Annotated in this window: 38 protein-coding genes and 2 pseudogenes; 21 read left to right on the forward strand and 19 right to left on the reverse strand. The window is 72.1% G+C overall.

Annotation, left to right across the window (positions count from 1 at the left end; genetic code table 11):
- Nucleotides 1-80: 80 nt before the first annotated feature.
- From QMZ92_RS25770 to QMZ92_RS25780, 3 genes and pseudogenes are all read left to right on the forward strand, one after another.
- Nucleotides 81-425, forward strand: a pseudogene (locus QMZ92_RS25770) (cation:proton antiporter regulatory subunit); the annotation flags it as partial.
- Between the two features lie 239 nt (nucleotides 426-664).
- Complete coding sequence (locus QMZ92_RS25775; protein WP_283299911.1) at nucleotides 665-1,024, forward strand: RDD family protein; 360 nt, start codon at nucleotides 665-667, stop codon at nucleotides 1,022-1,024.
- 128 nt (nucleotides 1,025-1,152) lie between these two features.
- Nucleotides 1,153-2,886, forward strand: coding sequence for a thiamine pyrophosphate-dependent enzyme (locus QMZ92_RS25780; RefSeq protein ID WP_283299871.1), 1,734 nt, complete (start codon nucleotides 1,153-1,155; stop codon nucleotides 2,884-2,886).
- Between the two features lie 40 nt (nucleotides 2,887-2,926).
- Here QMZ92_RS25780 and QMZ92_RS25785 read toward each other — a convergent pair whose 3' ends face one another.
- A complete protein-coding gene (locus QMZ92_RS25785; protein WP_283299872.1) occupies nucleotides 2,927-3,562 on the reverse strand; it encodes an AraC family transcriptional regulator in 636 nt (211 codons plus the stop codon).
- A 119-nt stretch (nucleotides 3,563-3,681) separates the two neighbouring features.
- Between QMZ92_RS25785 and QMZ92_RS25790 the strand changes: the two genes are divergently transcribed.
- On the forward strand, nucleotides 3,682-4,809 hold the full coding sequence (locus tag QMZ92_RS25790; RefSeq protein ID WP_283299873.1) for an LLM class flavin-dependent oxidoreductase: 1,128 nt from the start codon (nucleotides 3,682-3,684) through the stop codon (nucleotides 4,807-4,809).
- A 2-nt stretch (nucleotides 4,810-4,811) separates the two neighbouring features.
- Nucleotides 4,812-5,435, forward strand: a complete 624-nt coding sequence (locus QMZ92_RS25795) for an FMN reductase (RefSeq protein ID WP_283299874.1) — start codon at nucleotides 4,812-4,814, stop codon at nucleotides 5,433-5,435.
- Nucleotides 5,436-5,813: 378 nt separating this feature from the next.
- Here the strand turns inward: QMZ92_RS25795 and QMZ92_RS25800 are convergent, their stop codons facing one another.
- Both QMZ92_RS25800 and QMZ92_RS25805 read right to left on the reverse strand, forming a co-directional pair.
- Entirely contained in the window at nucleotides 5,814-6,890 is a 1,077-nt protein-coding gene (locus QMZ92_RS25800) for a MerR family transcriptional regulator (RefSeq protein WP_283299876.1), read from the reverse strand.
- Nucleotides 6,891-7,410: 520 nt separating this feature from the next.
- Nucleotides 7,411-7,788, reverse strand: coding sequence for a hypothetical protein (locus QMZ92_RS25805; protein WP_283299878.1), 378 nt, complete (start codon nucleotides 7,786-7,788; stop codon nucleotides 7,411-7,413).
- Nucleotides 7,789-8,149: 361 nt separating this feature from the next.
- Between QMZ92_RS25805 and QMZ92_RS25810 the strand changes: the two genes are divergently transcribed.
- A complete protein-coding gene (locus tag QMZ92_RS25810) occupies nucleotides 8,150-8,572 on the forward strand; it encodes a DUF7144 family membrane protein (RefSeq protein WP_283299879.1) in 423 nt (140 codons plus the stop codon).
- A gap of 356 nt (nucleotides 8,573-8,928) precedes the next feature.
- Here QMZ92_RS25810 and QMZ92_RS25815 read toward each other — a convergent pair whose 3' ends face one another.
- Nucleotides 8,929-9,756 (reverse strand): MBL fold metallo-hydrolase, encoded by an 828-nt coding sequence (locus tag QMZ92_RS25815; protein ID WP_283299880.1) that lies wholly within the window; start codon nucleotides 9,754-9,756, stop codon nucleotides 8,929-8,931.
- Between the two features lie 284 nt (nucleotides 9,757-10,040).
- Here QMZ92_RS25815 and QMZ92_RS25820 point away from each other — a divergent pair, with 284 nt between their 5' ends.
- From QMZ92_RS25820 to QMZ92_RS25835, 3 genes are all read left to right on the forward strand, one after another.
- Nucleotides 10,041-10,727 carry a TetR/AcrR family transcriptional regulator C-terminal domain-containing protein gene (locus QMZ92_RS25820; protein WP_283299882.1) on the forward strand — a complete coding sequence of 229 codons (687 nt, stop codon included), beginning with the start codon at nucleotides 10,041-10,043 and terminating at the stop codon, nucleotides 10,725-10,727.
- Between the two features lie 145 nt (nucleotides 10,728-10,872).
- The gene (locus QMZ92_RS25825; protein ID WP_283299883.1) at nucleotides 10,873-11,331 is read left to right on the forward strand and encodes a hypothetical protein; all 459 of its coding nucleotides are present in this window, start codon (nucleotides 10,873-10,875) and stop codon (nucleotides 11,329-11,331) included.
- Nucleotides 11,332-11,749: 418 nt separating this feature from the next.
- Nucleotides 11,750-13,654, forward strand: a complete 1,905-nt coding sequence (locus QMZ92_RS25835) for an FUSC family protein (RefSeq protein ID WP_502962138.1) — start codon at nucleotides 11,750-11,752, stop codon at nucleotides 13,652-13,654.
- Between the two features lie 178 nt (nucleotides 13,655-13,832).
- Here QMZ92_RS25835 and QMZ92_RS25840 read toward each other — a convergent pair whose 3' ends face one another.
- The gene (locus QMZ92_RS25840) at nucleotides 13,833-14,243 is read right to left on the reverse strand and encodes an RNA-binding S4 domain-containing protein (RefSeq protein ID WP_283299885.1); all 411 of its coding nucleotides are present in this window, start codon (nucleotides 14,241-14,243) and stop codon (nucleotides 13,833-13,835) included.
- A gap of 119 nt (nucleotides 14,244-14,362) precedes the next feature.
- Here QMZ92_RS25840 and QMZ92_RS25845 point away from each other — a divergent pair, with 119 nt between their 5' ends.
- Both QMZ92_RS25845 and QMZ92_RS25850 read left to right on the forward strand, forming a co-directional pair.
- On the forward strand, nucleotides 14,363-15,838 hold the full coding sequence (locus QMZ92_RS25845; RefSeq protein ID WP_283299886.1) for an APC family permease: 1,476 nt from the start codon (nucleotides 14,363-14,365) through the stop codon (nucleotides 15,836-15,838).
- A gap of 21 nt (nucleotides 15,839-15,859) precedes the next feature.
- Nucleotides 15,860-16,822, forward strand: a complete 963-nt coding sequence (locus QMZ92_RS25850) for a hypothetical protein (protein ID WP_283299887.1) — start codon at nucleotides 15,860-15,862, stop codon at nucleotides 16,820-16,822.
- 108 nt (nucleotides 16,823-16,930) lie between these two features.
- Here the strand turns inward: QMZ92_RS25850 and QMZ92_RS25855 are convergent, their stop codons facing one another.
- Complete coding sequence (locus QMZ92_RS25855) at nucleotides 16,931-18,997, reverse strand: PhoX family protein (protein ID WP_283299888.1); 2,067 nt, start codon at nucleotides 18,995-18,997, stop codon at nucleotides 16,931-16,933.
- A gap of 316 nt (nucleotides 18,998-19,313) precedes the next feature.
- Between QMZ92_RS25855 and QMZ92_RS25860 the strand changes: the two genes are divergently transcribed.
- Nucleotides 19,314-21,233 carry a VWA domain-containing protein gene (locus tag QMZ92_RS25860; protein WP_349307765.1) on the forward strand — a complete coding sequence of 640 codons (1,920 nt, stop codon included), beginning with the start codon at nucleotides 19,314-19,316 and terminating at the stop codon, nucleotides 21,231-21,233.
- Nucleotides 21,234-21,523: 290 nt separating this feature from the next.
- On the opposite strand, the pseudogene QMZ92_RS25865 reads toward QMZ92_RS25860, so the two are convergent.
- Nucleotides 21,524-21,682, reverse strand: a pseudogene (locus QMZ92_RS25865) (response regulator transcription factor); the annotation flags it as partial.
- A 90-nt stretch (nucleotides 21,683-21,772) separates the two neighbouring features.
- Between QMZ92_RS25865 and metG the strand changes: the two are divergent.
- Nucleotides 21,773-23,401 (forward strand): methionine--tRNA ligase, encoded by a 1,629-nt coding sequence (metG, locus tag QMZ92_RS25870; RefSeq protein ID WP_283299890.1) that lies wholly within the window; start codon nucleotides 21,773-21,775, stop codon nucleotides 23,399-23,401.
- A gap of 239 nt (nucleotides 23,402-23,640) precedes the next feature.
- Here metG and QMZ92_RS25875 read toward each other — a convergent pair whose 3' ends face one another.
- Together QMZ92_RS25875 and aspS are read right to left on the reverse strand one after the other, a co-directional pair.
- Nucleotides 23,641-24,438: a hypothetical protein gene (locus QMZ92_RS25875; protein ID WP_283299891.1), complete on the reverse strand. Its 798-nt coding sequence runs from the start codon at nucleotides 24,436-24,438 to the stop codon at nucleotides 23,641-23,643.
- Between the two features lie 370 nt (nucleotides 24,439-24,808).
- Nucleotides 24,809-26,596, reverse strand: coding sequence for an aspartate--tRNA ligase (gene aspS, locus QMZ92_RS25880; protein WP_283299892.1), 1,788 nt, complete (start codon nucleotides 26,594-26,596; stop codon nucleotides 24,809-24,811).
- 188 nt (nucleotides 26,597-26,784) lie between these two features.
- Here aspS and QMZ92_RS25885 point away from each other — a divergent pair, with 188 nt between their 5' ends.
- Nucleotides 26,785-28,974 (forward strand): ATP-binding SpoIIE family protein phosphatase, encoded by a 2,190-nt coding sequence (locus QMZ92_RS25885; protein WP_283299893.1) that lies wholly within the window; start codon nucleotides 26,785-26,787, stop codon nucleotides 28,972-28,974.
- On the opposite strand, the gene QMZ92_RS25890 is transcribed toward QMZ92_RS25885, so the two are convergent.
- The 3 genes from QMZ92_RS25890 to QMZ92_RS25900 all read right to left on the reverse strand — a co-directional run bounded on the left by QMZ92_RS25890 (nucleotide 28,896) and on the right by QMZ92_RS25900 (nucleotide 31,876).
- A complete protein-coding gene (locus QMZ92_RS25890) occupies nucleotides 28,896-30,002 on the reverse strand; it encodes an AI-2E family transporter (RefSeq protein WP_283299894.1) in 1,107 nt (368 codons plus the stop codon). The genes QMZ92_RS25885 and QMZ92_RS25890 overlap by 79 nt on opposite strands.
- Nucleotides 30,003-30,219: 217 nt before the next feature.
- Nucleotides 30,220-31,176 (reverse strand): pirin family protein, encoded by a 957-nt coding sequence (locus QMZ92_RS25895; protein WP_283299895.1) that lies wholly within the window; start codon nucleotides 31,174-31,176, stop codon nucleotides 30,220-30,222.
- Nucleotides 31,177-31,378: 202 nt separating this feature from the next.
- Entirely contained in the window at nucleotides 31,379-31,876 is a 498-nt protein-coding gene (locus tag QMZ92_RS25900; RefSeq protein WP_093653707.1) for an SseB family protein, read from the reverse strand.
- Between the two features lie 393 nt (nucleotides 31,877-32,269).
- Between QMZ92_RS25900 and QMZ92_RS25905 the strand changes: the two genes are divergently transcribed.
- The 4 genes from QMZ92_RS25905 (at nucleotide 32,270) to QMZ92_RS25920 (ending at nucleotide 36,421) form a co-directional block, all read left to right on the forward strand.
- Nucleotides 32,270-34,096 (forward strand): acyl-CoA dehydrogenase, encoded by a 1,827-nt coding sequence (locus QMZ92_RS25905; protein WP_283299896.1) that lies wholly within the window; start codon nucleotides 32,270-32,272, stop codon nucleotides 34,094-34,096.
- Nucleotides 34,097-34,247: 151 nt separating this feature from the next.
- The gene (locus tag QMZ92_RS25910; RefSeq protein ID WP_283299898.1) at nucleotides 34,248-35,561 is read left to right on the forward strand and encodes a M18 family aminopeptidase; all 1,314 of its coding nucleotides are present in this window, start codon (nucleotides 34,248-34,250) and stop codon (nucleotides 35,559-35,561) included.
- 110 nt (nucleotides 35,562-35,671) lie between these two features.
- The gene (locus tag QMZ92_RS25915) at nucleotides 35,672-35,902 is read left to right on the forward strand and encodes a DUF6458 family protein (RefSeq protein WP_138054122.1); all 231 of its coding nucleotides are present in this window, start codon (nucleotides 35,672-35,674) and stop codon (nucleotides 35,900-35,902) included.
- A 57-nt stretch (nucleotides 35,903-35,959) separates the two neighbouring features.
- Nucleotides 35,960-36,421, forward strand: a complete 462-nt coding sequence (locus tag QMZ92_RS25920; RefSeq protein WP_283299899.1) for a hypothetical protein — start codon at nucleotides 35,960-35,962, stop codon at nucleotides 36,419-36,421.
- Between the two features lie 46 nt (nucleotides 36,422-36,467).
- On the opposite strand, the gene QMZ92_RS25925 is transcribed toward QMZ92_RS25920, so the two are convergent.
- Both QMZ92_RS25925 and QMZ92_RS25930 read right to left on the reverse strand, forming a co-directional pair.
- The gene (locus QMZ92_RS25925) at nucleotides 36,468-38,261 is read right to left on the reverse strand and encodes an NHL domain-containing thioredoxin family protein (protein WP_283299900.1); all 1,794 of its coding nucleotides are present in this window, start codon (nucleotides 38,259-38,261) and stop codon (nucleotides 36,468-36,470) included.
- Between the two features lie 122 nt (nucleotides 38,262-38,383).
- Nucleotides 38,384-39,187 carry a carbon-nitrogen family hydrolase gene (locus QMZ92_RS25930; protein WP_283299901.1) on the reverse strand — a complete coding sequence of 268 codons (804 nt, stop codon included), beginning with the start codon at nucleotides 39,185-39,187 and terminating at the stop codon, nucleotides 38,384-38,386.
- 165 nt (nucleotides 39,188-39,352) lie between these two features.
- Here QMZ92_RS25930 and QMZ92_RS25935 point away from each other — a divergent pair, with 165 nt between their 5' ends.
- Nucleotides 39,353-40,177, forward strand: coding sequence for a maleylpyruvate isomerase family mycothiol-dependent enzyme (locus QMZ92_RS25935; protein ID WP_283299903.1), 825 nt, complete (start codon nucleotides 39,353-39,355; stop codon nucleotides 40,175-40,177).
- 135 nt (nucleotides 40,178-40,312) lie between these two features.
- On the opposite strand, the gene QMZ92_RS25940 is transcribed toward QMZ92_RS25935, so the two are convergent.
- Nucleotides 40,313-41,611: an MFS transporter gene (locus tag QMZ92_RS25940; RefSeq protein ID WP_283299904.1), complete on the reverse strand. Its 1,299-nt coding sequence runs from the start codon at nucleotides 41,609-41,611 to the stop codon at nucleotides 40,313-40,315.
- Nucleotides 41,608-42,261, reverse strand: a complete 654-nt coding sequence (locus QMZ92_RS25945) for a GntR family transcriptional regulator (protein WP_283299905.1) — start codon at nucleotides 42,259-42,261, stop codon at nucleotides 41,608-41,610. Before QMZ92_RS25945 ends, QMZ92_RS25940 begins: the two co-directional genes overlap by 4 nt.
- Before the next feature lie 289 nt (nucleotides 42,262-42,550).
- Here QMZ92_RS25945 and QMZ92_RS25950 point away from each other — a divergent pair, with 289 nt between their 5' ends.
- Nucleotides 42,551-43,474 carry a D-alanyl-D-alanine carboxypeptidase family protein gene (locus tag QMZ92_RS25950; RefSeq protein WP_283299912.1) on the forward strand — a complete coding sequence of 308 codons (924 nt, stop codon included), beginning with the start codon at nucleotides 42,551-42,553 and terminating at the stop codon, nucleotides 43,472-43,474.
- A 90-nt stretch (nucleotides 43,475-43,564) separates the two neighbouring features.
- Here QMZ92_RS25950 and QMZ92_RS25955 read toward each other — a convergent pair whose 3' ends face one another.
- The 3 genes from QMZ92_RS25955 to pdhA are packed head-to-tail and all read right to left on the reverse strand — an operon-like array spanning nucleotide 43,565 to nucleotide 47,158.
- A complete protein-coding gene (locus tag QMZ92_RS25955) occupies nucleotides 43,565-44,998 on the reverse strand; it encodes a dihydrolipoamide acetyltransferase family protein (protein ID WP_283299906.1) in 1,434 nt (477 codons plus the stop codon).
- Nucleotides 44,999-45,008: 10 nt separating this feature from the next.
- On the reverse strand, nucleotides 45,009-45,989 hold the full coding sequence (locus QMZ92_RS25960) for an alpha-ketoacid dehydrogenase subunit beta (RefSeq protein ID WP_269729378.1): 981 nt from the start codon (nucleotides 45,987-45,989) through the stop codon (nucleotides 45,009-45,011).
- 2 nt (nucleotides 45,990-45,991) lie between these two features.
- Complete coding sequence (gene pdhA, locus QMZ92_RS25965) at nucleotides 45,992-47,158, reverse strand: pyruvate dehydrogenase (acetyl-transferring) E1 component subunit alpha (RefSeq protein WP_283299907.1); 1,167 nt, start codon at nucleotides 47,156-47,158, stop codon at nucleotides 45,992-45,994.
- Nucleotides 47,159-47,480: 322 nt separating this feature from the next.
- Here pdhA and QMZ92_RS25970 point away from each other — a divergent pair, with 322 nt between their 5' ends.
- Complete coding sequence (locus QMZ92_RS25970; RefSeq protein ID WP_283299908.1) at nucleotides 47,481-48,140, forward strand: response regulator; 660 nt, start codon at nucleotides 47,481-47,483, stop codon at nucleotides 48,138-48,140.
- The last annotated feature ends 224 nt before the right edge of the window (nucleotides 48,141-48,364 follow it).

Consider the following 48,364-nt stretch of genomic DNA (forward strand, 5'->3'; position numbering starts at 1 on the left):
TCCTGGTCCCGGCCCCGCCACGCGTGCCTCATCGTCCGACTCGGCTCCGGGAGGCAGCCATGGCCACTTGACGCACTCCCCTGCCGGGCGTCGGTACGCAGTACGACATCACCTCGGAGAGCGGCCACCAGCTCTCGCGGGTCGTCCACCAGGACGACCGGCGGTTCCTCGGCTTCTACTCCGCGGACGATCCCGACGAGTCGGCGGCATCCGTGTCGCTCACGCCCGAGGAGGCCGGCGGGCTCGCCCGCCTGCTGGGCCCGACCTCCGTCGAGGGCGTGCGCACCGACGGACTCGACCTGGTGACCGAGCACATCCCGGTCCCGGCCCGTTCCCCGTACTCCGGACGACCGCTCGGTGACACCCGGGCCCGTACCCGCACGGGCGCCTCGATCGTCGCCGTCCGGGAGAGCATGAGCACCAACGACCCGTCGGGGTACGGCACTCCGGCCGACGGCCGCAACCTTCATGAGCAGCAGGAACCGTACGGCCGGGCACGGCAGCCCGGCTTCGGGCCCCCACCTACGGGCCTCCCCCGGCGTACGGGCAGCAGCCCCCGCAGCCGGGGCCGCCCCACTGGCTCATACAGCCTGCGCAACCCCCCGGCGCCGGGCCACGCTCGCTGGCTCCCGCCGGCGACCGCCTGCTGGCCCGGTTGATCGACGTGGCCGTGCTGATCGTGCCCGGTGTGCTGTGCTACGCGCTCTTCGGGGCCACGGTGCTGTACTACGTCGCGGCCGCGGCCGCGGCGTTCGGCTACGAGGCCGCCATGCTGCTGACCAAGGACGGCCAGACGCTCGGCAAGAAGGTCATGAACCTGCGCGTGGTCGACGCCGCGCTCGGCAACCGTCCGGCCGACAACGCCTACTGGATCCGGGCCGCGATCTTCACGCTTCCCGGCGCCGCGTACCTGATCGGCGGGCTCTTCTCCCTCCTCAACGTGCTGTGGCTGCTGTGGGACAAGCCGCTGCAGCAGTGTCTGCACGACAAGGCCGCCAAGACCGTGGTGGTCAAGGAGGCCTGACGGGAGCACCCCCTCGTCCAGGCCCCTCGTTACCGTCCGGCCTAACCGTGGCGTGGGACCCCGTCTGTTCCCGGTGGGCGTCGGATGCTGGGCACACGGCCACCGGGCGACGAGACAGGGGAATGGCGATGGCGAAGACTGTGGCTGACGGCATCTGGGAGATGCTCGCCTCGGCCGGTGTGCGGCGCTGCTATGGGATCGTCGGAGACGCGCTCAACCCGGTCGTCGACGCACTGCGGCGCAACGGGACCATCGAGTTCGTCCATGTGCGCCATGAGGAGTTCGGGGCCTTCGCCGCGGTGGCGGAGGCCTGCCTGACCGGACAGCCGGTGGCCGTGTGCGGCACGGCGGGGCCGGGCACCACCCACCTGATCAACGGCCTGCTGGACGCCCGCAAGGAACGCGCCCCCGTCATCGCCATCGCGGGAGATGTCGAGAACGCGCTCATGGACACGGCCGCCCACGAGGAGCTCAACCCCTACACCTTCTTCGCCCCCGCCTCGCTGTACACCGCCCGTCTGGTCGACCCCGGACAGATGCGCGCGGTGGTGAGCACTGCGATCACCACGGCCGTGGCCGAACGGGGACCGACCGTGCTCGCGGTGCCCGGCTCCGTCGCGGCGGCCTCCGCACCCGCCGTGGAACTGGACGTGGCCCTGCCGGTCACCGTCCCCGGACCGGCGTCGGAGACCGACCTTGCAGCCATGGCCGAGCTGATCGACGGAGCGGACTCCGTCGCGATCTTCGGTGGGGACGGGTGTGCGCTCGCCCACGCGGAGACGCGGGCGCTCGCGGAGCGGCTGAAGGCACCGGTCGGCTACTCGCTCAAGGGCAAGCAATGGCTGGAGCACGACAATCCCCACGCCGTCGGAATGACCGGCCTCCTCGGCTACGGCGGCTGCTACGACGCGATCCACCGGGCCGACGTCCTGCTCATGCTCGGCACGGACTTCCCCTACGGCAACTTCCTCCCGCAGCACGGCGTGAAGGTGGTCCAGGTGGACCGCAACCCCCATGTGCTGGGCCGACGGGTGCCGTTGGCCCTCGGCGTCGTCGGAGACGTCAGGAGTACCCTCCAGTCCCTCCTGCCCATGGTGCAGCCCAAGACGGAGGACACCCTGCTGCGCCACTGCCTCCGCACGACGGAGCACTTCCGGTCCAGGATGCGGCACTACGTCACGAAGGGGCCGGGCATCAAGCCCATCCGTCCGGAGTACGTGGCGGCCACCCTGGACGAACTCGCCGCCGACGACGCCCTGTTCTTCGCCGACACCGGTACGCCCGTCATCTGGGCCGCCCGGCACATCCGCTACGGGCGTGACCGCAGGCTCTTCGGTTCCTTCGCGTGGGGTTCGATGGCCAACGCGTCGCCCAACGCCTTCGGCGCCCAGCTGGCCTTTCCGGGGCGCCAGACGATCGCCCTGTGCGGCGACGGCGGATTCACCATGCTCGCCCTGGGCGACCTCCTGACCGAGGTCCGCCACCAGGCGGAGGTCGTGCACGTGATCTTCAACAACGGCATGCTGGACTTCGTCAACATCGAGCAGCAGGAAGCCGGCCTGCTGCCGTTCGGAACCGATTTCCCCACGCCCGACTTCCGCCGCTTCGCGGAGGCGTTCGGCGCTCGGGGGATCCGCATCGAGGAACCGGGGGACGTTGCGGCGGGGCTGCGCGAGGCGTTGGCGCACCGGGGTGGACCGGTCGTCGTCGACGTCGTGGTCGACCCCCACGCCCTGTCCCTGCCGGCACACGTCCCCCCGGCCGTCGTCGAGGGGTTCACCCTGAGCGCCGCCAAGCAGGTGTTCGAGGGCAGGCTGGACGACATCATCGAAACGGCCGAACGCAACGTGCGCCTCCTCTGAGACCCCCGCCGGCGCCGGGTGCGGCCCGCTCCGGGCGCCTTCAGGCCCCCGGGGAGGAGGACGACGCGGCCTCCCGGGCCCGGAGGGTGCGCCACTCGCGTGGTGTGACGCCGTAGGCCGCCCGGAACCGGCGGGCGAAGTGGCTGGGGCTGGCGAATCCGCAGCGGGCCGCCACGCCGACACGGGCAGCCCGGCACGGCGGGGGGAGGCCAGCTGGCCGCGGGCCGTCTCCAGCCGCTCGGTGATGACGAACTGCTCCAGGCTGATGCCGGCGCGTCCGAGGGCCGCGTACAGCTGCCTGCGGGACACGGCGTGCTCCCGGGCTATGCGGTCCGGTGTCAGTTCCGCATCGGTGAGGTGGCGGCGGACGTAGGCCATCACGCGCGCGGCCAGTGACCCGTCCATGACCGAACGGACCCGCGGGTCGTCCTCGCGGTGCGCCGCCGAGGTCAGCAGGGCCCGGACCAGCTCGGTCGTGGCGTTGGCCAGGGCGGCGGCGCCCGGATCGGCCTCCAGACGGGCGACGTCCTTCCACAGCGCGCGCAGGTGGGCCGGCACCAGGTCGTGCAGGGGGCTGGCGTGCAGCCGTACGGAGGCCCGTACGACCGCGTCCACCGGGAGCCCGAGGTACTCCATGTCGATGGTGACGGCCCGGGAGGCGCCCTCGCCGGACCATCCGTTGCGGCGGGGCGCGAGCTCGTGGACTCCAGCGTACGGGCGGAATAGTTCCGGGGTGGCATCCGTTCCGGATTTCAGTTTAACTTTCAACCAATTGACTTCTGGAGGCGAACCTCGATGCAGTTCGGAATCTTCACCGTCGGTGACGTGACCACCGATCCGACCGACGGTCGCACCCCGACCGAGCACGAGCGGATCAAGGCGATGGTCGCCATCGCGCTGAAGGCCGAAGAGGTCGGCCTCGACGTCTTCGCGACGGGCGAGCACCACAACCCGCCGTTCGTGCCGTCGTCCCCGACCACGATGCTGGGGCACATCGCGGCGCGCACCGAGAACCTGATCCTGTCCACCTCGACGACGCTGATCACCACCAACGACCCGGTGAAGATCGCCGAGGACTACGCGATGCTCCAGCACCTGGCGGACGGGCGCGTCGACCTGATGACGGGCCGCGGCAACACCGGACCGGTCTATCCCTGGTTCGGGCAGGACATCCGCCAGGGCATACCGCTCGCCATCGAGAACTACGCCCTCCTCCACAGGCTGTGGAGGGAGGACGTCGTCGACTGGGAGGGCAAGTTCCGTACGCCGCTGCAGGGCTTCACGTCCACGCCGCGGCCGCTGGACGGTGTCCCGCCGTTCGTGTGGCACGGCTCGATCCGGTCGCCGGAGATCGCCGAGCAGGCCGCGTTCTACGGCGACGGCTTCTTCCACAACAACATCTTCTGGCCGGCGGAGCACACCAGGCGGATGGTCGCGCTCTACCGGAAGCGGTACGCGCACTACGGACACGGCACCCCGGAGCAGGCCGTCGTGGGACTCGGCGGACAGGTGTTCATGCGCAGGAACTCCCAGGACGCGGTCAGGGAGTTCCGCCCGTACTTCGACAACGCGCCCGTCTACGGGCACGGCCCGTCGCTGGAGGACTTCACCGAGCAGACGCCGCTGACCGTCGGCTCCCCGCAGCAGGTCATCGAGCGGACCCTCGGCTTCCGTGAGGTCGTCGGCGACTACCAGCGCCAGCTGTTCCTGATGGACCACGCGGGACTTCCGCTGAAGACCGTCCTGGAGCAGCTCGACATCCTCGGCGAGGAGGTCGTTCCGGTGCTGCGCAAGGAGTTCGCCAACCTGCGGCCCGCCGGGGTGCCGGACGCCCCGGTCCACCCGGCCGTGGCCGCCGCCCGCGTCACCGGCGGCGACAGCGCCGGCACCGCCGACGGCACCGGCACCCGTGAGGAGGACTGACCATGGCGCAACTGAAGCTCGTCGCCGTGTCGGCGGGGCTGAGCAGTCCCTCGTCCACCCGGCTGCTGGCCGACCGGCTGGCCGAGGCGGCCCGGCAGCGTCTGGCGGAGCAGGACCGGAAGGTGGAGGTCGAGGTCGTCGAGCTGCGCGATCTGGCCACCGCCATAGCCAACAACCTGGTGACCGGCTTCCCCTCGCCCACGCTGGGCGCGGCCGTCGACGCGGTGACGGAGGCGGACGGCGTGATCGCCGTGTCACCGGTCTTCACGGCTTCGTACAGCGGGCTGTTCAAGTCGTTCTTCGACCTGGTGGACCCGCGGGCGCTGACCGGCAAGCCCGTCCTCGTCGCGGCGACCGGTGGCACCGCGCGGCACTCCCTCGTCCTCGACCACGCCATGAGGCCGCTCTTCGCCTATCTGCGGGCGCTGGTCGTGCCGACCGCCGTGTACGCGGCGTCGGAGGACTGGGGCTCCAGCGGCGACGAGTACACCGAGGGGCTGCCCACCCGGATCCGCAGGGCCGGCCGTGAGCTGGCCGAGCTGATGGCGAGCCGGCCCGCCCGCGAGCAGGGGTCGGACGAGCTGACGGAGTTCGAGCAGCAGCTCGCGGACCTCCGCTTCGACTGACGGGAGCGGTCCGTGCTCGGCGGCTCCGGCGCGGGGCGTCGGGCGGCGGGCGCATGCCTCCGAAGCCAAGTGTCAGCGCCGCCTCCCATCGTCTCCGCCATGAGTCCCGCACTCATCGGGCGCGAGCGCCCCGTGGGCATCCTCCGGGCCGAGATCGGCCGGGCGCGTGCGCGTACCGGCCGGGGCAGCAGGTCCGATGGCGGCTCTGAGCCGCGCCTCCCCGGCAGACCTCCCCCGGCCGCGCCCGCACGCCCGGACGGAGTTCGTGTGTTACCGGCTGGAAGCGCTGGGACCCCGAGCCGGGGGCCTGCCGGGCCGGGGAGCACGGGCCCGGCCCCGTGCGCACGGAGCCGGGCCCGTCCTGCGCGTGGCGTCAGCTCACAGCTCCACCACGTCGCCCACCACGCAGCCCACGTTGTCCGGGCCGCCCGCCTCGTTGGCGAGGACGATCAGTTCCCGTACCGCCTGCTCCGGATCGGCGACACCGGCCGCCACGCGACGCAGCTCCGTCTCCGGGACCACCGTGAACAGTCCGTCGGAGCACAGCAGATAGCGGTCCCCGGCCTCCGCGTCATGGAGGCGCAGATCGGGTTCGGCAGGCGTGTCCGCTCCGTCGAGTGCCTTGAGCAGCATGGCCCGCTGGGGGTGGCAGCCGGCCTCGTCCTCGGTGAGGCTGCCGTCGTCGATCATCGCCTGGACGACCGTGTGGTCATGGGTGATGCGGAAGATCCGCCCACCGCGCATCAGATAGGCGCGGCTGTCGCCGATGTGGACGAGACCGAGCCGGGAGCCGGTCCACAGAAGTGCCGTGAGGGTGGTGCCGGAGTCCGGGAGCTCACGGACGGCACGGTGGGCGAGCTGTACCGCGTCGGCAAGCATGTTGAGCAGTTCACCGGATTCGGCGGACACGCTCTCCAGCGGGCGCAGGGCGTCGATCGCCGCACCGCCCGCCCGCGCGCCCCCGCCGCCGTAACCGTCGGCGACGGCGAGCAGTCGCGGGCCCGCGTACACGGAGTCCTGGTTGGCGTCTCGCACGAGGCCGCGGTCGGAGAGAGCGGCGTAACGAAGCCCCAGAGGTGCGCCGAGTCGTTGCATCGGACGATCCTTTCTCGCTGCCGCGTGGGACAGCCGGTCGACGAGGAAGTCCGCGAGGTCGCGCCGTGCCGCCGTCTCGGCCTCCGCCCGCGCCCAGTAGGCACGGATGTCCCGGGCCGCCGCGTCCGGGTCCGTCGCGTAGAGCGCGCACACGGAGCGGATACGGGCGAGCGGCATGCCGATGCGCCGCAACCAGGCGACCAGCCGGGCGTGCTCCAGCTGCCCCGGGTCGTAGTAGCGGTAGCCGGTGAACGGGTCGACGCGGACCGGGCGCAGCAGATCCTGCTCGTCGTAGCGGCGCAGTGTCTTCGCCGAGAGCCGCGCGGCCCTGGCGAACGCCCCTATGGTCAGCAGTCCCATTCCGGCTTCCCCCCGCTTCCTCCTCGTACCGGGCGCCGCGCCCGGTACGGCCGATGCTGGGGTTTCCCCCGCCGGGAAGGTCAACAGGCGACCGTCACCGGAGCGGGAAGGACGACGGGATGCCGGCCGGTGGTTCCGCCCCGTTGGAGCCACCGGCCGCGCACCGCCACGCGCCTCGTACGGGTCATCCGGCGGGTGCCGCCCCCGGACCCGCGGCTCGAAGGTCCCGGGGACCGACCGGCTCAGCGGACCCGGGACCGACCGGCGGTCCCGCCGGCACCGGCCGGGCTCCGTTCAGCGGCCACCGGCGCCGGCGGGCTCCGGGCTCAGCGGCGGTTGCCTGGCTCCGGACCCGGTCCTGGTGTGCCGGTCCTGGTCGTGCACGAGGCGCCTCCCGCCGCCGTCCCCCGGGACCCGGCCGTCCTCCCGGTCCCACCCCGTAGGCGCGAGATCGCGAGGCGCGGCCGCCGGATCCGATCTGGCGGCTGCGCCCCGCGAGGTGCCCCAGGGCGAGGGACGATCAGTCCTCGTGCACGTAGAAGGTGTAGAACATCACGCAGAACGTGGCCGCCGCGATGATCACGGACAGGACCACCGACGTGAGGATGCTGTCGCCGGACAGGCTGTTGAGGTAGCCGACCGAGCAGCCGACGAGCGCCGCGTACGCCACCGCGCGCAGCTCCCGCGGGAGGCTGTGCTGGTAGCGGCCCAGTGCGTAGCAGAGCCCGGCGATCACCAGGCAGGAGATGAGCCCGATCGCGAACTGCGCGCCCGCGGACTCTCCGGACATGCGGGCGATGAAGGACGTGTAGAGGCCGTAGATCACGCCGATCACGGCCGGCAACGCGATGCCGAGGGTGGTGCCGTGGTGCCGCTCGGGCACCGCCGCGTGGGCCATGGCAGAGCTCCTTCCGCTGCCCCCGATACCCCCCTCCCACCAGCGCACACCCGGGCGGCGGGTGCGGCAAGTGGATCAGGCGGGGGCGCTCGGCGGACCGTGACGCGGGACATGGCGGCACCCGCGCCGCCCTGCGACGGCCCCGCCGCGGACGGGACCGGGCGGGGGGCGCCCGCGCGTCCGTCCCCGGACCGGCGTCCCGGCCCCCGCGATGTGCGCCGACCGAGCCGCGCACCTCCGGCGCGCCGGGGGTCTCCGGTGGCGCGGGGCGTCCCGCCAGGGTTCCACCGCCGGAAGCGTGCGTACCACGAACGGCTCAACAGAAATGTCCGCGATCGACCGTCCGGCTCATGCTGACGCCATGAGCCAACACACTGCACGGAGCACGCCCGGAGCGGGGCCGGACGCCGGCTGGGCGGCGGGGGGCACGCTCTTCGCCGGCGTCCTGATGACGGTCACGGGTGTCATCAGCATCTTCGAGGGGATCGCCGGGATCGTCGAGGACGAGGTCTACGCCCGGGTCGGCAGCTACGTCTTCTCGTGGGACCTCACCGCCTGGGGCTGGGTCCATCTCGTCCTCGGGATCCTGGTGGCGATCACCGGCTGGGGGATCCTCAAGAACCTGGACTGGGCGCGCTATCTGGGCGTCGCACTGGCTTCGCTCAACATCATCGTCCAGTTCCTGTTCCTGCCCTACCAGCCGGTGTGGGCGATCTTCTCGATGGCCATCTCGGTGTTCATCATCTGGGCGCTGGTGACCACGGAGTCGCGCACCGCGGTCTGACCGGGCGATCCGTCCGTGGGCAGCCACCCACGTGCCCCGGAAGGACCTCGCCGATCGGCTTCCCCACGTCCCGCACCGGGGCCCGTCGTGCCGCCGTTGGCACTCGCCGGCCCCTCCCGGGCATGGAACGGGCACGAGGCGAACACGCCGAGGGGGCGCTCGGATCGCCGAGCGCCCCCTCGGCGTCCCCTGCGGGTCCGCGCCGTGGGCACGGGCGCCTCAGCGGGCCGGCGGGCGGTCAGGAGCCGGTGCGCGACGGCGACTCGGGGCGTGGTGGCCCGCCGGTGCGGTGCTCCACCCGGTGGTGGGCCAGTCCACTGCCCGGGACCCCGCTGCCCGCGGTCCCGCCCGGCTCCTCAGCCGCCGTTCGCCATCAGCTCGAACTCGAACGGGTCGTGCGACGAGAAGATCCGCACGCGACGTGGATGGGACCGGCGCAGTCGGGTCAGCCGCTCCAGCTGGCCCAGGCGCATCTCGTGGTCGTCGGCGACGAGCCGCTGGTGCAGCGCGAGCGGCCGGGGGCAGCGCGGGCGGCGCAGGTCGATCTCGCCGTGGAAGAAGTAGGCATCGCCCGCGTGCAGCAGCCAGCGGTCCGGCTCCTGGACCGCTACCGCGCTGTGGCCGCGGGTGTGGCCGGGCAGCGGCACCAGCAGGATGTCGGGGGACCGCAGCACCCGGGAGGCCGGGAAGCCCATCCAGTCCGAGTCGGCGTGGTCGTGGACGACCCAGTCGACGCCGTGCGCCCACTGGGCGGGCAGGTAGCGGTTCGCCTCGAGGCGGGTGTCGCGCCGCATGGCCGCGCGGTACTCGTCCGCCATCACGTGGACCCGGGCTTGCGGGAAGTCCGCGAGGCCGCCGGCGTGGTCCAGGTCGAGATGGGTGATAACGATGTCCTGGACGTCGTACGGGTCGTAGCCAAGGGCCCGGACCTGGTGGACGGCCGTCCGCGACAGGTCCAGCACCGGCCGCATCGTGCGGCGGAAGAGAGTGCCGAGCCGCCGGGGATCGGAGACCTCGGCGGCGCCGAGACCGGTGTCGACGAGGACGAGCCCGGTCCCGGTCGCGATCAGCAGGCAGTGCGCCACGAGCGGGCCGCCGCCCAGGGGGCGCATCGGCGCGCAGTCGAGGTGGTGGATGGTGATGGCCGAGCGCAGTTGACGGGTCGGGGTCGTACGCACAGACATCTGTGCCTCCTGCTCACAGGGGGATACCCGGCGTGAGGCGGCCGGGCTGGGAGAGGATGGCGGCTGTGCTGTTGTGCTCGGCGGACCGTTCGCTCGTGGCTCCGGTCCCGGAAGGCGCTCATACGGACGGCCGCGTCGTGCGCGGCCGGTCCGTCTTGCATCTCGCCCTGCCTCCACAGCAGTTGCGCCACTTACACCGTAAGTACGAGACAGGAGCGAAGCACTTACGCTGTAAGTCGTCAAGCGTTACCGCGCGTAGCCACCCGAAAGAGGAGCGGTCGTTCATGGCCCGAGGAGCACGACCTGAAGTCCCCGCACCTCGCGAGCCGTTGAGCCGGGACCGGATCGTCGGGGCGGCACTGGTGATCATCGACGAGGAGGGCGTGGAGGCGCTGTCCATGCGCCGTATCGCGGCCCGCCTCGGCGTCCAGGCCATGTCCCTCTACAACCATGTGCGGAGCAAGGACGACATTCTGGACGGGGTGACCGAGTTCATCACCACCGACATGCGGATGCCGCGCCGGGTGACGGGTGGCTGGGAGGACGGCATCCGCGACATCGCGTACGGCTTCCGCAGGGCGTCCCTGCGCCACCCGCAGGCCTGCGAACTGGTGCTGATGCGACAGTTGTCCACCCCCACCGCGCTCGCGCCGGTGGACACGATGATCGCGATGATGCTCGACCACGGCTTCGACGAGGAGATCGCGGTGCACGTGCTGCGGCTGTTCATCTCCTTCCAGGTCGGCACCCTTCTGCAGGAGGTCCGCAGCGCACCGGGGTCGGGCCGCGAAGGCCGGGGCCCGGACGAGAGGCTGGCCGCCCGCACCGCCTACTTCGCCGGCTCCGGTTTCCCCGCCGTCGCGAAGGTCGCACCGATCCTGGCCGTGAACGACCACGAGGCCGAGTTCGCCTTCGGCGTCGAACTGCTCATCTCCGCACTGCGCGGACTGGCCCCGGTGGCGCAGGACTGACACGGCCGGCCGGCGCCGCGGGGTCGCGGCCCGCCCGTCCCACGGCTCGGCGGTACCCGGGCCGGTGCGGACAGGAGCCGCGGTCCGGTCTCCGCACCGGTCCACCGAGTGGCCGAACCCGGGCCGGGGGCGCACTCTGGTGCGTATGAGATCGAGCCATGGCACACGGAACGCCGTCGTGGCCGCCGCGGCCGCCGTCGCGCTCGCGGCAGGGATGACCGGCTGTTCGAACGACAGTGGCGAGACGCCGAAGTCGGTGGCGTCCAAGGCGGGTGAGGCCGTCGAGTCGGCGACGGCGGCAGCGGCCTCCGAGATGGCGAAGATCAAGGGCGGTCTGAACGCCAAGGCCGACGTGAAGGCCGGGCCCACGGAGGCCGTGAACAACCGCCTCTCCAACGAGATCACCGCGACGAACCCCACCGACACGGCCGTCGACTACACGGTCCTGGTCAACTGGAAGGACAGCAGCGGGAATCTGCTCGACGCGACCGTCGTGTCGATCGACGCGGTTCCGCCCGGCGGCACGAAGTCGGCGACGGCGCAGACCCATCGGGACCTGTCCGGTACGCCGCCGGCCGAGATCGGACAGGCGCTCCGGCACTGAGAGCCCGGCACGGCGGCTGCGCCACGGCGCCCGGCCCCGTAGTCCGACCGGACGGGCAGGCCGCCGGTCCCGTGCCGAACCCTGCCGGGCTGTTGGGCCGTTGGGCGCGAGCGGGCGACGCGCCCCAGGGCAGCCGATCCGGCGTCGGACGGCACCGCCCCCTGCTCACCGGAGTGATGAGCAGGACCGTCCGGACCCGACCGGCGATCCTCGGGCGTGAGGCACCCCGCACCCGCGTTCCCGAGCCACGGACACGATCCGGTCCGCCGGACGCGGACCGTACGCGGGGGACCAGGACAGCAAGAACCGTTCGGAATGTCCGCAGTGACCAGGCATGGGTCCAAGACCCACTCCTGCCCGCTGATGAGGAACGGTGACCGTGAAGGAGCGAGTTCGGCTGGCGCCGCCGGCGTGGCTGGTGTCGGGGCTGCGCCCGCAGCGCACACCGGTCAACCGGGCGGCGGTTGCCCGCGCCGCCGTGGCGCTGTCGGCCCCGCTGGCGGTGGGCTTCGCCACGGACCGGCCGGTGTACGGGGCGCTGGCGTCGATGGGCGCGCTCTCGGGGGTCATCGGCGACACTGCCGACGCCTACCGGATGCGGATCTTCAACATCGCCGTGCCCCAGGTCTTCGGCGCCGTCGGCGTCACGCTCGGCACGCTGGTGTACGCCCAGGGGTGGCTCACCGTCGCCGTCCTCACGACCGTGGCCCTCGTCTCCGGGATGATCTCGTCGATCGGCGCCGTCGCCTCGGCCTCGGGACTGCTGCTGCTGCTCAACGCGGTCATCGGATCGGGGCTGCCGCTGCCCCGGCCCTGGTGGACCGCACCGCTCCTCCTCGGGCTCGGCGGTCTGCTCGTACTCGCGCTGGCCCTGCTCGGCTGGCCGCTGCGCGGTGGCGCGCCCGAGCGGTCGGCGGTCGCCCGCGCCTACCGGGCGGTCGCCGACCTGCTGGCGGCGGCCGGCGGAGACACGTACGACGAGCGCCGCCGGGCCGTCACGCAGTCGCTCGACGACTCGTACGACCTGATCCTCGCCCGCCGCGCCCGCGACCACGGCCGCAATCCCATGCTGGTCCGGCTGCTGGCGCAGCTCAACGCCCTGGTCCCGGTGGTCGAGGCGGCCCCCGCCGCACACCAGCGCGGCCGCGCGCTGCCCGCCGCGGTCCCCGCGGCGGTACGGACGCTCGCCGACGCCGTCGAGCGTGGCCGCTCGAGCCCGTACGAGCCGCACCTGCCGCAGCCCGCCACACCCACCGAGCGCGCGGTCGACCACGCGCTGCGGCACGCGACGACCGTGGTCCTGGGGCCGGACCCCGATCCCCACAGCCTGGACGACCGCCTCGGCCGGCCCGCCGCGCTCGGGACCCGTGTCCGCCGCACGACGCGCGACGTGCTGTTCTCCGAGGCGTCCTGGCGTTACGGTCTGCGCCTCGCGCTCTGCATCGGCCTCGCCCAGGCGCTGGTGTCGATCGTGGAACTGGACCGGTCCTACTGGGTCGCCCTCACCGTCACCTTCGTCATGAAGCCGGACTTCGGCTCGGTGTTCTCCCGCGCGGTGGGACGCGGACTGGGGACGGTGGCGGGCCTGGTGGTCGCGGCGGCCGTGCTGACCGAGGTGCCGCGCGGCTGGTGGGACGTGCCCGTGATGGTCCTCCTCGGCGGACTCATCCCCGCGTTCTCGGCGAAGGGGTACGCCTTCCAGACGGCGGCGATCACCCCGGTGATCCTGCTGCTGTCCGACCTGCTCAACCGCCAGGGGATCGGGCTGGTACGGGCACGTCTCGTGGACAGCCTGATCGGCTGCGCGATCGCGCTGGTCGCGGGGTACCTGCTGTGGCCGGAGAGCTGGCACAGCCGCATCGGGGACCGGCTCGCGGACTCGGTCGACCACGCCGCGAGCCATGTGGCGCTGGCGTTCGGCACCGACGCCCGCCGGGGGGAGCGGGCGCGGTCCCGGCGCCGGCTGTACCGGGACCTGTCGGCCGTGCGCTCGGAGTTCCAGCGGGCGCTCACCGAGCCGCCGCCCACGGGCACGCGCGCGGCCGCGTGGTGGCCGCTCGTCGTCGCCGTCGAGCGGATCGCGGACGCGACGACCGCGGCCCGGGTCCGGGTGGACCACGGCGCCCCGCCGCCCACGCGGAGCGAGGTCGACGAGGTCGTACGGCACCTGCGCGAACTCGCCGGGGACATCCGCTCCCGGGAGGAACCCGCCGTGGTGCGGACGCCGCTGGAGGGCGAGGAGAGGAGCGTCCTCGAACCGCTCCGCCAGGAGGTGACGGCGGCCCGCACGATCGCGTCCCCGTCCCGCGCGCCGGGACCGTGACGGCGGAGACGGACCGTCCGGGGCGGGAGGCCACGGCAGGCGGCGATGCCACGGCCACCGGGCGGGGCGCACCGCGCCCGGGGGCCGGACCGCCGGCGGGTCCGCCCCCGGCTCCGACCCGCGGCCCCTCACCCCGCCTGGCGCAGGCCGGACTCGGCACCGACCCGCGGCGTCCCCGTCACCGGGACGGGTGGCCCCGGCCGTGGAGGCGCTCCATCTCCCGCCGGTCGCGCTTCGTCGGCCGGCCCGCGCCCCGATCCCGCACTCCCGTCGGTGCGGTGAGTTCGCGCGGCGGGGGCGGCGGGCTGTTGTCCACGTAGCACTGCACCGCGGCGGGCGCCCCGACGCGCTTGCGGATGATGCGGGAGACCACCACGATCCGCTCCCGGCCCGCGTGGAAGAGACGCACCTCGTCCCCGGCCTTCAGCGCGTGCGCGGGTTTGACGCGCTCCCCGTTGATCCGGACATGGCCTCCACGGCAGGCGGTGGCCGCCTGCGAGCGGGTCTTGGTCAGCCGCACGGACCAGATCCAGCTGTCGACCCGCACGGTCCCTTCCGCGGCCCCCGGGGCCCCCGCGTCATCCGCCATACCACCGAGGGTACGGCGGACGACTACGATGCGCTCCGTCCCCCCGTCGCGGATCCACCCCTTCAGCGCGGCCGAGACCCTGATCCATCGCCACATGCCCTGCCATACAAGGACATTCGATGAGCAGCAACCCCGGCAGAGGGCTCCAGCCCAACGCCCTCGGTACGTTCGACACCATCGTGATGGCGGTCGCCGGCAGCGCCCCCGCCTACTCGCTCGCCGCGACCACCGCCGTTCTGGTGGGCGCCGTGGGACTGGCCGGTCCCGCCGCGCTGCTGTACTGCGCGATACCCATGCTCGGCATCGTCCTGGCCTTCGGCCGTCTCGGCCGGATCGACGTCAACGCCGGAGCCAGCTACTCCTGGGTGGGCCGCACGCTTCACCCGTTCCTCGGCTTCCTCTCCGGCTGGGCCCTGGTCGTCTCCGCGACGATCTTCATGGTGGCCGGCTCCCTGCCGGCCGGTGCGATGACCCTCGCGCTCTTCGACCCGGACCTCGCAGGCGACACCGGACTGGCGGCCCTGGTGGGCGCCTGCTGGTTCCTGGTGATGCTGCTGGTGGTCCTCGGCGGGGCACGGCTGACCGTGCGGGCACAGCTGCTGCTGACCGGCGTCGAGGTGCTGCTGCTGGTGCTGTTCCTGCTGGCCGCGCTCCTGCACAAGGGCTCCGCGGCCGCCTTCGACTGGTCCTGGCTGGGCTTCTCGCACTTCGACGGCGCCTCCGGCTTCGCCTCGGGCGCGCTCATCGCCGCGTTCTACTACTGGGGCTGGGACGTCACGAGCAACCTCAGCGAGGAGACGCGCGACAGCCGCAGGACGGCCGGTGTCGCGAGCCTCGTCGGCGTCGGCGTGGTGCTCCTGCTCTTCGTGGCGTTCACGGTCGCCGTCAACGTCATCCTCACGTCGGAGCAGAGTCTGGCGGGCGGCGGCAACGCCCTCGGCGTGCTGGGCGACGAGATCTGGCCCGGCGTCGGCGGCAAGCTGCTGATCGTCGCGGTGATGCTGTCGACGGTCGCCACCCTGGAGACCACCCTGATCCAGGTCACCCGCTCGCTGTTCGCGATGGGCCGGGACCGCACGATGCCCCCTGCCCTCGGCTCCGTGCACGAGCGCTGGAACACCCCCTGGGTCGCGATCGCCGTGGTGGGGGCGGTCGCGCTGGTGATGCTCTTCGCCGCGACGGCCCTCGGCTCGGTCGGCGACGTGCTCTCCGACGCCGTCAACGCGATCTCCCTCCAGATCACCGTGTACTACGGCCTCGCGGGCATCGCCGCAGTCGCCGCGTACCGCGGCATGCTGCTGACGTCGGTGAAGAGCTTCCTGCTCGGCGGGGCCTGGCCGCTGCTCGGCTCGGCCTTCATGTTCTGGATCTTCTTCGAGTCGCTGAGCGAACTGAGCACCGCCTCGATCGTGATCGGTCTCGGCGGGCTGGCGGCCGGGGTGGTCCCGATGCTCTGGTACTGGCGGCAGGGCAGCGCGTACTACCGGCCCGCGAAGCTCGACGCGGCACGGGCCATCGAGGCGGAGGCCGCGTACTCCGGTGCCGCCTCCACCCGGCACGACGGTCCTCGCGACGCCATGGCGACGGACTTCTGACCGCAGAAAGCAGGCTGGGACATGGTTGCTGCTCGCCGCCGTTTCGAGCCGGTCCTCGACCCGGACTTCGGTGACCGGGCGCTGACGGAGGCCCGCCACGACATCGTGATCGGACGCTGGCAGGGGGTGCGCGACCTGCTGCACGCCACCGGGCCGGACTGGCCGCGCCGCACCCACCGGCTGCGGCAGCTCTCGCACGTCGCGGCGGGGTCCTCGGCCGTCGAGGCGTGGTGGGCGGCCGAACCGGAGAACCCCGACGCGGCCGTGCTGCGCGCCGCGACCACGGTGGTTCGGGTCTTCGACGACGCCATCGCTCGGGGCCGGGGCACCTCCGTGGACCGCGACCGGATCGACGTGGCGGTGATGGCCTGCATCGGTGCCGCCGAGGCGGCGCCCGCGGACCCGATGCCGTGGGTGTCGCTGCTGACGGTGGCCCGGCTCTACGACGGCGGTGTCGGGCGGCGTCAACTCCGTTCCTGGTGGGACGAGTTGCGACAGCGCGACCCGGACAACGTCGAGGGCCACGTGCAGTTGCTGCGCTACTGGTCGGCGCGCTGGCACGGCACGCACGGCTCCATGTACGACGTCGCCCGCGACGCGGCGGGCGCGGCCCCGCCCGGCTCCCCGCTTCCGGTGCTCGTGCAGATCGCCCGGGTGGAGGAGTTCCGCTATGTGGCCGAGGGCTCCCGCGGCCGGGCCCCGGTCCGCGACTTCGGCCAGCACTGGAAGCACGAGCTCGCGGTGACCGAGGTGCGGCGCACCTGGGAACGCTGGATCGGCGGCCGGCCGGCGGGCCCGGTCCTCCCCGAGGAGGTGGGCGAGCTGAACCATCTGACGCACGCCGCCTGTTACGCGGGCGAGACGGACATGGCACGCCGGCTGTTCGCGATGCTCGGCACGCGGGCGGCACGGGTCCCCTGGTCGTACACGGGCGACCCCGCCGAGCAGTTCGCCCGGTTCCGCGCGGCGACCGCCTCCGACTGATGCCCCGGCCGGCGCGGAGTGCCGCCGCGGACGGGCGCGGCGGCCCCGTGGGCACGGCCTCCCCCGTGGGCCCGGCGGGAGCGGCCGGGCCCACGGGGCTCACCGGGGTCAGACGCCGATGCCGCGGCCGTCCTTGCGGTAGACGGCGACGACCGACGGGCGCACGAGGCGGCCCGGTCCGTCGGGCCACGCCGATGCGGGCTTCTCGACGGTCGCCCCGTCGATCTCCCCCGGGTGCTGGACGGCGACGATCACCCGGCGGTCCTGGATGATCGGACCGCAGGTCTCGGCGCCCTTCGGCACCGTGAGGAACTGCTTCAGCTCACCCCGGCGCTCGCCGGTCGTCGCGACCCCGAACAGGCCGTCGTGCGAGCCGAGCTGGCCGCCGTCGGTGGAGATCCACAGGTTGCCGTGCGGGTCGAAGGCCACGTTGTCCGGGCAGGAGATCGGGCTGACCTTCTCCTTCGGGTAGCCGGCGAAGTACGTGGCCGGGTCCTCCGGGTCGCCCGCGACCAGGAACAGCCGCCAGGCGAAGCCGTCGGAGGACGGGTCGTCCCAGTGCTCGGCGAGCTCCAGGATCTGGCCGTGCTTGTTGAGGTTGCGGGGGTTGGCCTCGTCCGCGCCCGGCTTGCCGGCCTTGCCCCGGTCGGTGTTGTTGGTCAGCGCGACGTACACGCGGCCCGTGCGCGGGCTCGGCTCCACGTCCTCGGGGCGGTCCATCTTGGTGGCGCCGACCTTGTCGCCGGCGAGGCGGGTGAAGACGTACACCTCCTCGGCGGTCATGCCCGGGACGTGCGAGACGTCGCCGGTGGCCAGCGGGATCCACACACCGCCGCCGTCGAACTCGCCGTCGTTCGGGAGCTTGCCGGTGCCGTCGATGTCCTGGGGGGAGTCGCCGGTGAGCTTCGCGACGTACAACGTGCCCTCGTCCAGCAGCGTCAGGTTGTGCGCGCGGGCGGCACGGCTGTCGCCCTTCCTCATCCGCCTCGACGAGACGAACTTGTAGAAGTAGTCGAAGCGTTCGTCGTCGCCCATGTACACGACCGGGCGGCCGTCCCGGGTCAGCCGGGGCTGCGCGGCCTCGTGCTTGAAGCGGCCGAGGGCCGTGCGCTTGCGGGGCGTGGAGTCCGGGTCGTACGGGTCGAGCTCGACGACCCAGCCGAAGCGGTGCGACTCGTTGGGCTCCTGGGCCGCGTCGAAGCGCTTGTCGAAGCGCTCCCACTTGCGCTCGGTGGCGCCGGTGGTCAGGCCGTAGCGCTTGTCGGTGGCGCTGGTGCCGTTGGCGAAGTACTGGTTGAAGTTCTCCTCGCCGTGGAGCGTGGTGCCCCAGGGGGTAGTACCGCCCGCACAGTTGTTGAGCGTACCGAGGACCTTGGTGCCGGTCGGATCGGCGGACGTCCTGAGCAGGGCGCTGCCCGCGGCGGGGCCGGTGAGGCGGAACTCGCTCGTGGCCGTGAGACGGCGGTTGAGCCAGTGGCGGGTGACGGGCGTGAGCTTGCCGCTCCTGCGCTCCTCCTGGACGACGACCACGGAGAGGCCGTGCGCGGCCCAGGCGATCTCGACCTGCTCGCGGGTCGGGTTGGCGGCGTCGTAGCCCTTGAACATCAGCTGCTCGTCCGTGTACTCGTGGTTGGCCACGAGTACCTGGCGGCCGTGCTCGCGCAGCGGCAGCAGGCTGAGGAAGTCGTTGTTGTAGCCGAACTGGCCTGCCTGCGCCCTGGCCGTCTGCCGGTCGGCGTCGAACGCGGGCGCGCCGCGCAGGATCGGCTCGCCCCAGCGGATCACCACGTTCTGGGCGTACCCCTCGGGAACCGTCACCTTGTCGGCGGTGTTGGGCCCGACCGGCGTGAAGCGCAGACCGCGGGCGCCGTCGCGCGTGCCGCCTCCGTGTCCGCCGTGGCGGGCGTCGCCGGCGGCGGGCACCGCGGCGGCCTGCGCGGACGGCGCGTTCTGCGCGATGACGGCACCGCCGGCGGCGGTGGCAACGGTCACGACCGCGGCGGTGCGCATCATGGAACGCCGCGACAGCGTCCCGGCGATGACGTCACCGGCGTACTCGTTGTCGCTGGTGTTCGGCACCTCGTGGAAGCAGGCGTCACCACAGCGGTACCGGCAGGTGAGAGCGGAACGACCGCCCGCGTGGTTCGAGCTCAGGAGCGGCAGAATTCTGCGCACGTCTTCCCCAATCCCCTCGGCGCCCGGCGCCGACATCGTGTCGGAATGTCTCCGGCCGCGACGGTAGGGGCACATGTGTGCAGTGCGGCGGCAGCCAGGTGAACGGGGGATGAATCCGGAGCGACCGGGGCGCTCTTGACGCGGGAGGGGCTTGCGGCCGTACGGAAGAGGCGGCCGCTAACCTTACGTGTCCGCGCTGGCCGGAGCTGCGGCGTTGCCGCAGCCGGGCCGGACAATGCCGGAAAATGCGGACATTGATCGCACCCAATTCACGCGAAAGGCCTCGCTCATGGGCATTCGGAGCTTGCTGCGAAAGGTGTTTGGACGCGAGCGTACGGAGTCGTCCTCACCGGCCTCCACGACGACCCCCACCGTCCCCGCCTCCGTCCCGCCCCAGGCCGAGGCCCCCAACCCGCAGGACCGTGCGGCGGATCTGGTGGCGGCGGCGTTCGACACTTCCCCGGGCACGCGCCCGACGATCCCGCCGGCCCGGACTCCGTCCACGCCGGACGCGGCCGACGCGGCCGGGCAGGACAAGCCCGCCGGGGACGGTGCCGCCGCGACCGCCCCGGCTGCGGGGACCGAGGCGGCTCCGGCCGCCGAGCCGGGGTCCGCCGCGACCGAAACGCCCACGGCGGACGCGGAGACGAAGCCGGCCGCCGAGGACGCGGACAGCGCGGCGCCCGGGACCACCGCGGCGCATGCGGCCGATGCGGCCGATGCCTCGACGTCCGGGACTGCCGTGGACGACCCCGCTCCCGCCTCCGACGCGAGGACAGGTACGGAGGAGGCCGAGCCGGTCGCGGGTGAGGCGACCGCCGAGACCGAACCGGCGCCCGGAACGGGTACGGACGCCGACGCCGCGGTCGCGAAGCCCGCGGAGGAAGACACGGCCGAGGCTGAGCCCGAGGCCACAGCGGTGGCGATCGGCGACGCCCTGGAGCCGGCCACCGAGGCGGACACCACCGCCGACGCGGCGCAGGCGGAGCCCGCCACCGCGGCCGACGCCGAGGCGGACACCACCGCGGGCGACACCGCTCCCACGACGCGCGAACCCGTCGCCGCCGACGACGGCACCGGAACGGCTCCTGCCTCCGACGTGACCGCGGCCGGGCCGGCCACCGACGCTGCCCCGGCCCCCGCCGCGGACACCACCGTCGAGCCGAAGCCCGAACCCGCGGACACCACCGTCGAGGCCGAGGCGAAGTCCGAACCCGCGGACACCACCGTCGAGGCCGAGGCGAAGTCCGAACCCGCGGACACCACCGACGCTGCCCCGGCCCCCGCCGCGGACACCACCGTCGAGCCGAAGCCCGAACCCGCGGACACCACCGTCGAGGCCGAGGCGAAGTCCGCGGTCGAGCCCGTCGCGGCCGCCTCTGCTCCGGTCGCGGCAGCCACCGGCGCCGAAGCCGAGGCCGTCGAGAAGCCCTCCGCCGCAGCCACCGACACCGAGACGGACCCCGAGCCGACCCCCGAGCCCGTCGCCGCCGCGACCGGGACCATCGCGACCTCCCGCACTACCGACGACACCGCCGCCACCGGCAAGCCCGCCTTCTCCCTCGCACGTGTCAAGGCGCGGGCCGCGGCACTCGTCGGCGCGTACAAGGCGGCCGGGGCGGCGCTCAAGGGGGCGGGGGCCGCCGGGGCGCGGGCGAAGGTGTACCTCGTGCTGGACCGGTCCGGGTCGATGCGGCCGTACTACAAGGACGGCAGCGCGCAGCAGCTCGGTGAGCAGACCCTCGCGCTCGCCGCCCACCTCGACGAGGACGCGTCCGTCCACGTCGTGTTCTTCTCGACGGACATCGACGGCACCGGCGAGCTGACGCTCGCCGAGCACGAGGGCCGCGTCGACGAACTGCACGCGGGCCTCGGGCACATGGGGCGTACCAGCTACCACCGGGCCGTCGAGGAGGTCGTCGCGCACTTCGAGAAGTCCGGTGCCGGCGGCCCCGCGCTCGTCGTCTTCCAGACCGACGGCGCGCCCGACGCCAAGCAGCCCGCCAGGCAGGCGCTGGCGGAGGCGGCCGGAAAGCCGCTGTTCTGGCAGTTCGTGGCGTTCGGTGAGTACGACGCCAAGGGCTTCGACTTCCTGCGCAAGCTCGACGCCGACGCCTCCGTGGAGAACGCCGCGTTCTTCCACGCCGGCCCGGACCCCCGCGAGCTCACCGACGAGGAGCTCTACGAGGGGCTGCTCGGCGCGTTCCCGAAGTGGCTGGACCGCCGCGGCGGCTGATCGCCGTGACCCGGCCGGTGCCGCCGGACGGCCGCACCGGCCGGGGACGGGACCGCGCGCCCGCAACGCGGCCCGGGCCTGCCCCCACCGAGGTGCGCCCACGGGTGGGGGAAGGTTCCGGGGGCGCGGAGGCGTCGTGTTGCGGACGCTCAAGCGTGATGGGCGGCGTGCGGAGGACGGTCCGCACCCGGTGAACGGGCCGGGGCGCCCCGCTCATGCCGTCCCGAAGACGAGCCCCGGGGGACGCCGGACGCCGCCCGCCCGGCGCGGCCGGGCACGAACCCTCAGCCGTCGCGGTCGAGGACCACCACGTCGTGGTCGTGCAGACCCAGGTGGGCGAGGGCGGCGTCCCCGCGGTGGACGGTGTCGACGGCGAAACCTGCCCTCCGCACCCCGGTGGCGATCAGCGCCGCCGGCACTTCCTCGTCCTCCGCGACCAGTACCCGCATCCCCCCTTCCCACCGGACCGAATGTTTCGGGAACGTCTCCGCCCTTTGTGCATGTGAGTCGATCTTCCGGCGGCCGTTAGGATTTCGACCATGGCGGCCACTGGATCCGAGAAGCAGGGGACGAGCGAAGGCGTGAAGGCCTTTTACGTATCGACCCCCATCTACTACGTCAACGACGCTCCTCACCTGGGCCACGCCTACACGACCGTCGCAGGCGACGTGCTCACGCGCTGGCACCGTCAGCGCGGCGAGAAGGTGTGGTACCTCACCGGCACGGACGAGCACGGTCAGAAGATCATGCGCACCGCGGAGGCGAACGGCGTCACCCCGCAGGAGTGGTGCGACAAGCTCGTGGAAGAGGCGTGGAAGCCCCTCTGGGAGCACTTGGAGATCGCGAACGACGACTTCATCCGCACGACCGAGCGCCGGCACACCGACCGCGTCCAGGAGTTCGTGCAGGACCTGTACGACAAGGACGAGATCTACAAGGGCGGGTACGAAGGCCCGTACTGCGTGGGCTGTGAGGAGTACAAGCTCCCCGGCGAGCTGCTGGACGGCGAGGGGGACTTCGCCGGCGAGAAGCTGTGCCCCGTGCACAAGAAGCCGGTGGAGATCCTCAAGGAGGAGAACTACTTCTTCAAACTCAGCGAGTACGGCCCGAAGCTGCTGGAGTTCTACGAGGCCAACCCCGGCTTCATCCAGCCCGAGTCCGCCCGCAACGAGGTCGTGAACTTCGTCAAGCAGGGGCTGCAGGACCTGTCGATCTCCCGATCGACGTTCGACTGGGGCATCCCGATCCCGTGGGACGAGAAGCACGTCATCTACGTGTGGGTCGACGCCCTGCTGAACTACGCGACGGCGGTCGGCTACAACGAGAACCCGGCGAAGTTCGCGGACACCTTCCCCGCGGACGTGCACCTCGTCGGCAAGGACATCCTCCGCTTCCACGCGATCATCTGGCCCGCGATGCTGATGGCGCAGGGCCTCCCGGTGCCCGGCAGGGTCGCGGCCAACGGCTGGCTGATGGTCGGCGGCGAGAAGATGTCGAAGTCGAACCTGACCGGCATCAAGCCCCAGGACCTGACCTCGCACTTCGGCGTGGACGCGTACCGCTGGTACTTCCTGCGCGCGATCGCGTTCGGCCAGGACGGCTCGTTCTCGTGGGAGGACTTCTCCGCCCGCTACACGAGCGAGCTCGCCAACGACTACGGCAACCTGGCGTCGCGGGTCGCCGCGATGGTGGGCAAGTACTTCGGCGGCTCGCTGCCCGAGGCCACCGCGAACGGCGAGGCCGAGAAGGCGGTCCAGGAGGGCCTGGCGAAGGCCGTGGCCGAGGCCGACCGCAGGATCGGCGAGGAGCTGGACTTCCAGGGCGGCATCCTGGCGGTCTTCGAGTTCGTGAAGCAGGTCAACGGCTACATCACGGAGCAGGAGCCGTGGAAGGTCGCCAAGGACGAGTCCGAGGAGGGCCGCGCCCGCCTCGCGACCATCCTCTACACGGCGGCCGAGTCGCTGCGAGCCGTGGCCGTGCTGCTGAACCCGGTCATGCCGGACACCTCGCAGAAGCTGTGGGACTCCCTGGGCGCGGAGGCGTCGCTGGGCACCCTGGCCGCCCAGCGGGTCCAGGACGCCGCGGAGTGGGGCGGGCTGCCGCCCGGCTCGACGGTGACGAAGGGCGCGGTGCTCTTCCCGCGCCTCGAGGAGCCCAACAAGGCCTGAGGGGCCCGGGAGGCCCCCCGGAGCCGACGCGTCCGGTGCGCACGCTCACCTGACCGGCCCGCCGGACGCAGGCCGCGGCGCGCCCGAGCGCATGGCGGGGTCGGGGAAGACACGGTTTCCCCGGCCCCGCCGCGTATCCGCCCCGCAGCGGGCGGACGGCGCGCGACGGGCCGACGGCCCGGCGGGCGGCACCTCGCACCGGTCGGCGGTCATCGGTCCGGCGCCGTCCCGCCGGCCGGTCAGCGCGCCAGTGAGGCGCTGTCGCCCATCACGACCACCGGCCGCTTGTCCGGGTCCAGCAGGCGCAGCAGGTCGGCCATCCGGTCCAGTCCGAGCGAGACGCAGCCCTGGGTCGGGCCGTCGTGGTCGACGTGGATCCAGACGCCCCCGCCCCGGTCCCAGCCCATGGGCCGCCGCTCGTCGAGCGGTGTCAGTCCGGATTCCCGGTTGTAGTTGATCGCGACGACGTAGTCGAAGGAACCCCGCAGGGTCTCGCCCCGGAAGCCGGTGCCGATGGCCACGAACTCCTCGGACTGGTGGTACGGGAGTTTCGTGCCCGGGTCGGGCAGCCGGCCGCCTGCGTCGGTGAGCCCGAAGACGCCGATCGGCGAGCGGTGGTCCCCGGCCCAGTGCTCGTCGGTCCATCCTTTCAGGGCGTTGCGCGCGGGCCAGGGCCCGGCGACGGCCCGCCAGCGCCCGTCCTTGTCGCGCTCGTAGAGCGTGGCCGTGGACTCGCTGGAGTTCGTCGACCTTCCGCTCACCAGGAATGCCTGGTCGGTGGCGTCGGGAACGAGCTCACTGGTCCTGGGCCCGAGCCCGGGGAGCCGGGTGGGCCCCACACGGTCGGCGGCGGGCGGGCCGGCGTGCGGTGCCGCGGGGGAACCGGCCGGCGGACCGGCGTGCGGCGCTCCGGCTTCCGGCGCCGCGGGGAGGGGGCCGGCGGCGGGGGGCGGCGCCGAGGGCTTCGCGCAGCCCCCGAGCAGCAGTCCGGCGGCCAGCAGTGGCAGCGCTGCTCTGGTCAGTACGGTGCTGAGCACTCCGCGATGTCCTCTCGTGATCCTCGCGCGGTGCGAGCGGCCGGGCGGTCCGGGCGGTTCACACGGCGCGTGCGGTCCGGGCGGCCCCTGCGGCGCGTCCCGCGCCTGGCGGCCGGGTCCCGGTGGGCCGTCGACGGCTCCTCGCGTGCATTCCCGCTGCCGTGCCGCCCGTCGTCGGCACGAGGCCGTGAACGACTCGGAAGGAGCACGAAAACAACGCGGAAGGGCCCGGAACCCGAAGGACGCCGTGGGTCAGTGCGTCCCCGGTGGTTCCGGGCCCTTCCGTGATCATCGCCGCGCCGGCGCCCTCGTGCGGCGGGCCCGCCCAGTGGGCCCGCCCCTCACCGGGCGGACGGGTGCGGCACCGGCCTCACTTGGTGGGCTTGTACGGCGTCGGCTTCGCCGGCCCCTTGTAGATGCCGATGTGCAGCTCCTTCAGACGGGCTTCCTCGACCTCCGCGGGGGCGCCCATCAGCAGGTCCTGCGCGTTCTGGTTCAGGGGGAACGCGATGGTCTCGCGGATGTTCGGCTCGTCGGCCAGCAGCATCACGATGCGGTCGACCCCGGGGGCGATGCCGCCGTGCGGCGGGGCGCCGTACTGGAAGGCGCGGAGCATTCCGGAGAACTCGCGCTCGACGGTCTCACGGTCGTAGCCCGCGATCTCGAAGGCCTTGAACATGATGTCGGGCTCGTGGTTCCGGATGGCACCCGACGACAGCTCGACGCCGTTGCAGACGATGTCGTACTGCCATCCGAGGACGTCCAGCGGGTCCTGGGTCTCCAGGGCCTCCAGACCGCCCTGCGGCATGGAGAAGGGGTTGTGCGAGAAGTCGATCTTCCCGGTCTCCGGGTCCTTCTCGTACATCGGGAAGTCGACGATCCAGCAGAACCGGAAGACGTTCTCCTCGAAGTGACCGGAGCGGCGCGCGGCCTCGACCCGCACCGCACCCATGATCTTGGAGACCTCGTCGAACTCGCCCGCGCCGAAGAACACCGCGTGGCCGGGCTTGAGGCCCAGGCGCTCGGTGAGGAGCTCGACGTTCCCCTCGGTGAGGAACTTGGCGATCGGGCCGGACAGCGCCCCGTCGTCACCGACGCGCACCCAGGCCAGGCCCTTGGCGCCCTGCTCCACGGCGTACTCGCCGAGCTGGTCGAAGAACTTCCGCGGCTGGTCCTGGACGGCCGGCACCGGCAGGGCGCGGACGTGCTTCCCGGCGAACGCCTTGAACTCCGAGCCCTCGAAGACGTCGGAGATGTCGACGAGCTCCAGCTGCGCCCGCAGGTCCGGCTTGTCGGAGCCGTACTTGAGCATCGCCTCGCGGAACGGGATCCGCGGGAACGGCGAGGTGACGTGGCGGCCGCCGCCGAACTCCTCGAACAGCTCGGTCATCAGCCTCTCGACCGGCCGGAAGACGTCCTCCTGCTCGACGAAACTCATCTCGATGTCGAGCTGGTAGAACTCGCCGGGCGAGCGGTCGGCGCGGGCGTCCTCGTCGCGGAAGCAGGGCGCGATCTGGAAGTAGCGGTCGAAGCCCGCGATCATCAGCAGCTGCTTGAACTGCTGGGGCGCCTGCGGCAGGGCGTAGAACTTGCCGGGGTTCAGCCGGGACGGCACCAGGAAGTCACGGGCGCCCTCGGGGGAGGTCGCGGTGAGGATCGGGGTGGCCATCTCGTTGAAGCCGAGCGCGGTCATCTTGTGCCGGATGGCGGAGATGACCGCGGTGCGCAGCATGATGTTGCGGTGCATGCGCTCGCGGCGCAGGTCCAGGAAGCGGTACTCCAGGCGCCGCTCCTCGTTGACGCCGTCGTCCGTGTTGATCGTGAAGGGCACCTGGGCCGAGGAGCCGAGCACCTCGACGTCGGTGACCTCGATCTCGATCTCGCCGGTCGGCAGGTCCGGGTTGACGTTGTCCGTGCCACGGGCGGAGACCTTGCCGTCCACGCGGACGACGGACTCCTTGCTGAGGTGGCTCAGGGCCTCGTTGGCCGGGGTGCCGGGACGGGCGACGAGCTGGACCAGACCGTAGTGGTCGCGCAGATCGATGAAGAGGATGCCGCCCAGGTCTCGGCGATTGTGCAGCCAGCCGCTCAGCCGGACGTCGGTGCCGACGTCAGAGGCGCGGAGCTCGCCGCAGGTGTGGGACCTGTACCGATGCATCGTCGTTCATCCAGTCTTCGCGATGGGGGATGTGGGCGGACCCACCAAGGTTACCGCCCGGCCCATGGTCGCCCTTCCGGATTACGGCGCGGTGCCGCGCGGCCCGGCGGCACCGCGGATCCACCGTGACCGGCCGGACCCTGCGCCCCAGCGGGTGTGGGCCGGAGCAACCTGAATAGAGTAGGAAAATGCGCACCGAGGACGTCCTGGCCGCGACGGCGACCGGCCTGTGGCGCTGGGACAACGCGGCCGGGACCGTGAGCCTCGACGCGGAGGCCGCCCGGTTGCTCGGGCTGCCCGGTGGGGGCGGCACGTACACCACCTCGGCCGTGCGCTCTCGTCTGCACCCCGTCGACTGGAACGAGGTCAGCGGCATCATCGGGCTCGCCGTGGCCGAGGGGACCCTCGCCGAGTCCCGGGTGCGGGTCGTCGACATGGAGGGACGGGTGCTGCGCACCGTGCGCAGCAGGTCCAGGCCGGTGGTCGAGGGCGACGGCTACCAACTGTTCGGCACGATCCAGGAGGTCCCGGAGCCGCAGCCGGGCACGAGCGCGCACACCCCGGTCACCGGCGACTGGCGGCGCTCCCGCGAGGCGTTCCTGCTGGACGCGGGCCGGGCGCTGGCCGAGGCCCGGTCCACCGCCGAGGTGCTGCGGGTCGCCGCGTCGCTGTCGATGCCGGGCTTCTCCCCCGACGGTCTCGCCGTCTTCGGCGTCGCGGCGGACCGGCTCAAGGTCCTCGGGCACCACGGCTACGACGAGCACGAGACCGGACCCCTCGCCGACATGCCGCTCGACACCGAGTACCCGGCCGCCGAGGTCATCCGCACGGGACGGGCCCTCTACGTGCCGACGCCGGAGGACTACCGGCGCCGGTACCCCACGATGTGGCCGCTGATCGAGGTCTACGGCAGGCAGTCGTGGGCCTTCCTGCCGCTGATCGTCGCGGGTCGCACGATGGGCACCTGGATGGCCGCGTTCAGCCATCCCGTGGCCTTCACACCCGACGAGCGCTCGGTCCTGACCACGGTGGCCCGGATGTTGGCGCAGGCGCTGGCCCGCGCCGGGGTGGCCGAGAGCGAGCGGGAGCTGTCGCAGGGGCTCCAGCGCTCGATGATGCCGTCGCTGGGGCCGGGCATCCCGGGCATGTCGGTGGCGGCCCGGTACGTGCCGACCGGCGGCGGCCTCCAGGTCGGCGGCGACTGGTACGACCTGATCCCGCTGCCCGGCGGCTCCCGTGCCGACGGAGCGGGCAGTGGGAGGATCGCGCTGGTCATCGGCGACGTCCAGGGCCATGACGTGCGGGCGGCCGGGCTGATGGGGCAGCTGCGGACCGCCCTGCGCGCGTACGCCGCCGAGGGCCACCGCCCCGACGCGGTGCTGGCCCGGGCCTCCCGCTTCCTGGCCGGGCTGCACGACTACACGGAGAGCGAGGCGTACGACGACGGCGATCCCGTGGGCGGTCACACCGCCCCGCGCTTCGCGACCTGCCTCTACCTGGAGTGCGACCCGGCGACCGGCTCGATCGAGATCGCCCGGGCGGGGCACCCCGATCCGGCGATCAGGATGGCCGACGGCACGGTGATCCTGCGGCCCACGGCCGGCGGTCTGCCGCTGGGTATCGACCCGGACTCCGACTACCCGACGACGCAGATCGTGCTGGAACCCGGCGAGACGATCATGATCTGCACGGACGGGCTGCTGGAGACCGGCGGGCACGACCTGGACAGCGGATGGGAACGGATCCGGTCCGTGCTGGAGGAGCACCCGGACGAGGTCGGCTCGCTGGAGAAGCTCGCGGACGCGCTGGTGCAGGCCGTGCACGGGCCGGCCTCGCACCACACCACGGGTCCGCTGTCGGACCGCCGCGAGGACGACATCGCGGTCGTGCTGCTGTCCCGGCACGGCAGGCCCGCCCGTCGGGCCCCGCGGCGCACGGTCCTGACCGTCCGCCAGGCCGAGCCGGAGCGGATCTCGGTGGCGCGGCGGCAGATGCGGGACCTGCTGTACGACTGGGCCGACCACGAGCAGATCGACTCGGCGGTGCTGATGGTCTCCGAGATGGTCACCAATGTGCTGGTGCACACCGACGGGGACGCGCTGATGGTGGCGGAGGCGGCCGGGGAGCACGGTTGCCGGCGGTTGCGGGTGGAGGTCTCGGACACCAGCGACGAACTGCCGCACAAGCGGCGCCCGGGCGAGCTGGCGTCGTCCGGCCGGGGCCTGGTGCTGATGGAGATGCTCGCCGACATGTGGGGCGTGGACCCGAGGGGCGAGGGCAAGTCGATCTGGTTCGAGCTCTACGAGCCCGGTCCGGGGGAAGGGCCCCCGGAGGCGGTCCCGCCGGGGCCGTGCGTGGGCTCGCCGACGACCTCGTAGCGGCTGCGCAGCTCCCCGACGATCCCGAACGCGGCGGCCGTCAGCGGCACGGCCAAGAGCATCCCGAGGATCCCGGCGATGCCCGCGCCCGCGGTGATCGCCAGCATCACGACGGCCGGATGCATCTGGACCGTGCGGCTCTGGATCATCGGCTGCAGCACATGGCCCTCCAGTACCTGAACGGCGAGGACGAGGCCGAGCGCCCAGAGCGCGATCACGAAACCCCGGTCGGCGAGCGCGACGAGCACGGCCATCGAACCGGAGAGGAAGGCCCCCAGATAGGGGATGTAGGCGAAGACGAAGACGAGCGCGCCCAGACCGACCGCCCCGGGCACCCGCAGGACCAGCAGGCCCACGGTGATGCAGACGGCGTCGATCAGGGCGATGAACGTGGTGCCCCGCATGAAGCCCTCGACGGCCTCGAAGGCCCGCCGCCCCATCGCCTCCGCCATGTCCCCGGTGGACTGCGGGACGAGGGAGCGCAGGGTGGAGACCGCGCGGTCGGAGTCGCGGAGGAAGAAGAAGATCAGCAGCAGGGCCAGGACCGCGATGGCGATCATCTCGCCCACGACGCTGATCCCGGAGATCACCTCGGACGCAGCCGTCCCGCCGAACCTGGAGAGCAACTCCTTGGAATTGGTGGCCAGGTCGTCGAGCGAGGTGCCGGCGGCGCCGAAGTGCCCGGCAAGGCCGGCCGCGGCCCGCTTGAGGGAGGCGATGATCTGGTCCCCGGACTCGATCAGCGCGTTGACCACGATGTACATCGCCCCGCCGACGACCGCGACGACGGCCGCGCAAGTGATCCCGGCAGCGAGGGAGCGCCGCACCTTCATCCTGATCAGGCGGCGGTGCAGCGGGCCGAGCAGCGCGGTGCCCAGCAGCGCGAGCAGCAGGGGGGTGACGGCGGTCTTGAACTCGACGATCAGCCACACGCCGACGGCGGCGACCCCCGCGACGAGCAGCGCGACGGCGCACCAGGCGGCGAGACGCTGTACGGGCCGGGGGAGAAGGGTCTGCGGCGGCGGCACGGTTCCAGCCGATCACGCCCGCCGCGGGCCGTCCCGTCCGTGGGGCCCGGACGGGTGACGGGATGTCAGGGGTGGTCCGGGAGGGCGGGCCGGAGTTCCCCGCCCACCGCAGCGGGCGGTCCGCCCTCGCCGTGGCGGGCGCGGACCGCTCCTCGTCCGTCGGACCGTCGGACCGCGTAGCGGGTGGCGACCGACGCCACCCGCCGGGCTCCCGGACTCACATGCCGTGGACGGCCGGAATCGTGCCGAGGCGCCCCTTCTGGAAGTCCTCGAACGCCTGCTGCAACTCCTCGCGGGTGTTCATGACGAACGGCCCGTAGTGAGCCATCGGCTCCCTGATCGGCCGCCCGCCGAGGAGCACGACCTCCAGGTCCGGGGTGTGCGAGTCCTGCTTCTCGTCCGCACGGACGATCAGCGAGCCGCCGGCGCCGAAGACCGCGGTCTGACCCAGATGGATCGGACGACGCTCGGCACCGACCGAGCCCTTGCCCGCCAGCACATAGGCCAGCCCGTTGAAGTCCTCCCGCCACGGCAGCGTGACCTCCGCACCCGGCGCCACCGTCGCGTGGATCATCGTGATCGGCGTGTGCGTGATGCCGGGACCGGCGTGGCCGTCCAGTTCGCCGGCGATCACTCGCAGCAGCGCGCCGCCGTCGGGCGTGGTCAGCAACTGGACGTTGCCGCCGCGGATGTCCTGGTAGCGCGGAGGCATCATCTTGTCCTTGGCCGGCAGGTTCACCCACAGCTGGAGACCGTGGAAGAGACCGCCGGACGTGACCAGGTGCTCCGGCGGCGCCTCGATGTGGAGCAGGCCCGAGCCGGCCGTCATCCACTGGGTGTCGCCGTTGGTGATGGTGCCGCCACCGCCCTGGGAGTCCTGGTGGTCGAAGATCCCGTCGATGATGTACGTGACGGTCTCGAAGCCACGGTGGGGATGCCACGGGGTCCCCTTCGGCTCCCCAGGCTGATACTCCACCTCGCCCATCTGGTCCATCATGATGAACGGGTCGAGGTGCTTGTAGTTGATCCCGGCGAACGCGCGGCGCACCGGGAAACCCTCTCCCTCGTATCCCTGGGGCGCCGTGGTCACGGCGAGCACGGGCCGCTGGGCGGCGCCGTCGGCCGCGGTGACGCGCGGCAGGGTGAGCGGGTTCTCGACAGTCACTGCAGGCATGGGGACCTCCTTGTGCGTCCAGATTAGTTGAATCCTGAACTTCTCGCCACCTCCAACACGGATCCCTCCGGACGCATTCCCGGGCGTTCCGCTGCCGGGCCGTACGGGTCGGCCCGAGCACGGGAGCCCCCGCACACAGACGACCGGCGAGCACCACGGAGGGTGCTCGCCGGTCGTCTGACGGAGAGAGGGGGTGCGGGGACTACCCGTACATGCGCCGCATCGCGAAGTCGACCATCTGCTCGACGGCCTTCGCGTCGAAGACCATCCGGTGCTCGCCCTCCATGTCCAGGACGAAGCCGTACCCGGTGGGCAGCAGGTCGATCACCTCGGCGCCGGTGATCACGAAGTACTTGGACTCCTTGCCCGCGTAACGGCGCAGCTCCTTGAGCGAGCTGAACATCGGGATCACCGGCTGCTGCGTGTTGTGCAGCGCCAGGAAGCCGGGATTGTCCCCCCGCGGGCAGTACACCTTCGACGTCGCGAAGACCTGCTGGAAGTCCTCCGCGGAGAGCGACCCCGTCGTGAAGGCCCGGACCGCGTCGGCGAGCGAGGGCGGTGACGGCTCGGGGTACAGCGGCTGCTCACCGTAGCCCGCTCCGGGCATCCCGGCACCGGGCATGCCCGCACCCGACATCGGCTGCTGCGGCGGGGGACCGTAGTGCTGCTGACCGCCGGGGGTCTGGTCGTAGCCGTACATGGGCGCAAGCCTACCGAGGCTCCGCCGGGAGCGGGCGCGGCCGCCGGCCGCGCCTCAGCGGCCGGCGGCCCGGACCAGATCGCGCCGGCGAAGGACGACCACGCTCCGGCGCCGACCGCGAGGACCGGGCCGCGGGGCACCCGCGAGGGCGGCGCGGGCGGTGAAGCGGGGGCTCGGCGCGGTGAGTCTGCGCCGGGGTGTGGACCGGGACCCGGACGGCAAGACAGTCTGGTGCGGGCCGGCGGGCCCGGAAGTGCCGTGGGATGCGGGCCGCGTCACAGATGTCCGTGAGGGGTTGCTTCTTATTACCGACGGGTAGCATCATCGTAGCTACTTGCTGGTAGATGTACGAGGAACCCTGCCTCCTCCCCGATCCGTTACGGAGCCGTCGCCATGGGGCACTACAAGTCGAATCTCCGCGACATCGAGTTCAACCTCTTCGAGGTCCTCGGGCGCGACAAGCTGTACGGCACGGGCCCGTTCGCGGAGATGGACGTCGAGACCGCCAAGAGCATCCTCGACGAGATCGCCCGCCTCGCGGAGAACGACCTCGCCGAGTCCTTCGCCGACGCCGACCGCAACCCGCCGGTCTTCGACCCCGAGACCAACACCGCCCCGGTGCCCGCGAGCTTCAAGAAGAGCTACAAGGCCTTCATGGACTCCGAGTACTGGCGCCTCGGCCTCCCCGAGGAGATCGGCGGCACCACCGCGCCGCGCTCCCTCGTCTGGTCGTACGCCGAGCTGCTCCTCGGCTCGAACCCGGCGATATGGATGTACTCCTCGGGCCCGGCGTTCGCCGGCATCCTCCACGACGAGGGCAACGAGGCCCAGAAGAAGATCGCCCGGATCGCGGTCGAGAAGCAGTGGGGCTCCACCATGGTGCTCACCGAGCCCGACGCGGGCTCGGACGTGGGCGCCGGCCGCACCAAGGCGATCCAGCAGGACGACGGCTCCTGGCACATCGAGGGCGTGAAGCGCTTCATCACCTCCGGTGAGCACGACATGGAGGAGAACATCCTCCACTACGTCCTCGCCCGCCCCGAGGGCCACGGCCCCGGCACCAAGGGCCTGTCCCTCTTCCTCGTGCCGAAGTTCCACTTCGACTGGGAGACCGGCGAGCTGGGCGAGCGCAACGGCGTCTACGCCACCAACGTCGAGCACAAGATGGGCCTCAAGGCGTCCAACACGTGCGAGATGACCTTCGGCGACAAGCACCCCGCCAAGGGCTGGCTGATCGGCGACAAGCACGACGGCATCCGCCAGATGTTCATGATCATCGAGTTCGCCCGCATGATGGTCGGCACCAAGGCGATCTCCACGCTGTCGACGGGCTACCTCAACGCGCTGGAGTACGCCAAGGAGCGCGTGCAGGGCCCCGACCTGGCGAACTTCATGGACAAGACCGCGCCCAAGGTCACCATCACCCACCACCCCGACGTGCGCCGCTCGCTCATGACGCAGAAGGCGTACGCGGAGGGCATGCGCTCCCTCGTCCTCTACACCGCCGCGGTGCAGGACGAGATCGCGTTCAAGGAGGCCGCGGGCGAGGACGCCAAGTCCCTGCACGGCCTGAACGACCTGCTGCTGCCGATCGTGAAGGGCTACGGCTCCGAGAAGGCGTACGAGCAGCTCGCCCAGTCGCTGCAGATCTTCGGCGGCTCCGGGTACCTGCAGGAGTACCCGATCGAGCAGTACATCCGCGACGCCAAGATCGACACCCTGTACGAGGGCACCACGGCGATCCAGGGCCAGGACTACTTCTTCCGGAAGATCGTCCGTGACCAGGGCGCATCGCTGAACCTGCTGGCCGAGGAGATCAAGAAGTTCCTCGCGGTCGGCACCGGCGGCGACGAGCTGAACGGCGCCCGGGACGCCCTCTCCAAGGCCGCCGTGGACCTGGAGGCGATCGTCGGCCGGATGCTCACCGACCTCACCGCCACCGGCGAGGACGTCAAGAACATCTACAAGGTCGGCCTCAACACCACGCGCCTGCTGCTCGCCTCCGGCGACGTCGTCGTCGGCTACCTGCTGCTGCGCGGTGCGGCCGTCGCCGCCGAGAAGCTGGAGACCGCCTCCGCCAAGGACAAGGCGTTCTACCAGGGCAAGATCGCGGCCGCGAAGTTCTTCGCCGCCAACGTCCTGCCGGGCGTCTCGCTCGCCCGCGAGATCGCCGAGGGCGTCGACAACGACCTGATGGAGCTGGACGAGGCGGCCTTCTAGTCCGCGCCCCCACCACACCGTCGCGAAGGCCCGCTCCCGTCCCGGAGCGGGCCTTCCGCCGTACCGCACCCCCACCCCCGTACCGCGCCTCGGACGGCCCGGCCCACCGGGCGGACCGGGCCCTCGGGGAACGCTCGTTAAGGTGAACACCATGAGCAGCCGTGCAGCCTCCCCGTCGCCCGCCGCCTTCGACCGCGACCACACCGAGGACATGATGTCCTTCCTGGCGGCGAGCCCCTCGCCCTACCACGCCGTGGCGAACGCCGCCGAGCGGCTGGACAAGGCCGGATTCCGGCGGGTCGAGGAGACCGACGCCTGGGACGGGACCAGCGGCGGCAAGTACGTGCTCCGGGGCGGCGCGATCATCGCCTGGTACGTGCCGGAGGGCGCACCGGCCCACACCCCCTTCCGCATCGTCGGTGCCCACACCGACTCCCCCAACCTCCGCGTCAAGCCCCAGCCGGACATGGGCGCGCACGGCTGGCGGCAGGTCGCCGTCGAGATCTACGGCGGACCGCTGCTCAACTCCTGGCTCGACCGCGACCTCGGCCTCGCCGGCCGGCTCACGCTGCGGGACGGCTCCACCCGCCTGGTGAACGTCGACCGGCCCCTGCTGCGCGTGCCCCAGCTCGCCATCCACATGGACCGTTCCATCTACGAGAAGGGGCTGCAGCTCGACAAGCAGAAGCACATGCAGCCCATCTGGGGCCTCGGCGACACCGTCAGGGAAGGCGACCTGATCTCCTTCCTGGAGGAGGAGAGCGGACTCGCACCCGGCGAGGTCACCGGCTGGGACCTGATGACCCACGCCCTCGAGGCCCCCGCGTTCCTGGGCCGGAACCGCGAACTCGTCGCCGGCCCGCGGATGGACAACCTGCTCTCCGTGCACGCCGGCACCGCGGCGCTCGCCGCCGTCTCCGACCGGGACGGCCTGGCGTACATCCCCGTCCTCGCCGCCTTCGACCACGAGGAGAACGGCTCCCAGGCCGACACCGGCGCGGACGGCCCGCTCCTCGGATCGGTGCTGGAGCGCTCGGTGTTCGCCCGCGGCGGCACCTACGAGGACCGCGCCCGGGCCTTCGCCGGCACCGTCTGCCTGTCCTCCGACACCGGCCACGCCGTGCACCCCAACTACGCGGAACGCCACGACCCCACGCACCACCCCCGCCCCAACCGCGGCCCCATCCTGAAGGTCAACGTCAACCAGCGGTACGCGACGGACGGCAGCGGCCGGGCCGTGTTCGCCGCCGCCTGCGAACGCGCAGGCGTGGAGTGGCAGACGTTCGTCTCCAACAACGCGATGCCGTGCGGCACGACGATCGGCCCGATCACCGCCGCCCGCCACGGGATCCGCACCGTCGACATCGGCGTCGCGATCCTCTCGATGCACAGCGCCCGCGAACTCTGCGGCGCGGACGACCCGTACCTGCTGGCCAACGCACTGGTTGCGTTCCTCGAAGGCTGACCCGCCCGGCCCTCCGCCCGAGTGCCGGCGGACGTCGTGCCGGCTCTCCCGCGTAGGTGTCGCCCGCCGGGGTACCCGGAGGTCCTGCATCGACACGGGAGGCGGAGATCATGGGCCTGGGAGGCTGCATCCTGCTGATCGGCGCGGGGGCGATTCTCACCTTCGCGACCGACTGGGAGACCGAGAGCGTCAACCTCGACCTGGTCGGGCTGATCATGATGGCGGTCGGCATCATCGGCGTCGCCACCTTCACCAGCATCGCGCGCCGCCGCCGGGCGGTCGTCCCCCCGGTCGCCCCGACCGTGGTGGAGGAGCCCCGGCACAGCGGCTACGAGCGCTGACGCTCCGACGGCCCGATCCCGCGTCGGCGGCGGCACGCCCCGGGCCGGTGTCCGTCGGTGTCCGCCGACGCTGACATCCGCGAAACACCGTGCCGGGCACGGTGTTTCGCATGGTTCTCCGGGACAGGGGACGGCCCTCGTGCACCATCGCGGTCCGTCCGGGAAGAAGCGCTCGCCGCCGTACTCACCGCGGCGGCCGCGGTCGTCGCCACGCTCGCCGGACTGCTGATCCACCAGTACAACGACCGTCCGCCATGGGCCGACGACGTCGCCTACAAAGGCGGCTACCTGCTCGCCAACCGCATCCGGAAAGCGGACGTCACCGGCGAGCGGACGAGGGAACTCCGCGGCGGGGGATGCGCCCGGCTGCTCCGGGCGGGCGCCGGCGCCCGCCGCGCCACCCACAACCCCGGGCTGTGGGTGGCCGTTGCCTCGACGCGGCGGCGGGGCGCGAACCCACCAAGCAGGGCCTGCTCCACTGACGCCCGCCCGCCGGGCCGCACCCCCGGTACCGGCTAGTGCTGTGACCGGAAGAGTTCACCGGCTCGCGACGCCCGGCACGGCACTAGGCGTCGTCCATGCCCGCGAGCACCAGCGGCAGCCGGGCCACCCCGTCCCGGGTCACCCGGACCGGAACACCCCAGTCCTGCTGGTGTACATGGCACGCCGGGTACGGGTTCGCGGGATCGTCGTCGCAGGAGGCCGCCATCGCCGACACATGCAGCACGCCCTCCGCCACCGCCGGACCCAGCTCCAGCTCCCGGAAGAGGTCGGTGCCCGCGCCCTCGCCCCCGGCCAGCAGCTCCGGCGGGGTGGACGACACCAGCAGCCGGGTCGACGGGCCGTAGCGGGTGTCGAGCTTCTGCCCCTCGGGGGCCTGGAAGACCACGTCGAGCCGCAGCGTCCCCGGTGCCACCTCGGTGGCAGCACGCTGAGTACGGTGCGCCACGGCCTCGACGCGGACGGCCTCCTCGGGCAGCCGCAGCCGCGTCAGCCGGTGCCGCGCCGACTCCACGACGACGATCTCCTCGCCGTCCAGCACCGCGCCGGACGGCTCGCGCAGATCGGTCGCGAGAGTCGTCACCTCGTCCGCCGCCGGATCGTAGCGACGGAGCGCGTGGTTGTACGTGTCGGACACCGCCACCGAGCCGTCGGGCAGCGCGGTGACGCCCAACGGGTGCTGGAGCAGGGCCTGTCCGGCAGCCCCGTCGCGGTGACCGAAGTCGAACAGGCCCGTGCCGACGGCGGTGTGCACGACGCCGTCGGTGCCGATCCAGCGCAGCGCGGACGTCTCCGAGTCCGCGATCCACAGCCGGTCCTCGGCAGCGGCCAGCCCGGACGGCTGCGCGAACCACGCCTCGGCGGCCGGCCCGTCCACCAGACCCTCGTTGGTCGTGCCGGCGGCCACCGCGACCGTGCCGCTCTCCGGGTCGTACGTCCACAGCTGGTGGACGCCGGCCATCGCGATCCACACCCTGCCCTGCCACCAGGCCACGTCCCACGGCGAGGACAGGTCCACCTCCAGCGCCGGACCCGACGTCGGCGCCCCCTGCCACCACTGCCGCCCCGTCCCCGCGACCCGCTCGATCACGCCGGTCCCGGGATCGAACGTCCGCAGCGCGTGGTTCACGGTGTCGGCGACGACCACCTTCCCGGACGGCAGCAGCGTGAGCCCCTGGGGCTCCCGGAAGTCGCCGTCGCCGATCCGGCGTACGACGGTCTCCCCGTCCGCCTCCAGCTCGACGAGCTGGTGCCGGGTCGAGTCGGAGACCAGGAAGCGCCCGGAGGGCAGCCGCACGGCCTTTCCCGGGAAACGCAGATCCGTGGCGACCGGCTCCGGTGGCACATACGGCCCGTCCCCGCGCCGCAGCGTCCCCTTCGCCTCGTGCTCGACCTCCAGCTGCTCCACGAGGCGCTCGATGGCGTGCGCGTGGCCCTCACCGGCGTGCTGGGCGACGACGTACCCCTCGGGGTCGATCACCACGAGCGTCGGCCAGGCCCGTACCGCGTACTGCTTCCAGGTCGCGAGTTCGGGGTCGTCGAGGACCGGGTGGTGCACCTCGTACCGTTCGACGGCGTCGACGACGGCCCGGTGCTCGGCCTCGTGAGCGAACTTCGGCGAGTGGACGCCGACGATCACCGTGGTGTCGCGGTGCTTCTCCTCGAGCTCGCGCAGCTCGTCCAGGACGTGCAGACAGTTGATGCAGCAGAATGTCCAGAAGTCGAGAATGGTGATACGTCCTCGCAGGTCGGCGAGGGTCAGCTCGTTGCCTCCGGTGTTCAGCCAGCCGCCCCTGCCGATCAGCTCGGGGGCACGGACACGGGCACGTCGGCGGGGCGCGGGGGAAGCGGCGGTCATGCGTTCAAGGGTGCCACTTCCGGAGTGCGCACCTCCGGCCGGTCCGAGGCCGGCCCGGCGGGTACCGCCCCTTCCCGGGACGCCGGGCCGCGGCGGGGCGGAGAGGGACGGTACCCGGAGCGTCAGGCCCCGGGTCCCGAGGGCGGTGCCAGGCCCAGGCGGCGGTCCTTGAGGGCCGGGAACTGGTCACGGGTCGCGGCGGGCCTCTTCGGGTCGAGGTCGGCCGTGAGGACCTGCTCCCCGCCGCCCGCCTCGGCGAGGACCTCGCCCCAGGGGTCGACGACGATGCTGTGGCCCGCCTGCTCCACGCCCGAGTGGGTACCGGCGGTGCCGCAGGCGAGGACGTACGCCTGGTTCTCGACGGCGCGGGCCCGCGCCAGGAGGGTCCAGTGGGCACGGCGCCGCTCGGGCCAGCCGGCGGGGACGACGAGGACGTCGGCTCCGGCGTCGACCAGGCCGCGGAAGAGCTCCGGAAAGCGCAGGTCGTAGCAGGTGCCGAGGCCGAGGGTCACCTCGGGGAGCCGTACGGTCACCAGCTCCTCGCCCGCGGCCATCATCACGGCCTCGCCCTTGTCGAAGCCGAAGCGGTGGATCTTCCGGTAGACGCCCGCGAGGCGGCCCTCGGGGGTGAGGACGAGCGAGGTGTTGAAGAGGCGCCCGTCGGGGGCCCGTTCGACGACGGACCCGGCGTGCAGCCAGACGCCCGCGTCGGCGGCCGCCTTCGCCATGAGCCGGCACGTGGGCCCGTCCAGCGTCTCGGCCTCCGCCTCGAAGGCCTCGTACGCGAAGGCCCCGACGGGCCAGAGTTCGGGGAGGACGACGAGGTCGGATCCGCGCTGTTCCCGGACCAGTTCGGCCGCTCGGTTGCGGCGGGAATCCACCGATTCGTCCTGGTCTACTGCGATCTGGATGAGTGAGGCGCGCACACTACCACCGTCCTGGCATTCGAGCCGTCAACACGGACCTACGATCGTCACACGAAAGCACTGCCGGGGTGCCCAAGGGCAGCGTACTGTTCTCTCCCGGGGGTCACCCCCAGGACCCCCGGCAGCCGCCTGCACCCAGCCCGCGCACGACCGCCGAGGGGTTCCGTGACCGTCCATCCCAGTCTCCAGACCTACGCCGACGCCTGGGCCCACTCCGTCGAAGCCATATCCGAGCTGGTGCAGCCGCTCGCCGAGGGCGAGTGGAACCGCGCGACGCCGTGCCCCGGCTGGTCGGTGCGCGACATCGTGTCGCACGTGATCGGCATGGAGTGCGAGATGCTCGGTGATCCCCGGCCGATCCACACGCTGCCACGCGATCTCTACCATGTGCGCAGCGAGTTCGCCCGCTACATGGAGATGCAGGTCGATGTGCGCCGCCACCACACGGCGCCGGAGATGACCGCGGAGCTCGAGTACACGATCATCCGGCGGAACCGGCAGTTGCGGAACGAGAACCGTGCGCCCGACACGCTGGTTCGCGCCCCGCTGGGCGCGGAGCAGACGCTGGAACTGGCCTACCGGATGCGGGCGTTCGACATCTGGGTGCACGAACAGGACCTGCGCGCCGCGTTGAACAGGCCGGGCAACCTCGACTCCCCCGGCGCGCTGGTCGCCCGTGACAACTTCCTCGCGGTGCTGCCGAGGGTCGTCGCCAAGGACGCCGGCGCCCCGCCGCATTCGGCGGTGGTCTTCGACGTGCACGGTCCGGTGGAGTTCCTGCGTACGGTGCGGGTCGACGCGGACGGACGCGGCACCATCGACGGCGCGCCCTCGCTGGGCCCGGCCGCGACGCTGGCACTGGACTGGGAGACGTACTTCCGGCTGGCGGCCGGACGGGTCAGGCCCGCGGCCGTCGCGGACCGGATCAAGATCGAGGGGGACACCGACCTCGCGAGGGCGATCCTGGACTCGTTCGCGGTGACGCCGTAGCGGGTGGCGTCCCGGGCCGTGTGCCCCGGGCTCGGGCCGCCGTGCCCCGGGCCGCCCGTCGGCGGTGCACGCTCGGGGACGCCGTGGACGCCGTGGACGGCGTGCCGCGTACGCCCCGGCGTGCACCCGTGCGACTCACACCGGGACGTGCACCGTCTCGACCCGGCTCGACACCAGCCGCTCTCTTTCCCGTCGCACCGTGCGCGCCCGCAGCCTCAGGATCTGCGTCACGCCCAGCGCCTCGAGGACGAAGACGGACGAGAACGCGATCCGGTAGTCGCCGCCGGTCGCGTCCAGCAGTACGCCCACCGCCAGCAGCGTGGTCATGGAGGCCACGAAGCCGCCCATGTTGACGATCCCGGACGCCGTCCCCTGGCGGTCCGGCGGGTTGGCGGGCCGGGCGAAGTCGAAGCCGATCATCGACGCGGGTCCGCATGCGCCGAGGACCGCGCACAGGGTGATGAGCAGCCACATCGGGGCCGGGCCCGGTTGGGCGAGGGAGGCGGCCCACACCGTGGCGGTCGCCCCGACCGTGCCGAGGGCGAGCGGCGCCCGTGCGGCGTGGTGCCGGGCGACGATCTGGCCGTAGACCAGTCCCACCACCATGTTGGAGACGACCACGAGGGTGAGCAGCCCGCCCGCGGTCTCCCGGGGGAGCCGCTGGGCCTCGACGAGGAACGGCAGCCCCCACAGCAGCAGGAACACCATCGCGGGGAACTGGGTGGTGAAGTGCACCCACAGCCCGAGACGGGTGCCGGGCTCGCGCCAGGAGAGGGCGATCTGCCGACGGACGAAGGCCGCCCCGGCGTGCTCGGCGGGTGGCGGTTCCCAGCCTTCGGGATGGTCCTTGAGGAAGAGGAGGAGCAGGACGAGGACGACCGCTCCGGCCGCGGCGCTGCCCGCGAACGTCGCGGTCCAGCCGAGGCCGTCCAGCATCCGGGAGACCACGATCGTGGAGACGAGGTTGCCCGCCATGCCGAACAGGGCCGCGACCTGGGCGACGAACGGTCCCCGGCGGGCGGGGAACCAGCGGGAGCCGAGCCGCAGCACGCTGATAAAGGTCATCGCGTCGCCGCAGCCGAGGAGGGCCCGTGCGCCGAGGGCCGTGCCGTAGGAGGGGGAGAGCGCGAAGCCGAGCTGTCCCGCGGTGAAGAGGACGACGCCGATGGTCAGCACCCTCTTGGTGCCGAGCCGGTCGACCATGAGGCCGACGGGTATCTGCATGCCCGCGTAGACGAGCAGTTGGAGTATGGAGAACGTCGACAGTGCGGACGCGTTGACGTCGAAGCGGTCGGCGGCGTCGAGTCCGGCGACGCCCAGCGACGTACGGAAGATGACGGCGACGAAGTAGACGGAGACGCCGATGCCCCAGACGAGGGCGGCCCGGCGTCCGCCCGGGGGATCACCGGGCAGTGCGGCGGACTCCCGGCTCATCGCTCCTCACCCCGGACCAGCACCTTGACCCAGCCCAGGTGCTGGTGCACACAGGCCGCGGCCCGCTCGGTGTCACCGGCCTTGATGGCGTCCAGCATCTCGGCGTGCTCGGCGACGTTCTTGGCGATGCGGTCGGGGTGCGAGTGCATGACGGCGACCCCCATCCGCAACTGGCGGTCGCGCAACTGGTCGTAGAGGCGGGAGAGGATCTCGTTCCCGGCGTTCCGGACGATCTCCGCGTGGAAGCAGCGGTCGGTGACGGCGACCTGGGCGAGGTCGCCGGACTCGGCGCGCCGCTTCTGCTCCTCGAGCAGTTCCTCCAGGCGCTCGATCAGCCGGGGCGGGGCGGGTACGGCCCGGCGGACGGCGAACTCCTCCACCAGCAGCCGGGTTTCGACGACGTCGGCGATCTCTTGTGCGGAGACGGCGAGGACGAGCGCGCCCTTCTTCGGGTAGAGCTTGAGCAGCCCTTCCATCTCCAGCTTGAGGAGCGCCTCGCGGACGGGGGTGCGGGAGACCCCGACGGCCTCGGCGAGTTCGCCCTCGGTGAGGAGGGTGCCGCCCTCGTAGCGGCGGTCGAGGACGGCCTGCTTGATGTGGGCGTAGACGCGGTCGGCGGCAGGGGGCTGTCTCACGGGGGCGGCGGGCATGCGCACAGCATAGATACAACAGGTGTGCATCAGTAGCGCGTGTCCGCCATTCAGGACGGCCCGGGGCACGGGACCGGACGCGAACGCGGGCGCGTGCACCGCCCCGGGGAGGGGGCCGCCGGGGAAGCCTGGCCGAAACGCGCGTCACACCCCGTGCATCCATTCGCGCCCCTCACGTGTCTTGTATCGGGATCGTCCTTTCTCCAGATCCCCAATTGACTGTGAAAGCCAGGCTTTCGACGCATACGCGACTATCGGAGCGTTTCCTTTGAAAACCAGTCACAAGGGCCTGCGCCGCGCCGCCACCGTCGCTCTCGCGGGTGGTCTGCTGCTGACGGCCTCGCCCCTGGCCGCCCCCGCACAGGCGGCCACGCCGATCCCGTCCATCACCGCCAAGGGCGGATTCCTGCTGGACCAGGCGGACGGCAAGCCGGTCTACGGCAAGGCCAACAACACGCGCCGCCAGATGGCGAGCACGACGAAGCTGGTGACGGCCATCACGGTCCTCACCATCCCGGGCGTCGACCTGAACAAGAAGGTCACGGTCAAGGCGGAGTACCGCAACTACGTCGCCCGCGAGGGCGCCAGCACCGCTGACCTGCGCACCGGTGACAAGCTGACCGTCCGCCAACTGCTGTCCGGGCTGATGCTGCCGTCCGGCTGCGACGCCGCGTACGCCCTCGCCGACACCTTCGGCACGGGCACGACGACCTCGGCCCGCACGAAGTCCTTCATCGGCAAGATGAACGCGAAGGCCAAGCAGCTCGGCCTGGTCAACACCAAGTTCGACTCGTTCGACGGCATCTCCACGACCGGGAACAACTACACGACCCCGTGGGACCTGGCGAAGCTGGCCCGTCACGCCATGAGCAGCTCCGTCTTCCGCGACGTCGTCAAGCCCACGTCCTACAAGGCCCCGGCCACGACCAGCACCGGCGGCACCCGCACGTACACCTGGTACAACACCAACAAGCTGCTGGGCTCCTACAACGGCGCCATCGGTGTGAAGACCGGTACGGGCACGGCGGCGGGCCCCTGCCTCGTCTTCGCCGCGACGCGCAACGGCAAGACCTACACCGGTGTCGTCCTGGCCTCGTCCACCGGCGACAACCGCTTCAAGGACGCGGCGAAGCTGCTCGACTTCGGCTTCGCCTCCACCAGCGCCCGCTCGATGGAGCTGCGTCCGCTCCCGGCCGGCGCCCAGCGCGACTGATCGACGCGCTCGCCGACCGACGGGAAGGTCCCGGGACGCGGTGGCGTCCCGGGACCTTCCTCGTGCGGTGTCGCGTGGTGAACCGGCCGGTCAGGCCCAGGTGATGAGCCTCTTCGGCTGCTCCAGCACGGCGGCGACGTCCGCCAGGACCTTGGAGCCCAGTTCGCCGTCGACCAGTCGGTGGTCGAAGGAGAGCGCGAGCGTGGTGACCTGGCGCGGCTTGATCTTGCCCTTGTGGACCCACGGCTGCAGCTTGATCGCACCGACCGCGAGGATGGCCGACTCACCGGGGTTGAGGATCGGCGTGCCGGTGTCGACCCCGAAGACGCCCACGTTGGTGATCGTCACCGTGCCGCCCTGCATGGCGGCCGGGGTCGTCTTCCCCTCACGGGCTGTGGACACCAGCTCGCCGAGGGCCCCGGCGAGCTGCGGCAGGGTCTTGTCGTGCGCGTCCTTGATGTTCGGCACGATCAGACCGCGCGGGGTGGCCGCGGCGATGCCCAGGTTGACGTAGTGCTTGAGCACGATCTCCTGGTTCGCCTCGTCCCAGGCGGCGTTGACCTCCGGGTTGCGCCTGATCGCGACCAGCAGCGCCTTGGCGACGAGCAGCAGGGGGTTCACCCGCAGCCCGGCCATGTCCTTGTCGGACTTCAGCTCCTCGACCAGCTTCATCGTGCGCGTGACGTCGACCGTGATGAACTCGGTGACGTGCGGCGCGGTGAAGGCGGAGCCGACCATCGCCGCGGCGGTGGCCTTCCGGACGCCCTTGATCGGGATCCGGGTCTCGCGGGCGCCGGCGGCCGCCGCGCCGGAAGGCACCGCAGCGGTCTCCGCGGCCACGGGCTCGGGCGCCGCGGCGGGCGCGGGTGCCTCGGCCGGGGCCACGGCAGCACGGACGTCGTCGCGGGTGATGATCCCGTCGGGGCCGCTCGGCACGACCGTGGCGAGGTCCACCCCGAGGTCCTTGGCCAGCTTGCGGACCGGGGGCTTGGCCAGCGGGCGGGGCGCCGCGGTCCCGTGACCGTTCAGCTCGGCCTGCCCGGCCGCCTTGGCCTCGGCCCGCGCGGCCGGCTGGGCCTGCCCGGGCACCGAGGTGCCCTTGCGCGGACGGCGCTTGGTGGAGGACTCGGCCACGCCGTAGCCGACCAGCACGGGCTGGCGGCCGGTGGGCTTGTCCTTCGCCTCGGCCTCCGGCTCGGCTGCCGCGACCGTGGGCTCGGTGGCCGCCGGCGGCGGCTCCTCGGCCGGGCCGGAGCCCGGCGCCACGTCCACGGTGATGATCGCGGTGCCGACGTCCACGGTGGTGCCCTCGTCGAAGCGGAGCTCGTGCACCACTCCGTCGTACGGGATGGGCAGCTCCACCGCGGCCTTGGCGGTCTCGACCTCGCACACGACCTGGCCGTCGGTGACGGTGTCGCCGGGCTGGACGTACCACTTGAGGATCTCGGCCTCGGTGAGTCCCTCGCCCACGTCGGGCATCTTGAACTCGCGGAAGCGGGCGGAAGCGTCAGTCATCGTCGTCACGACCCTCTCCTCAGTACGCCAGCGAGCGGTCGACGGCGTCGAGCACCCGGTCCAGTCCCGGAAGGTACTCCTCCTCCAGCCGGGCCGGCGGGTACGGAGCGTGGAATCCGCCGACCCGCAGGACCGGCGCCTCCAGGTGGTAGAAGCACCGCTCCGTGATGCGGGCGGCGATCTCCGCACCCGAGCCGTAGAACACCGGGGCCTCGTGGACGACGACCAGCCGGCCCGTCCTCTCCACCGACCGCTGCACGGCGTCGAAGTCGATCGGGGACATCGAGCGCAGGTCCAGGACCTCGACCGACTTGCCCTCCTCCTCGGCGGCCGCGGCGGCCTCCAGGCAGACCTTCACCATCGGGCCGTAGGCGGCGAGGGTGATGTCCGTGCCGGCACGGGCGACGCGGGCGGCGTGCAGCGGGTCCGGGATGGACTCGGTGTCGACCTCGCCCTTGTCCCAGTAGCGCCGCTTGGGCTCGAAGAAGATCACCGGGTCGTCGCTCTGGATGGCCTGCTGGAGCATCCAGTAGCCGTCGGCCGCGTTCGACGGCGAGACGACCTTGAGACCGGCCACATGGGCGAACAGCGCCTCGGGCGACTCGGAGTGGTGCTCGACCGCGCCGATGCCGCCGCCGTAGGGGATGCGGACGACGACCGGCAGCTTGACCTTGCCGAGCGCGCGGGCGTGCATCTTCGCGAGCTGCGTGACGATCTGGTCGTACGCGGGGAAGACGAAACCGTCGAACTGGATCTCGACGACCGGGCGGTAGCCGCGCAGGGCGAGACCGATCGCGGTGCCGACGATGCCGGACTCGGCGAGCGGGGTGTCGATGACCCGCTCCTCGCCGAAGTCCTTCTGGAGCCCGTCGGTGATGCGGAAGACTCCGCCGAGCTTGCCCACGTCCTCGCCCATGACGAGGACCTTGGGGTCGGTGTCGAGAGCCTTCCGCAGCGACTCGTTGAGCGCCTTGGCGAGCGACATCTTCTCTACGGCCATGGCTACTTGCCCTCCTGCGGCGCGTCGGCGAACGACGCCTGGTACGCGGCGAACTGCGCGCGCTCCTCGTCGACGAGGGCGTGCCCGTCGGCGTAGACGTGGTCGAACATGGCCATGTCGTCCGGGTCGGGCATGGCGCGCACCGCCTCGCGGACGCGCTTGGCGAGCGCGTCGCTCTCCGCGTCGAGCTCGGTGAAGAAGGCCTCGTCGGCGTGGCCCTGCGCGGCCAGGTACTTCCGGAGACGCAGGATCGGGTCCTTGGCCTCCCAGGCCACCCGCTCGTCGTCGTGGCGGTAGCGGGTGGGGTCGTCGGAGGTGGTGTGGGCACCCATGCGGTAGGTGAACGCCTCGACCAGCGTCGGGCCCTCGCCCCGGCGGGCACGCTCCAGCGCGGACCGGGTCACGGCCAGGCACGCGAGCACGTCGTTGCCGTCGACGCGGACTCCGGGGAAGCCGTAGCCCTGGGCACGCTGGTAGAGCGGCACCCGGGTCTGGCGCTCGGTGGGCTCGGAGATCGCCCACTGGTTGTTCTGGCAGAAGAACACGACCGGGGCGTTGTAGACCGCGGAGAAGGTGAACGACTCCGCCACGTCGCCCTGGCTGGAGGCACCGTCGCCGAAGTACGCGATCACCGCGGAGTCGGCGCCGTCCTTGGCGACGCCCATCGCGTAGCCGGTGGCGTGCAGCGTCTGCGAGCCGATGACGATCGTGTACAGGTGGAAGTTGTTGCTGTTCGGGTCCCAGCCGCCGTGGTTCACGCCGCGGAACATCCCGAGCAGATTCGTCGGGTCGACCCCGCGGCACCAGGCGACGCCGTGCTCGCGGTAGGTCGGGAAGACGTAGTCGTCGTCGCGCAGGGCGCGGCCGGAGCCGATCTGGGCGGCTTCCTGGCCGAGCAGCGAGGCCCACAGGCCCAGCTCGCCCTGGCGCTGCAGCGCCGTGGCCTCGGCGTCGAAACGGCGGGTGAGGACCATGTCCCGGTAGAGCCCGCGGAGCTCGTCGGGGCCGAGGTCGGCGACATAGCGGTCGTAGTCCGGGTGCTCGACCCGCTCACCCTCGGGCGTCAGCAGCTGTACGAGCTGGGGCTCGGAACCCGTTGGCTTCTTCGCTGCGCTGACGCGCTTACTGCTGCGGCGCGGTTTGCGCGCGGCAGTGTTCTCCACGGTCACGTGCGTGCTCCTCCGTCTGTCCGGCTCCCGGGGTCCGCCGGGGTCCAGTGCGGCTCGCCTGTCTCCCTACGGTGCACGGGGTGGGTGCGGCTCGGCCGGGAACAGGCGTGACAGGTGCCCCGGCGAGCGCCTGCCAAAGGCACGTTACCCAGTGGGGCGCATTCCTGCGAAACCCCATTTGACCTGCGATTTTGCTTGGATTTCCAAGTAAATCGAGAAATACGGGAACAACCACTGGTCACAGCCTTGCCGGCTGCCGGAACACGGGCACGTTATCCCGGTCGCCCCGGCATGGGAAGAGTGAGTATGTGAGACTTGGGCCGTGCACGAAGAAGGAAAAATCACCGTATTCCTGGTGGATGACCACGAGGTCGTGCGTCGCGGCGTGTACGAGCTGCTCTCCGTCGAGGACGACATCGAGGTCGTCGGTGAGGCCGGTACGGCGGCAGATGCCCTGGTCAGGATCCCTGTGGTGCGCCCCGATGTGGCGATCCTCGATGTGCACCTCCCCGACGGAAGCGGGATCGAGGTCTGCCGGGAGGTCCGGTCGCGGAACGAGGACATCAAATGTCTGATGCTCACCTCGCACGCGGACGACGAGGCCCTCTTCGACGCGATCATGGCTGGGGCCTCCGGCTACGTCCTGAAGGCGATCCGCGGCGCCGAGCTGCTGACGGCGGTGCGGGACGTGGCGGCGGGCAGGTCCCTGCTCGACCCGGCCGCCACCGCGCGCGTCCTCGAGCGACTGCGGGACGGGAACGCCCCCAAGACCGACGACAGACTGGCGAGCCTGACCGATCAGGAGCGCAGGATCCTGGACCTGATCGGCGAGGGGCTGACCAACCGGGCCATCGGCGAACGGCTGCACCTGGCGGAGAAGACCATCAAGAACTACGTCTCCGGTCTGCTGTCGAAGCTGGGCATGGAACGGCGTTCCCAGGCCGCCGCGTACGTGGCACGGCTCCGGGCCGAACGGCACTGAGGCGCCCGTACACCCAGAGCGCGGGATTCCACCCGGTCGGCGCGAAGCCGTCCGGGTGAGGAACCTCCGGGCGCCGGGCAAGCACCCGTGTGCGGGGGGGGGTGCCTCTATGTCCTTCGTCAAGCCCGAGGTGGTCATGCGGCGGCTGCCTCGGGGACGCGTGACTCGTAGAAGGTGCCGTCGCGGAGCATGGCGAACAGGACGCTGATGCGGTGGCGAGCGAG

The organism is Streptomyces sp. HNM0645, assembly GCF_030056615.1.
In the GTDB taxonomy this organism is placed as follows: Bacteria; Actinomycetota; Actinomycetes; order Streptomycetales; family Streptomycetaceae; genus Streptomyces; species Streptomyces marianii.

Coding starts and splice junctions, on each gene's coding strand:
- QMZ92_RS25780 (WP_283299871.1), top strand. CDS start 1,153: ATGGCGAAGACTGTGGCTGACGGCATCTGGGAGATGCTCGCCTCGGCC.
- QMZ92_RS25785 (WP_283299872.1), bottom strand. CDS start 3,562: ATGGTCCGGCGAGGGCGCCTCCCGGGCCGTCACCATCGACATGGAGTA.
- QMZ92_RS25790 (WP_283299873.1), top strand. CDS start 3,682: ATGCAGTTCGGAATCTTCACCGTCGGTGACGTGACCACCGATCCGACC.
- QMZ92_RS25795 (WP_283299874.1), top strand. CDS start 4,812: ATGGCGCAACTGAAGCTCGTCGCCGTGTCGGCGGGGCTGAGCAGTCCC.
- QMZ92_RS25800 (WP_283299876.1), bottom strand. CDS start 6,890: ATGGGACTGCTGACCATAGGGGCGTTCGCCAGGGCCGCGCGGCTCTCG.
- QMZ92_RS25805 (WP_283299878.1), bottom strand. CDS start 7,788: ATGGCCCACGCGGCGGTGCCCGAGCGGCACCACGGCACCACCCTCGGC.
- QMZ92_RS25810 (WP_283299879.1), top strand. CDS start 8,150: ATGAGCCAACACACTGCACGGAGCACGCCCGGAGCGGGGCCGGACGCC.
- QMZ92_RS25815 (WP_283299880.1), bottom strand. CDS start 9,756: ATGTCTGTGCGTACGACCCCGACCCGTCAACTGCGCTCGGCCATCACC.
- QMZ92_RS25820 (WP_283299882.1), top strand. CDS start 10,041: ATGGCCCGAGGAGCACGACCTGAAGTCCCCGCACCTCGCGAGCCGTTG.
- QMZ92_RS25825 (WP_283299883.1), top strand. CDS start 10,873: ATGAGATCGAGCCATGGCACACGGAACGCCGTCGTGGCCGCCGCGGCC.
- QMZ92_RS25840 (WP_283299885.1), bottom strand. CDS start 14,243: ATGGCGGATGACGCGGGGGCCCCGGGGGCCGCGGAAGGGACCGTGCGG.
- QMZ92_RS25845 (WP_283299886.1), top strand. CDS start 14,363: ATGAGCAGCAACCCCGGCAGAGGGCTCCAGCCCAACGCCCTCGGTACG.
- QMZ92_RS25850 (WP_283299887.1), top strand. CDS start 15,860: ATGGTTGCTGCTCGCCGCCGTTTCGAGCCGGTCCTCGACCCGGACTTC.
- metG (WP_283299890.1), top strand. CDS start 21,773: ATGGCGGCCACTGGATCCGAGAAGCAGGGGACGAGCGAAGGCGTGAAG.
- aspS (WP_283299892.1), bottom strand. CDS start 26,596: ATGCATCGGTACAGGTCCCACACCTGCGGCGAGCTCCGCGCCTCTGAC.
- QMZ92_RS25885 (WP_283299893.1), top strand. CDS start 26,785: ATGCGCACCGAGGACGTCCTGGCCGCGACGGCGACCGGCCTGTGGCGC.
- QMZ92_RS25895 (WP_283299895.1), bottom strand. CDS start 31,176: ATGCCTGCAGTGACTGTCGAGAACCCGCTCACCCTGCCGCGCGTCACC.
- QMZ92_RS25900 (WP_093653707.1), bottom strand. CDS start 31,876: ATGTACGGCTACGACCAGACCCCCGGCGGTCAGCAGCACTACGGTCCC.
- QMZ92_RS25905 (WP_283299896.1), top strand. CDS start 32,270: ATGGGGCACTACAAGTCGAATCTCCGCGACATCGAGTTCAACCTCTTC.
- QMZ92_RS25910 (WP_283299898.1), top strand. CDS start 34,248: ATGAGCAGCCGTGCAGCCTCCCCGTCGCCCGCCGCCTTCGACCGCGAC.
- QMZ92_RS25915 (WP_138054122.1), top strand. CDS start 35,672: ATGGGCCTGGGAGGCTGCATCCTGCTGATCGGCGCGGGGGCGATTCTC.
- QMZ92_RS25925 (WP_283299900.1), bottom strand. CDS start 38,261: ATGACCGCCGCTTCCCCCGCGCCCCGCCGACGTGCCCGTGTCCGTGCC.
- QMZ92_RS25940 (WP_283299904.1), bottom strand. CDS start 41,611: ATGAGCCGGGAGTCCGCCGCACTGCCCGGTGATCCCCCGGGCGGACGC.
- QMZ92_RS25945 (WP_283299905.1), bottom strand. CDS start 42,261: ATGCCCGCCGCCCCCGTGAGACAGCCCCCTGCCGCCGACCGCGTCTAC.
- QMZ92_RS25960 (WP_269729378.1), bottom strand. CDS start 45,989: ATGGCCGTAGAGAAGATGTCGCTCGCCAAGGCGCTCAACGAGTCGCTG.